Genomic DNA, 41,212 nt, shown 5'->3' with positions numbered 1-41,212 from the left:
TCTCGGACATCATGGTCATGAACGGGCTGCGCAACGTGTTCCGGCCGCTGGGTCCGGCCACGCCACCGGGCGTACACGCGATCGGCGACGTTGTCTGCACCACCAACCCGCATTTCGGTCGGGGCACGTCGTTGGCCGTGGCGCACGCTCTCACCCTCGCCCGGGCGGTCGCGGAGAACCCGGCGGATCCCGAGCTGTGGCGTGAACGTGTTGACGCCTGGGTCCATGACGAGCTGCGGTCGTGGTTCGACGACGCCCGGTCACTGGATCGGTCGCGTTCGGTAGTCTGGCATGCCGCCGTGAACGAAACTGTTTCGGACGTTCCGGCCATTCCGGCCATGAGCCCGCCGAGCCCGGCTGCCATGCCGCGGTTCATGGTGCTCGCCGCCGCCACTGCCGACCCGGTGGTGGCACGCGCGGTGTTCCGCCACATGCACCTGGTCGATGCACCGGAGGACCTGCGTGCGGTGGAACCACGGGTGGCAGAACTGCTCGCCTCGGGATGGCGCCCGACGCGACCCGCGGACCTACCGACCCGGGCGGAACTCGTTGACGTCGTCTCCGCCGTCAGAGTTCCGGCCCTGTGACCGCAGGCCCTGTGACGGACGGCGCCGTGATCGCAGGCAGCGTGATCGCCGTGATGAGCAGGCCCTTGCCGAGCATCCAACGACCTGTGAACCCGGTCAGCTCGCAACCGGCGACGATCGGTCCCGCCACCAGCAGCCGGGCGGAGAAGGTACCGGTGGACGGCTCGACCGTGATGACCGCGTCGTCAAAGCCGAGCCAGCGCCCGGCAAGGGGAAACCACGCCTTGTAGACCGACTCCTTGGCGCTGAAGAGCAGCCTGTCCCAGCACACCTCGGGGTGGTGCGCCTGCAGGGGACCGAGCCAGGCGTGTTCCTCGGCCAGGGCGACATGGTCCAGGACGCCCGGCGGGACAACCGCGTTGGGTTCCGCATCGATACCGATCGTGACGACATCGGTAGACCAGGCCACGGCAGCCGCGCGATATCCCGCACAGTGCGTGATACTGCCGACGACTCCGGCGGGCCATTGCGGCTCGCGTCGGGGACCTGGCAGGATCGGCGCCGGCGGTAGGCCGAGCGTGGCGAGCGCGCGGTGGGCGCATACCCGGGCGGTGGTGAACTCCCGGCGTCGCTTGTCCACGGACCGTCCGAGGGTCGCCTCCTCCTCGGCGAACAGCACGGCGTCCGGGTCGTCGGTGAACGCCTCGACCGCGATCGCGTCGGCGGGCATAAGGGCAGTAAGCAGGCCGGTCTCAGTCATGTGTGTCTCAGCCCTGCCGGTTCGGTGCCTGCTGGTTCGGTGCCTGCCGACTCGAAAGGCTCCAAGCCGAAGGATACAGATCGGGCTCCGGCAGAATCTGACGGGGAACATTTCGCGGGATGGTCCAGCGGCGCCACTCCCGCGGATAACCGACCGAGACCTCCTCGAACCGGACTCCGTCGTACCAGGTCGTCCGCGGAATGTGAAGATGGCCGTAGACGACGGCCGTGGCCCGGAACAGACGATGCCAGTCGGCGGTGCTCTCGGTGCCGCACCACTGCGCGAACTCGGGGTGCCGCAAGATATCTGTCGGGTCGCGGACCAGCGGGAAATGGTTCACCAGGACGGTCGGCAGGTTCTGATCGCATTCGGCGAGTCGCGTCCGGGTATGCGCGACCCGTGCCTGTGACCATGCGTCCACACCCGGGTACGGATCCGGGTCCAGCAGGAACTCGTCCGAGCACACCACACCCGCCTCGTGGGCCACGGCAAGTCCTTCTTCTTTGGTGCGCGTGCCCGCCGGACGAAACGTGTAGTCGTAGAGCAGGAACAGCGGTGCCACGGTCGCCGGGCCACCGGCGCCCTCCCAGACGGGATAGGGATCCTCCGGGGTCAGTACGCCCAGGCCGCGGCACATCTGTACCAGGTGCCGGTATCGCCGGTCACCGGACAAGCACACCGGGTCCTTTCGCGGCGTCCACAGCTCGTGGTTACCGGGAACCCAGATCACGGTGGAGAAGCGGTCGCGCAGCAGAGCCAGCGCCCACTCGACATCCGCGACGACCTCGCCGACGTCACCGGCCACGATCAGCCAGTCTCCAGTCGACTCCGGGTGAAGCCCCTCGACGATCTCACGGTTCTCGGGATAGGCGACATGCAGATCACTGATGGCCAGTAATTTCCCAGCCGACGCCCGGGATGTGGTCACCCGTCCGACCCTACCGCCATTGCTCCGGACATTCCGCTGACACCGGAAAGGCGCGGGTCGGCCCGCTTTGGACCGCTGTCGCCCGGAGTCGGCTGGGATGATCCCGGTGGTGCGACGACGTCATGATGAGCGATGCCGGTCCGATGCCAATCGGCCCCGATTGTCCTCGCCCAGAGCTCGGCAGGCGGCGAGCGTGACGGCCGCGATCCGGTCCCGCTCCCGTCCGGTGATCGCCGTGGCCGGCACCTGGACGACGGTCGTATCGCCGTCCACACTCCGCTGAACTCCGTACCGGCCAGGCCCGGCCGGGTATCGGGAAACCGCCGACAGTCCTGACGGCTCCTCCAGTCCTGACAGCTCCTCCAGTCCTGACAGCTCCTCAAGCATGTGCGACATTTGCGGCCGAGGAAATCATACGCGGGCAATTGTCCTCGTGGACATTTTCGGACCGGAGGCGACGATGGACCGCCGGGTTGGCGTAGAACGACGGCGAGCGACAAGTCGCTCCATCGGTTTGCGGATGAGGCTGTGGTTCGCACTCTCCGGCGGTCGTCCTGTATGTACACCTCGGGCTTTCAGAACGACTCGGTGGGCGTTCCTTATGTTATCACGGTGTCCTGCTCGGTCTCACCCCCGAGGAATTGGGTGATTGGCATCCTCGCTGGCAGGAGTGATTAGCCGGCCCGCGCGGGCTCTATGCGCAGGTCTATGGTGAACTCGGGACGGGGTTTCCAGAACTACGAGAGTCGTCGCTGTCGGCTGTCGCGAGGAGGATCGGTAGCCGGCACGCTCCGCAAGCGGCGCGCGATGATGAGCGGACCGGCCGGTTCGAAGCGTATTCACCGCTTCCGGAGGCCCTTCGGCTGGCCGCTGTGAGCGACCGTTTCCATATCGTCCGTGGCCGGGCGCTCTCGCTCAGGCGCACGTGGCGCGGCTGGGATGTCGATGTTGAGACCGCTACTGGCTTCAGTACGCTCATGGTCCAGCCGTCGTCCACCGCTGGTGCGGCCACCACCCGTATAACGACGACGGTCTCGCCCGCCGGTCTCGATCGTATCGGCAGGGTTCGCCAGGAGCTCCTGCGTCAAGCGGACGAGATCTGCCAAGGTTCACTCCTCGACATAACAGCGTCGTATTCGACTGGTAACGGTGTGGTCGGCGTATGCAATGGCGAGGGCGACGAGGAGGACGTGCAACGGTTCGGCGCCGGCAATGCTTTTCGCGCCTTGCTCGCCCACCCGCAGGCGGGGCGGGTGGCCGAGTTCGAGCTGCCGTACGGGTCATATGAGCACGAAGCCTGTTCCCATCCCAGCGGCGGCGGTGGAGGCGCGCTGCCGGTGACGGAGGACCTTGAGGTTGAGGGGCTCCCCGGTGTCTACCTGGCCGGTCCGGGAAACTTCGTCCGGCTTGGAGCGGCCAATCCAGCGCTTACCATCATCGCCATGTCGCGTTGGCTCGGCGATTCGCTCGCAGCCTGAGATTCATGCCACCCGGTAACCCGTAGCGTCTGATCCGGCCCGGCCATCCAGCAGGCGAGGAGGTTGACAATGTCCAAGCTGGCGATCTTCGGTGGTGCGCTGGTCACGGACGAGCCGTTCCCGGCGGAGTTGGCCGTATACCTCGGCGCAGACCACGCCATCACCACGAACAGCGGCACGTCGGCGTTACATACCGCTCTTGCCGCGCTGGGCATCGGACCGGGGGATGAGGTCATCTGCACTCCGTATTCCTTTATCGCCTCTGCCTCCTGTGTGCTGCAGGCTGGTGCGCTGCCGGTCTTCGCCGACGTCGACGAGTCGCACACGCTCAGCGCTGCCGACGTCGAGAAGAAGATCACGTCTCGTTCTCGGGCGATCGTCGTCGTCCATCTCTACGGCGTCGTCGCGGATCTCGATCCGATCGTCGAGGTCGCCCGGAAACACGGTCTGTTCGTCGTCGAGGACCGTGCGCAGAGCATTAGCGCGACCTACAAGGGGAGGAAAGTCGGAACGGTCGGCGACGTCGGCTGCTTCAGCTTCTGCCAGAGCAAGCATTTCACCACCGGTGGTGAGGGTGGCGCGATCGTCACCGATGACGAGAATCTGAGCTGGGAATGTCGTTCTCTGCGGGATCACGGCTATGACGTGGTCAGGCGCATGGGGCTCATGGAGTTCGGACCGGAGTACATCCATCGGCGGGTGGGCTTCAACTACCGACTCACTGAGATGCAGTCGGCCATCGGAAGTTCCGAACTCGCCCGCCTCGACTCGTGGAACCTTCCCCGGCGTCGCGCCAACGGCCGCCGGCTGATCGAGGCGCTGAAGGACCATCCGCTGGTGATACACGCCCCCGTGGACTCGCAGGAGCGGGAAAATGCGTTCTGGTGGGCGCCCTTCGTGCTCGACTCCGAACGACTGTCGGTTCCCGTTGCGGAGTTCGCCGCAGCCATGAACGCGGAGGGCGTGCCCTACACGACGGTTCAGCTGGCGGAAATGTATCGGGAACGCGTCTTCGTCGAAAACAACGGCTTCGGGAAGCTGAACTACCCGTTTGACGACCCCAGTGCCACTCCGATCGACTATTCGAAGACGGACTGCGCCACAGCACGCTGGCTCGCTGCGCGGACGCTCCCATTCTATACCCACCCCGTCTACACCGAGCGGCACATGGAGCAGTACATCCGTGCTTTCGAGAAGGTGGCCGCGGCTTTCTACCTGGAGACACCAACGGGCACAGCATGAGTGAGGCTCCGAGTGCGCGAAAGGAGCGGCGATCGCGCACTCGTCGGCATGGAGGACCAAAGGACGCGCGACGATCGTAAGATCGCGCGCCCGCAGGACGCAGTCCCCGGAGCACTACCGGAGATCAGCCGCCGCGGCCGGTGCGTTTCGGGCCGGTGATGGTGTTGCCGAATTCGTCGACCAGGCCGGCACGGCGTAGCGCGTCCGCGAGCGCACCGGTCGGGACGCTTGATTCCCCACGACGGGGGCGGGGCTGTGCACCACGGGGTTGGGCGCCACGGGGTTGTGTATCGCGGGGCTGGCCACTGCGGGGTTGTGTATCGCGGGGTTGGGCGCCACGGGGTTGTGCCGCTGCGCGTGGTTGTCCGCCGCGAGGTGCCCCGCCACGGTCCCGGCGCGCGGCGTTCGGCGGGCCTGCCTGCTCACCGCGGCGCTCGGCGTCGTCATCCAGGCGCAGGGTGAGTGAGATGCGTTTGCGGGGAATGTCGACGTCGAGGACCTTCACCCGCACGATGTCGCCGGACTTCACCACGTCCCGAGGGTCGGCCACGAAGGTCTTCGACATCGCCGAGACGTGCACGAGGCCGTCCTGGTGCACGCCCACGTCGACAAAGGCACCGAACGCGGCGACGTTGGTGACCACCCCTTCCAGCACCATGTCGGGGGTGAGATCGGCGAGGGTGTTGACACCGTCGGCGAAGGTCGCGGTCGCAAACGCCGGGCGCGGGTCACGGCCCGGCTTCTCCAGTTCCGCCACGATGTCGGTGACCGTCGGCAGGCCGAAGGTGTCGTCGACGAAGTCCGTGGGCCGCAGCGCGCGCAACAGCGCGGTGTTGCCGATCAGGGCCGTGAGCTCGCCGGCGGTCGACGTCAGGATGCGCCGGACCACCGGATACGCCTCCGGGTGCACGCTGGAGGCGTCGAGCGGGTCGTCCCCGTCCCGGATGCGCAGGAAGCCGGCGCACTGCTCGAACGCTTTCGGGCCGAGCCGCGGGACGTCGGTGAGGGCCCGGCGCGAGCGGAACGGGCCGTTGGCGTCACGGTGGCGCACGATGTTCTCCGCGAGCCCGCCGCCGATGCCCGAGACTCGGGTCAGCAGCGGGGCGGAGGCGGTGTTGACGTCGACGCCGACGGCGTTCACCGCATCCTCGACGACCGCGTCCAGCGAGCGGGACAGTTTGATCTCGGAGAGGTCATGCTGGTACTGGCCGACCCCGATCGACTTCGGGTCGATCTTGACGAGTTCGGCCAGCGGGTCCTGCAGACGGCGCGCGATCGACACCGCGCCGCGCAGCGACACATCCAGTTCGGGTAGTTCACGGGAGGCATACGCCGAGGCCGAGTAGACCGAGGCGCCGGCCTCGGAGACGACGACCGTGGTGAGCGACAGGTCGGGATGCAGCCTGGCCAGGTCGCTCGCGAGCTTGTCGGTCTCCCGAGACGCGGTGCCGTTGCCGATCGCGATCAGATCGACGCCGTGCTGGGCCGCGAGGCGGGCCAGCACGGCGATCGACTCGTCCCAGCGCCGCCGCGGTTCGTGCGGGTAGATCGTTTCGGTGGCCACGACCTGACCGGTCGCGTCGACGACCGCGACCTTGACACCCGTGCGCAGGCCCGGATCGAGACCCATGGTCACCCGGGCGCCGGCGGGCGCGGCGAGCAGGAGATCGCGCAGGTTGACGGCGAACACCCCCACCGCGGTGTCCTCGGCCGCCTGCCACAGACGCATCCGCAGGTCGATGTCGAGATGGACGAGGATGCGTGTGCGCCAGGCCCAGCGCACGGTGTCCACCAGCCAGCGGTCGGCCGGGCGGCCCACGTCGGCGACGGCGAAGCGCTCGGCGATGGTCAGCTCGTAGGCACTCGGCGCGGGGGTCTCCCGCGGTGCGGCCTCCTCGACGGCCTCCTCCGGCTCCAGGGTGAGGTCGAGGATCTCCTCCTTCTCACCGCGGAACAGCGCGAGGATCCGGTGCGAGGGCAGCTTGGTGAACGGCTCGGCGAAGTCGAAGTAGTCGGCGAACTTGGCGCCGGCATCCTGCTTGCCCTCGCGTACCCGGGAGGTGAGCCGGCCCCGCGACCACATCCGCTCGCGCAGGGTCCCGATCAGGTCGGCATCCTCGGCGAACAGCTCGACCAGGATCGCGCGTGCGCCGTCCAGCGCGGCGCTGACGTCGTCGACGCCGCGCTCGGCGTTGACGAACGCTGCCGCGGCCAGCTGCGGGTCGAGGGTCGGATCGCCCAGCAGCGCCTGCGCCAGCGGTTCCAGGCCCGCCTCCCGGGCGATCTGCGCCTTGGTACGCCGTTTGGGCTTGTACGGCAGGTAGATGTCCTCAAGGCGCGCCTTCGAGTCGGCGGCCATGATCTGCGCCTCGAGTGCGTCGTCCAGCTTGCCCTGCGAGCGGATCGACTCGATGATCGCGGTGCGGCGCTCCTCCAGCTCACGCAGGTACCGCAACCGCTCCTCAAGGGTGCGCAGCTGCGCGTCGTCGAGCACGCCGGTCGCTTCCTTGCGGTAGCGGGCGATGAACGGCACGGTGGCCCCGCCGTCGAGCAGGTCCACGGCCGCGGTCACCTGGCCCTCACGCACGCCGAGCTCCTCGGCGATCCTGCGATGAACCGACGTCGTCACAATCTTGATCCGCCTTCGCGCTGGGGTCCGAAGTCTTCGTGACCAGCTTGCCTGATCGTCAGGCCCGCGTACGCGGCAGGCCGCGCAACGCGCGCAGTAGCTTCTCGTAACCGCGACCGTCGAAAAGATCGACAGGCTGCCAGGGTCGGAGCAGATCGGGGATGTCGCAGACCTCCAACCGCACCGGGATGATGTATGTCGCACCTTCGGGCTGTTCGCTCGCCGTATCGAGCGCGAGCCGGATCGCCCTGTGCAGGAAGTCCCGTCTGTTCGTCGCGTTCGCGCTCAGACAGACCAGGACGGCGGCGGACTCCCTGATTGCCTTCCTGACCAGCAGCTCCCGCTCCTTACCGGGAGGAATGCCCTCGTCGTCGAGCCAGGGCGCCAGCCCATCATTTCGCAGGCGATCATATAAGGCGCGTACACGTTCCTGATCGTGCTTGGAATAGCATAGAATAATTCGCTCGCTCGCGGGGTTGGACTGCTCGACCGCACGCGACGGCCTGTTGGTGATCAATTGTGACCGGTGTTTGTCGATCTCCGCAGTTAGTGGATCATCATGCGTGATGTCGTGACGGCCGGCGATCGTGGTCAGTACGGGATTGGCCGGGTACAGGTCAAGCGCCGCTTCGAGCAGGCGGTGGTAGGGATCGACGACGATACCGTTGTCCAGCTCGGCGAAAACCTGGTGCCACCAGTGGACGGGTATCGTGCCCTGCCAACCGGGGCGGTACCCTCGCGGATAGCCGATCCGATCCAGCAGCATTCCGGTGGCGCCCTCCGTTCCGGCGATCTTTGCGCAGGTGTCCAGTAGATCCCGGCGCTCGTCGGCCGAGAGCCGTAACTGGATTGGCCGACCAGTCCCGTCGCCCATCCTGCACCCCCTCCGATTTCAGGAATCCTACGGCGTGTTTCGGGTGGCGTGGCTCGGGAGCATTATTCAAAACCCCATGATACCGAAAAGAAGAACAGTCCACGTGCCACGTCATATGCATCGTGATAAGTGGAGTAAGGACGCCGGTAGTCTGTGTGGAGGATGCGCTAGTTCTTGAAGTGTGCGACAACTCTTTCTATCGGTGCTCGCAACGCGGACAGTTCGGCGTTGCACGTCTTGTCCATCTCGCTGAGCGCCCCGCCAGGTGGTGTTTTCCGGGGCGTCGCCATTCCGTCGCGGCCTTGGTAGCCATTGTCCCCGATTCCGCCGCCTGAGTGATTCACGATGTCAGCGACCGCTGTCGCGGCGAACGCGGCCGCGTCATGGTTCTTGCCCGCCAAGGGGTCGGAGATGAATATCGGTTCGCCGTCGAGAAGGCTGACGAGCCGCGCGTTGAACCCTGTAGTGCCCTTCTTCCGGCTCCATAGCTCGGGCTGGTCGTCGTAGGACCAGCACGGGGTGATCGTGCCGTCTACCAGGCACAGCCGCTCCTTGACGATCTCGATGGCCTCCCGAGCATCCGGGACGAACTCCTCGAGAACCGCCTTCACGACAGGCACCAGGCTGGTGATGATCCGCGAGATGGTCGGCTGCGAGACGTCATGCATGTCACCGATGAACTCCTCGGTGACATTGTGCCGGACGTACATGCACGCGATCTCCACCGCGCGCTCCAGTGTGCACGCCTTCGGCCGACCTCAGGACTCCGTCAACCGACCACCAACGCGAGCAACAAGTTCACACATCTGTGGCACCATCAGGTCGGTGGTACGCTGATATCGCAACGGTTCTTCCTCTGCGTGGCATTGGCGAGTTTTGGCGAATGAACCAATACCACCGGGAAGAACCGTTGCCTACGCGACACGCCGTGCTTGATCGGACGTTGAGCGGCCGGAGAATCGCTTAATGAAAAACCCGCCTAATGGCGAAATAACGTTTTGAATAATCCTCGGGGTACGGGTTGCGCATGAATTCCTCGGTAATTTGCATCTAGACCGCCTTCAGGTTCGGATTTCCTGGAGCCGCAGCAAGCCGACCGCCCCCCAGCTGAACGGACCCGTGGATAACAGGAGCACCCGCTCGCCGGGCACGATCTCGGTGGACTCAGCCAGCCCGGCGAGATTGATCAGGCCATCCGCAGCAAAAAGATGGCCGTATCGCGGCACGTTTCCACGGAACAGCCGGTCATGAGGGATTCTGGCGATGTCCGCGAAGTCGTCCAGGTTCGCCGCACTGTAGTTGTTCGCGACCATCCACTGGTAGGATTCCGCCGTGGTGCCCGAGGTCTGGTAGAGCAGCATGAGTGCGCTCCTGACCCCGGACATGAAATGCAGGTACTCGCGGAGCCCACGCCGGCGACCCGCGGCGGCCATCGCCGGGGCCGCCGCCTGCCCGATGCCCACGAGCTGGTAGGGGCCGGGCAGCCGGGTGGACAACAGGCAGGCGGCGGTATCACCGTTGATGGTCACCGCGTTGGGCATGGCCCGGTATTCGCCGGGCTGCGCCGGTATCGCGTCGGCGACCACGACCAGCACGGTGCGCAGGTTGGCCCCGACCAGCAGGCTTCGCGCGAGCCGCATCGCACTGGCCAGATTGCCCGACTCGCCGAGCCACACCCCGAACAGGCGGGCGGCGCCAAGGCCGAACGGCTCGAGCACGGTGCTCCTGACCGCCTCTTCCTGGGCCGTGGCCGGCGCGACGCCATAGCTGCAGCTGGCATAGACGACTGCGTCCACATCAGTGGGCGAACCCGTAGGCGCGCAGCCGGCCGGTCAGCGCGGTCGCCGTGCCGGCGCCGGCCGCCAGTTCCACCGAGATAAGCTCACCCAAAGCGTAAGTTTGATCACTTACAGTGACAACGCTGGTCGTCGGACTCACGAGGGCGAGCAGCTGTAATGCGCGAACACCTTCTCGATCAGACCGTCGGCGTTCACGACCAGGACCTCGGCGACCATCCTGCCGCCGACGCTGCGCATGTAGATCGTGATGCTGTCCAGGCCGCGCAGCACGTCGACGATCTCGAACTGCAGCTCCGGGTTGGCGTCCAGAGCACGCCCGAAGTAGTCACGCAGCCCGTCCCGCCCCCGCACCACGTAGGTACCGACGACCTGCTCGGCGAGCGGGGACGTCAGCTCGACGTTCTCGGCGTACAGCTCGACAATACTGTCAAGATCGTGTTTGTTCCACACCGCGATGTGGTGTTCGGTAAACGAGATGGCGCGCTCGACGGTCCACGGCATATCTGGTTCCTCCGATCCCGGCGGCTCGTCACAGTAGCCGCATAACAGTCGAGCTGAACAAGTAGTTTGCTCCGGCCCCGAGCACGTGGACGACATCGCCGGACCTGGTTGCACCGCACTCGGCCAGAGTAGCCAGTGTAATCAGCTGATCGTAGGCAAAGCAATGTCCGAACCGGGCAATATTGTCGGTCGGCACCCGACGGAATGGTATCCGGGCAACCGCCGCATAGTTCTTCAGCACCGGGGCTACGAGGTTGGCCAGCACCAGCGCCGCGAATTCGTCCGGGTTGCGACCTGTACGCGCATAGCTGCGGGCGCACACCTCGGTCATCCGCCCGGCGAACAGGTCGATGAACCTTAGGGTGTTCTGGACCGGGTCGAGCACGGACAACTCGGGCTCGATGATGTGTTCGACGTTCTCCACCAGATAGCCACGGTCGAGATCCGCACCGATGACGCAGGTCAACACGGAGCGTTATTCAGAAGTCGCCTGAAGCGAGTAACGACAACATCAACGAGCCCGGGCGGTTTGCCTTGCCGCGCCGGCGCACACCCATTCGTCGTTGACGACTGGCGACACAGCCCCAGTTGAGTAAACGGCAGACCACCGCTACGTCGGCCGTCACGCCACGAACACCCAAGGAATCGAATCGTCTCGCGTGTCGAGGTAGGACACCGGCCTCGCCCTGAGAGAAACGGAGTTACCACACAACCCTTCCTGACAGGACGAGAACCGGTGCGCAACAACTCTACAACAGGGCTTTCCGCCGACGAGATCCGGGAGATCATCTGCCGGATCGAGGACGTCATCGAGGTACGGCTCCCCAGCGGACGCCCTCCCGCCCTGGGTCTTTTCAGGCAGGTCGACATGCTGTTGGTGCTGCTCCGCCAGAACCTCAGCCAGACGACCGTGGCGGACCTCTTCGAGGTGAGCCAGCCGACCGTCTTCCGGACCTACCGCCGGCTGATGCCCCTCCTCGACCAGGTCCTCTGCCTGCACCAACCCGCGTTCACCGACGTGCTGGCCAACCGCGACACACTCGTCGATGGCACCGACATCCCCACCGGCAACCGGACCGGAGCAGCCGAGAACTACTCCGGCAAACGCCGACGGCAGGGCCTGAACGTCCAGGTCGCCGCCGCCACCGACGACACCGTGCTGGCCGTGTCGGACCCGGTGGCCGGTGGCCGGTGCCCGACATGACCGCCACGCCGTCACCGCATGCGGGTGGGAAGCGGTCCTCGACACCACCACCTGGACCGCCGACGCCGGCTACCAGGGAACCACCGCCACCACCCCGAAGAAAAGAACCAAGTACGACGACCTCACCGACTACGAGAAAACCGTCAACAAGACGATCTCCGCCCGCCGGTCGGCCGTCGAACGCTGCATCGCCCACCTGAAGAACTGGAAGATCCTCGCCACCGGCTACCGCGGCCGGCTCACCGAACTCCCGAACGTCATCCGAATCGTCACCCGACTTGAGTTCTACCGCCTTGGATGGTGACGTTATGAATAACGCTCTTCCTCTGCGTGGCATTGGCGAGTTTTGGCGAATGAACCAATACCACCGGGAAGAACCGTTGCCTACGCGATACGTCGTGCTTGATCGGACGTTGAGCGGCCGGAGAATCGCTTAACGAAAAACCCGCCTAATGGCGAAATAGCGTTTTGAATAATCCTCATTCAACGATCGGCCATCTCACCCTGTCGAATTCGAGGAGAAATTTTGACAAAAAAGGTGATCGAGCGGTATAATAAGGACTTTCCACGAAAGTGGGAACCCTCCAGGAGTGGGCGATGAACGACGCGCGGACGAATCCGCGATGGGACAACCGGGGCGAGCGGTTCACGCGAAATCTTGAGCGGCCCAAGGTCAGTTGCCTGCCCGGCGCCAGTGCGCGGGACGGGTAAACGCCGCCGGCAGGCGGGTGCCCGCATTCCCTTTCGCGGCGTTTACCTGCGGCTGGGTGAGAAAGAGGCTTCCGCGTAGGTCGGCCCCGCGCAGGTCGGCCGCGATAAGGTACGCCCCCCGGAGATCGCCGCGGCGCCGGCGCCTGCCGCCCGGCCGCGTTTCGACCTCCGATACCTGAGTGAGCCCCGGTCCGCGAGCGTGTCCTGCGCCCTGCTCGGGCGGGTTTTCGCGCCACGGGCCACCGCGGCCACCGCGGCCACCGCGGCCACCGCGGCCACCGCGGCCACCGCGGCCAACCTGTACACCCGGCTGCGGTCCGACGGGTTGCGTGGCCTGTGGCTCAAGGCTGAGAACCTCGGCGGCGGCCAGGACCGGCAAGAAGAGATCAAAAAGGCGATCGAGCGAAGCCGGGCCGTGGTCGTGTGCCTGTCGAGCGCCGTGTCCAGACCAGGTTCGGTCAACCGGCAGATCGTCTGGGCGCTCGACGTGGCCATGGAACAACCGCAGGGGGCCGTTTTCATGATTCCGGTGCGCCTTGAGCCGTGCGACATCCCCGATCGCCTGAGCAGATGGATGCATGTCGACTTGTTCGCCGACGACGGCTACCCTCGGCTGATCCGTGCGCTGCGGGATGTCGACCGCCAATATGGCGAAGGCTGACTGACCCCGGTTCTCGCCGACCGGTGCAGAACACGGCGGAACTCGCTATGATCCACGCGGACGGAAGGAGACGGATCCGGATGCGGAACAGCATGGCGGGCGGTCCGGGCCACAGCGTCGAGGCACACGTGACAAAGGCGCGCTCGCACACGATCGGTGATTTGTTGCGGCGGACGGCGCTTCGATATCCGGACAAGACCGCCCTCGTCGCTGGCGATTTCCGCGAGACCTATGCGCAGCTGAACGCGACGGTGAACGCGACGGCGCACGCGCTGTCCGATCGTGGGGTGGTCAAGGGCGACCGCATCGCGTTGCTGTCGCACAACTGCCGTGAGTTCGTCGTCGTCTATCTGGCGTTGGCCAAGCTCGGCGCCATCCTCGTCCCGGTCAATTTCATGCTGACCGCCGAGGAGATCGCGTTCATCCTCGACCACTGCGAGGTGAGCGGGCTGGTGACCGAGGATGCGCTGGCCCCGATCGCCGAGCGGGCGCTGACCGTGGCGGGTCGCGGGGTCGCCCTCGCCGGCCTGATCAGCTCGGGTGCAGCGGAGCAAGGTGCGGCGGAGCGGGGCACAGCCGGCCGCTGGGAGGACGTCACGTCCTGGCTGGCGCATGCCGACACATCCGAACCGGATGTGGCCATCGGTGATGACGACCCGGTGCGCCTGATGTACACCAGCGGTACCGAATCCCGGCCCAAGGGAGTCGTGCTCACCAGCCGCTCGTTGATTGCGCAGTATGTCAGCTGCATCATCGAGGGTGAGCTTTCCCCGGACGACATCGACATACAGGCACTTCCCTTCTATCACTGCGCGCAGCTCGACGGCTGCCTCACGCCGGCCATCTACCTGGGTGCCACCAGCGTGATCCTGCCCAGCGCGGACCCGGCGGCCATTCTCGCCGCGGTGGAGCGGGAGCGGGCGACGAGGCTGTTCTGCCCGCCGACGGTGTGGATCGGCCTGTTGCGCTGCCCCACCTTCGAGTCGCACGACCTGTCGTCGTTGCGCAAGGGCATCTACGGTGCGGCGCCGATGCCCGTTGAGGTGCTACGGGAGATCCGGCAACGGCTGCCGGAGCTGCGGTTGTGGAATCTCTACGGCCAGACCGAGATGGCGCCGGTGGCCACGGTCCTGCCTCCGGACCTTCAGGAGGCGAAGGCGGGTTCGGCCGGCCGGCCGGTTCTCAACGTCGAGACCATGGTGGTGGACGACGACGACATGCCCGTCCCGGCTGGAACCGTCGGGGAGATCGTGCACCGCAGCCCGCACGCCATGCTCGGTTACTACAAGGATCCGGAGAAGACGGCCGAGGCGTTCCGGAACGGCTGGTTCCATTCCGGTGACCTCGGCGTGTTTGATGCCGACGGTTATCTCACGGTCGTGGACCGGAAAAAGGACATGATTAAAACCGGTGGTGAGAATGTCGCCAGTCGGGAGGTCGAGGAGGCGATCTACGGGCATCCGGCGGTGGCCGAGGTCGCCGTGTTCGGCATCGCCCATCCCTACTGGATCGAAGCGGTGACCGCCGTCGTGGTCGCGCGCCCAGGGGCGGCGATCGCCCCCGAAGAGATCATCGACTACGCGCGCGGGTGTCTGGCCAGTTACAAGACCCCGAAGTATGTCGTCGTCACCGACCAGCTCCCGAAGAGCCCCAGCGGTAAGATCCTCAAGCGGGAGCTGCGGACGATCCACGCTCATCTCGCCGGCGCCGTCGTACCGTGATCACTTGGGGCTGGTGTACCATTCGGACCCCACGCTGATGAACACCCCGTCCGCCTCGGCGCTGACGCTTTCACCGATCAGCAGCCTGGCCGTTGCCCGGACTTTACGACCCTCGACATCGAGAAGCTCGGATTCCGCCCGGAGCGGTGTTGAGATCGTCACCGGCGCCTTGTAGCGGATCGTCATCGTCCCGGTGGCGATGAGTTTCCCGGCGAGGGATGCGGCATGTCCGAGCATGACGTCGAACAGCGCGGCGATGTAGCCACCGTGGACGTTGTTCCGGCTGCCCTCGTATGCCGGCCCGAGGGTCACCTCGCCGTGGAACATCTCGCCGCGGTGTTCGACGATCAGCGGCGGGGCGAACGGGTGGGAGCGGCCGAAGATGGGATGCCGTTCCCAGAGCACGGCATTGTCGGCACTGCCGATCCGCAGCCCCGCCCGGCCGTCGTACCGGCTGGCGCGGGCGTGCGGCCGGGCTAGGCGCTCCATGCGTTGCGCGGCGTCGGCGATGGCGCGCAGGTCCTCGGTGGGTATGTCGCCGGTCGCCAGGTGTCCGGCGAGCGCCCGCAGGGCCGCCGCGGCCCGGCGCGCCTCGCTCAGTCCGTCGGTCACCCCCTCGTCCAGCCCCTCGCCAGTTGCCGCCGTCGACGAAAGGGTCGACGGCCCGGTCGGTCTGTCGGGCCGCTCCTGGCCATCTGACATGCTGGGATCTCCTCACTTCGGGTGTCGTGACCATCGGACGGCCCGACATCCCATCCGCCAATACTCCTTCAAATAGTAATATAATTATGCTGAACTTTCGACTGTCTGGTCGGCTCCCTCATCGGACGGGTGGATGTCGGCCCAGGCATGGGAGAGCGCTTCGGTGAAGATTTCCGGGGGCTGTGCGCCGGAGACTCCGTACCGGCTGTCGACGACGAAGAACGGCACGCCGGTGGCACCCAGTGCCCGCGCCCGGTGGGCATCGCCGTCCACCACGTCGGCGTAGGTGCCCTCGACGAGTACGCGGCGGGCCTCGTCGGCGTCCAGACCGGCTTCACCGGCCAGTCCGACGAGGCACTCGCGGTCGAACAGGGACCTCCCTTGGGTGAAGTGGGCCAGGTAGAAGCGCTCGACGACGGCGTCCTGGATGCCGCGGTCCCCGGCCAGCTGGACGAGCCGGTGCGCATCGGCGGTATTGCCGACAAACCCGTCGACCAGGTGGTATTCCAGGCCGACGGTGGCTGCGGTGCGTTCGACCGCGACCTGGCTCGCCCGGGCCTGCGCTTCGGTCATGCCGTACGTGGCGACCAACATGGCGGTCTGGCCGACGACGCGGTCGGCGGGCATGGTCGGGTCGAGCTGGAATGAATGGTGGACGATCTCGATCTGGTCGCCGTGGGCGAAGCCGGCCAGCGCCTGCTCGAAGCGGCGCTTGCCGATCCAGCACCACGGGCAGACGAGGTCGGACCAGATGTCAACCCGCATGGGGTTCTCCTCGGTGCTGGTCGGAATGTGCTGGTTGGGATGCGGTCGGGATGCGGTCGGGATGCGGTCGGGATGCGAGGGCAGGGTACGGCGGCTGTGCCGGCCCTGCTGGAGCAATGCTGACCGAAATATGAGGTACACCTCGACTTATCCCGATGTCCGGCTGGTGTACGTGGCGGTCTGGGGTCTGGGTCTAGTCTGCGGTCTGGGGTCTAATTGAAGAGTTCTTCAATTAGCGACATGGTGGATGGCCTGCTGCGCTCGAGCGGCGGGCCGCTGAGCAGGGGAAGGGCGAGCCGAGGCCGATGCCGGGGACGAGGGTGACCAGGGCCGCGCGGACGCAGGTTCCGCTCTATCAGGCGAAGGCGGAGTTCTTTCGGATGCTGGGGCATCCGGTGCGGATCCGGGTGCTGGAACTGCTCCAGGACGGGCCGATGCCCGTTCGGGACCTGCGCTGCGCCGTCGAGGTGGAGCCGTCGAATCTGTCCCAGCAGCTGGCGGTGTTGCGCCGCTCGGGGATCGTGACGGCGACCCGGGACGGCTCGACGGTCGTCTACGCGCTCGCGGGCGGGGACGTGGCCGAGTTGATGCGGGCCGCGCGAAGGATCCTCACCGAGATGCTCGCCGGGCAGGAGGAGCTGCTCGCGCAGCTGCGCGAGGCCGACACGAGGTCGATGTGAGCGCGGCGATCGCGCCTGGCCGGGTGACCGGGCGGGTGACTGGGCGGGCGGTGTGGGGCCGGTTGCAAGCGGTGCTGCCCACCCGGGCCTCGTTCATCTCGATGGGCCGCTCGCCACGTAAGGACCTGCTCGCCGGACTTACCGTGGCGGTGGTGGCCCTACCCCTGGCGTTGGGGTTCGGGATCTCCTCCGGGCTCGGTGCCCAGGCGGGACTTGCCACCGCAGTGGTCGCGGGCGCCCTTGCCGCGATCTTCGGCGGATCCAATCTGCAGGTCTCGGGACCAACCGGCGCTATGACCGTGGTGTTGGTACCGATTGTCCACACCTACGGTCCCAGCGGAGTGCTCACCGTCGGGCTGCTGGCGGGATTGCTGCTGGTGACCCTCGCATTGGCGAAGGTCGGCGGCTACATGCGCTATGTGCCGGCGCCGGTGGTGGAGGGTTTCACCGTGGGGATCGCCGCCGTCATCGCCCTCCAACAGGTACCCGCGGCGTTCGGGGTGAAGGCCCCACCCGGGGACAAGGTCGTCGTGGTGGCCGCACGTGCCGTCATCGACTTCGCCGGACATCCGCACTGGGCGGCCGTGGTCCTGGCCGGCACGGTCATCGCGGTCATGCTGGCCGGGGGCCGGTGGCGGCCGACGGTGCCCTTCTCCCTCGTCGCGGTTGTCGCGACAACCGTCGCAGCGCAGGCCGCGCACCTGCCGGTGGCGCGCATCGGCCACCTGCCGGCCGGGCTACCCACCCCCTCGCTGGGCTTCCTGGACCCTTCCGCAGTGCCGGGACTGCTGCCTTCGGTGGTCGCGGTCGCCGCACTCGCCGCGCTGGAGTCACTGCTGTCGGCGACGGTGGCGGATGCGATGAGCGTGTCCGATCGCCATGACCCGGACCGGGAGTTGTTCGGTCAGGGCGTGGCCAACCTGGCCGCACCGCTGTTCGGCGGGGTTCCCGCCACCGCCGCGATCGCCCGCACCGCGGTCAACGTCCGTTCCGGCGCGGTGTCCCGACTGGCCGCACTCACCCATGCGGTCGCGCTCGCGGTCATCGTGTTCGCCGCGGCCCCCCTGGTCGGACGCATCCCGCTGGCGGCGCTTGCCGGGGTGCTGCTGGCTACCGCCGTACGCATGGTCGAAGTCGGCTCGGTTCGGGTGCTGGCGCGTGCGGACAGGGGCGACGCCGCGGTACTGGTGCTGACAGCGCTGGCCACCCTGGCGCTGGACCTGGTCGTCGCAGTGATAGCCGGCCTGGTCGTGGCCGGAGCGTTGGCGCTACGCCAGGTTGCCAGGGCCGCGCGGGTCGAACAGGTCGCACTGGACGATGGTCTGTCACCAACCGACCACCACGCAGAAGAACAGGCCCTGCTCGCGCGGCACATCGTGGCATACCGCATCGACGGGCCGGTGTTCTTCGCCGCCGCGCACCGCTTCCTCCTGGAACTCACCGACGTGGCCGATGTCCTGGTCGTCATCCTGCGGATGTCCCGCGTCACTGCGATCGACTCCACCGGAGCCCTGGTCCTCAAGGATGTGATCACCAAACTGGAACGCCGTGGCATCTGCGTCCTGTTGTCCGGTATCAGGCCCGGCCATCAGCAGGTGCTGTCCACCTTCGGCGTCGCCGAGCACCTGCGCCGCGACGGGCTGCTGTTTCCCGACACCCCCGCCGCGATCGCGCACGCCCTGCTCCTGGCGCCGGATGTGCTGTCGAATCCGCGTGCGGCGCTCTCCCAGCCGCAGGTGGAGGGGACATGCTGATTCCCAGCCCGACCGGAGTGAATCCCGCGTACAGCATCCAGATCCGTGTCCCGGCCCGGGCGGTGAGCGAGGTCCGGTCGGTCATCGCCGACGCGCCCGGTACCGTCACCGTTCAGGCGGACGAACCCGACCCGGACGGTGCGCACCGTATCATCCTGGACGCGGACAGTGCACGCACCCTGACCTGGCTGACCGCCGCGCTGCGCCGCCGCCTGGGCACCGACCTGTTCCACGCCGAAGACCTCGTCTTCGCGACCGCCTCCACGGGCAAGCTCGCCCAGCAGGTGCGTGCGGCCGTCACCACCGGTCATGACGTCGCGCTGCTGGACGCCGACGCCGACCGCCGGGTGATCACCCATCTCGCCGCCCATCCACGCCATACCGACCGCTACACGGGCCGCTCCCGGCGGATTGCGCTGATCACCGACGCCAGTGCCGTCCTGGACTTCGAGCCGATGCCCGCCGAGACGGCTCTGCCGGCGGTCGAGTCCCAGGCCGTCCACCTGCAGCGGGCAACCGGCCTGGACGTCATTCCGCTGCCGGTCGCCACGCGCGGCGCCGACGAGCTCGCGACCGTCATCCGGATGTTGGCTCCGGGCTTCGCCGCGACCGTCCTCGTCCACACCCACATCCGCCACATCGAGACCGCCCGCGCTGCGGTCGACAACACCCGGGCCGACGCCGCCTCCCAGCTGTTGCTGGACGCGGTCAACGACGGGCTCGCCGTGGCCGCCACCGCCGCGGCGCTCAACGCGCTGCGCGCGCGGGCCGTCGACCTGCGTCGGGCCCGGGTCATCCTCGTCGACCCGGCACGAGGCGGGGACCTGGCTGGTCTCCTGGTCGCGGCCGGGATCGGTGACATCACCCTCTACGACCCGGTGGAGTACGGCATCCAGGCGCTGCATGCCGTTGCCGACCAGACGGATCTGGTCATCGACCTGATGGGTCTCGCCGCACCACCGCTGGGCGTCCCGGTACTGCGGACCCGGTTGGAAACCCCACCCCCGATGCTGGCCGCCACCACCGGGCCGCGCCCGCTGCACGCGCTGCCGGGCCTGGTCACCGCGGCCGTCACCACTCGGATGCCGATCACTGCGGCGGCACGTCTGGCCGCCGCGTACGCTCTGGCCGAGCAGGCGGAGCCCGGTGCCCTGTTGCCCGCGCTTGATCATCCGGAACTGACCGCGGCCGTCGCCGTTGCCGCCATCCGGGCGCTCACCGCGTCGCAGTGACCCGCGCCGCGGGTGCCGTCGGCGTCGCGGCGTTTCTCGGTGCGACACATCGGGGTTTTCTCCTGTGCCCGTCCGATGAACAGCACTCCTTCGGTGCCGGTGAATCGGGCGAGGTGCTGGTGCGCGACGTCGTCCTTGCGTTGCCCCTTAACGATGTGAATCTGATGCTACTGCCACAACACCAGATTCACATCGTTCCCAAAGAACGCCCGGCAACAGGTCGTTCCGAATAGCGAGGGGGTTTCCCGGGTCGGCCTGGGGCGCGCGATGGTGGTGGCGTCGCGCGCCCTTTGGCTGGTCAGGCGTGCTGTGAGCGGACGGTCGGGAGCTGTGCGGTGCGGGCGGGGCTGTACTGGTAGTTGGTGACCAGGCTGACCGCGAGTACGGCAAGGCCGCTGCCGAGGTAGAAGGCGGAAAGCCCGCCGTCGGTGTCGGTGAACGACAGCGCGACCGGCGACAGGACGAGAAGAGCGGCGGCCAGGTAGTCGCCGGCCGAGTGCACGGTGAAGGGCAGTACCTTGACGACGCCGAGCGGGTAGCGGGTGAGCATGCTTACCACGGCGATGACGATTCCCACGGTGACGCCGGTTGCGACTGCGAGCGATGAGCCGCCGGCCGCCAGCGGGACGATGATGAGCAGTGCGGCGACGGCGTAGTCGGCGATGGCGTGGAACCAGGCGGGCAGGAAGCGGACGAGGGACATGGCGGAACCTCCAGGCGTTGGTCGGGTCTGTCGACGGTCCGGTTGTGCTTTCCGTCTGTTGTTCGGTGCCCGATGGCGGTCGGATGGGTCCGCGGACCGCCTTATCGCCTCAATCCGCTGTCGTCTCGCCGACACCACCGGGATGACTCCGTCGGATGGGGGTGCGGCTACCGGCGGTGCTCTTCGCGCCGGAGAACCTGGAGGTTTCCCGGATATGAGCGGATCAGATGGGTATGGCGTCCAGCGGCCACTCGTGTCCGTGGGAAAGAGCGTCAACCGTTATGTCGACACTGATCCGCTCGAAGGTCATTCTCTCATGCTATGGCGGCGGAGGAGAACGGCGACCAGGTAATGGACGAGGTACTGGCGGCGCTGCCCCGGTCGGTGGCGATAGCGTCGCGACCATGAGCCGGACCCGCGGTGACCAGATCCGCATGAGCCCGCAGGAGATCGACGAGTTCCTACACGGGCACTGGAGCGCTGTGATCGGCAGCAACGGGCCGCATGGCATCCCGCATCTGGTAACGGTGAGTTACGGGCTGATGGATGGCCGGATCGTGTTCAGCTCGTATGCGAAGGCCCAGAAGATAGTGAACCTGCGCCGTGACAGCCGGATCACCTGCCTGGTGGAGGACCTGGGCGAGAGTTACGGGTCGGTCCAGGGCGTACTGGTCTACGGTCGGGCGCGGCTGATCGAGGAGCCCGACGAGATCCGTCCGATGATGAAGGCGGTGCTCACCCGGATAGCTGCCGCGGGGCGGGCCATCACGACCGACACGATGGCCGAGCGTGTCGTCGAGAAGCGGGCTGCCGTGCTCGTCGAGCCGGACCGTGTCCTGTCCTGGGATCACCGTCGCCTGGACGGTGCCTACTGAGGGCATGAGGGTCAGGTGCGCACAGGGTGTTGACCAGGGTGCGGGTGGCCGGTTGTGTGTGACTTTTAGAAGTAGATGACGTGCCTCTTCAAGAGCTATTTGTCGCTCACTTCATCTCTGGTAGCGGTCACTCAGGAGCTTGAGGAGTTGCCAGGCCCGGTGGCATCCGGGACGGCTCCGCGTACTCCTGAAGGGCAACTCGTCACCGGTTGGCCAGGCGACGCTGGAGTTCGACGTGGCGGAACTGGTAGACCGTCCCGACCTGACGCAGCACACCCCGGTGCTCGTGCGCGTCAGCGAGAAAGGCCATCAGCTCTCGCGGCAACCGGCCCCGCATCGCCAGCCACGCCCGCGCCACGGCAAACGATCCCCACGCCGTCTCGAGAAACCCGGCCGTGAGCCCGAACGCGAGCCCGCCTGCGAGCCCGCCTGCGAGCCCGACCGTGAGCCCGACCGTGAGCCCGACCGTGAGCCCGACCGTGAGCGCGAATGATCGGAGTGCGGCCCAGTCCTGGACGAGGATCGATATGGGATCGGCAGCCGCTGTGAGGTCAGCCGCAGCGGCTTCGAGCCCAAAGAGGAGCCCGAACGCGAGCCCGGCCGTGAGCCCGGCCGTGAGCCCGACCGCGAGCCCGAACGCGAGCCCGACCGCGAGCCCGAACGCGAGGCTGGAGACGCTGGGGCGCCACCGTATTTGCCGCGCCGGGATTCCTGCCTCCCACACGAGCCCGGCCGTGAGCCCGACCGTGAGCCCGACCGTGAGCCCGACCGCGAGCCCGAACGCGAGCCCGAACGCGAGCCCGAACGCGAGCCCGAACGCGAGCCCGAACGCGAGCCGGGGAAGCCAGCGCCGGTGTGGTGAGACAGCGGTGGGGAGTTGCCACCAGGCAAGGTCGGGGGTGCCGTGCAGGTTGTGGTCGAGGTGGCGGGCGAGGAAGACCAGCCACCGTTCGGCGTCGGCTGCCGGCCAGGGGCAGCGCCGGGCCGGGTCGGGATGGGGCCGGTAGGCGGCGGGGATGAAGGCGTCGAACAGGTGCTCTTCGACCGCGGAGCGGGTGGGAAAGAGACCCGGGTTGAGTAGCTCGAGCGGTCGACGAGGGACAGCGGTCAGCGCCTCGCCTGGGCGAGGGTTGTAGATGGCGCGGGCCAAGGTGGTCATCAGGGGGGTGGTCAGTGCCTGCGCCACCGGAGGGGGAGGGCTGGCGGTGAGGGTGGCAAATACCGGGTCCCACCGGGCGGCCGCAGCCGGCCCACCCGCGGAGGCGTGCAGGTAGTCGGTGATGGCGGCGGCGTCGAGCGGGCACAGTTCGACGCCCGCGGCACCGGTCAGACGGACCTCGATTCCCCCGGCCGAGCGTACGGCTGCCTGGTAGGGCCGGCTGCGGGCAGCCAAGACCAGCCGCTGCCCCGGCCGCAACGCCTGGTTGATCCGGGCGATCGCACCGCCCCGGACCGTTTCCGGGATCTCATCGAGCCCGTCCAAGACCGCCACGATCAGCCCTGCGTTCAGCAGCGCCCGCCCCCGACTCAACCCGCCGGGCCCCGGGGCCGGGTCACCCAGACCGGGATGGTCGGCGATCAGCCGGGTTTCCAACCAGTCGTACAGGTGCTGCCCGGTCGGGTTCCAGGAAGCCAACGGCACCAGGACCGGTACCGGCTCGGCGGGGCCACGCCGGGCAAGCAGGTCCAACACCAAGCGCACCAGCAGCATCGTCTTGCCCGCCCCCGGCTCGCCGAGCACCACCAGCCGCCCGGTCGGCACCCGGTCCAGCGCCTCAATCAGCTCGTTGCCGCTGCCGGTGAGCCCGGCCGGGCCGGCGGCCCAGATCCCCGCCGGCGGTGGGGACGGCCAGCCGGCACCGCCGCCGGTCGCCAACCGGACCAGCGACTCCCAGTCCTGCACCAGCCCCGGATCCGCCGGCTGCCAGCGCACCGGCAGCGCGTACGGATCGTTCAGCCTGCGCAGCTCCGCCTCAGCCGTCCACTGGTCGCGGACCGCGACCGCGATCTGATCGGCGACCTGCTCCACCGTCAGGTCCGCGTTGTCGGCTCGGTCGTCCCGGTAGGAGGCCCACGCCAGCCACAGCCCTGGGGGCCCCAGGACACCGCCCACCACCCCGATCCAGGCGATCCCCGAGTCCGGCCGCAGCACCCACGCCAGGACACCGGTGACACCAGCCGACAAACCTAGCAACAGCAGCGTGATCAGACCGGCGCGCCGCGCCCGAGATCCCCCCATGTCACCATCATCACGACCAGCCGTCAGCGCCCGCACACCGCCAGGTCCGCACGCCATCCACCAGCCCAGATTCAGCGACCTACATCACTGAAGGTCACGTTGTGTCGAACCGGGCGCTCCTATGAGCCGACGGGTGCGACGGCCGGGTGGTGTGCCGGGTGATGGTGGGCCGGGCTGGTGTGGATCGTGGCGGCGGCCAGCCGGGGGACGTGACGCAGCAGGTGTGCCTCGGCGGCGTGGGCGATGTCGTGGGCGTCCACCAGCGACAGCTGCGGATCGACCGTCACGTCGACTTCCGCGCGCAGCGCATGGCCGATCCAGCGGATCCGAAGCTCGCGGACCGCGCGGATGCCCGGGGTGTGGGTCAACGTGTCGGTGGCCTCGGCGACCAGGGCCGGGTCGACCGCGTCCATCAGCCGGGCCGTCACCACCCGGGCGGCGGAGCGCAGCACCCCGAGAATGACCACGGTGATCGCCAGTCCGACGGCCGGGTCCGCCCATCGCCATCCCAGTGCGACACCGCCGGCGCCGGCCAGGACCGCGAGGCTGGTGAACCCGTCGGTGCGGGCGTGTAGCCCGTCGGCGACCAGTGCCGCCGATCCGATCCGCCGGCCGATGCGGATCCGGTAGCGGGCCACCAGTTCGTTGCCGGCGAAGCCGACCAGGCCGGCGGCGGCGACGGCGCCGAGGTGGCTGACCGGGCGTGGGTGCGCCAGCCGGTCGATCGCCTCGAAGGCGGCGAGCCCACTGGACAGCGCGATCATGACGAGGACGGCGATACCGGCGAGGTCCTCTGCCCGGCCGTAGCCGTAGGTGAACCGGTTGCTCGGTGGGCGCCGGGCCAGCGTGAAGGCGATCAGTAGCGGGATCGCGGTCGCCGCGTCCGCGACGTTGTGCAGGGTGTCGCCCAGCAACGCCACCGACCCTGACACGGCCACCACGATCGCCTGGACGGTGGCGGTCAGTCCGAGACCCGCGAGGCTCGCGAGCAACGCCCGCCGGCCGGCGGCGTCGGCCTCCACCGCGTCGTCGATCTGGTCGGCTGTGTCATGGCTGTGCCCGCCCGCCGCCTGCGAGAGAGCGTGCCGCAGTCGCGGGCCGATTCCACGGAGCTGCGCCCGATCGCGGTGCGGGTGGCTGTGGGACGGGTGGCTGTGACCATCGCCGACATGCGCGTGATCGCCCTCGCCGGGGTCATGCCGGTGGTCGGTGCTCATCGGCCGACGATAACCGGAAACGATCATTGCGGTCGCTTTGCAGGTGCGCCCGGTCTGCTGCTGCCCGTCCTGGCCATCGGCGCATCCTGGTCTCCTGCCACACCCGTGCAGACCGTTGGCTGGGCGTGGATCGCCTGGACAGAAGCCTCAAAACGGGCGGCCGGCTCTTAACGATGTGAATCTGATGCTCCTACCACAACACCAGATTCACATCGTTCCCAAAGAGCGCCCGGCAGCCGACGCCAGGGACGATTCCGCCACGCGGGACGGTGGTCTGGTCAGGCGCGGACGGGGGCGTTGACCAGCGTGCGTGTGGTCGGCTGCGCGGAACCGCCGGCCGGCTCCACGGTGACCGCGATGGCGCGGGCGGCACCGACCCCGGTCAGCAGGCGGTCCACCGCCACCGCGCGGCCGTCGGCGGTGCCGGCGGAGCGCACCCCGTCCGTGCCGACGAACCAGAACTGGTAGACCCGCCCGCCGGCGAGCGCAGGCAGGTCCCGCGCAGAGACCAGCGCGCTGTCGGCCACGGCCACCACGGCCAGGCTCCCGCCGCCGTCCAGCGGCATGCTAGCCGAGCGTGACAGCGCCACGGATGCGAGCGCGCTCAGGCGGTCGGCGCGTTGGCGCTCGTCGTCCAGACGCCGGTGCTGATCGGCCACCGTGAGGCCGGCCGCCGCGACCACCGCCGCGGCGGCGGCCGCGGTTACCGGACGCAGCCAGCGCGGGCGGCCGTGCCTCTTCTGCGGCCGCTCGGCCTGCGCCGGGAGCTGCGGGGTGGTCGCGATCCGCCCGAGCACCGCCGACCGTAGCGACGCGGGCGGTTCCAGCGCATCAGCCTCGGTCAGGGCTGCGGCGGCTGCCCGCAGCCCGGCCACCTCCTCGGCGCAGAACTCGCATCCGGCGAGGTGCGCCTCGACCTGTGCCCGCTCGTCGTCGTCCACTGCGTCCAGGGCGTACGCACCGGTCAGCGTGTGGACGTCCGGGGGAGTCATCGTCCGACCCCCAGGCAGTCACGCAGCCGGATCAGGCCGTCGCGCATCCTCGTCTTCACCGTTCCCACCGGGACCTTCAGGTACTCCGCGACTTCACGGTAGGTGTATCCGCGGTAATAGGCCAGTGTGATCGATTCCCGTTGGATGCCGGTGAGGCGGTCCAGACAGCGGCGCACACGCTCACGCTCGAGTCTCGCCTCGACCTGTTCGACCACGTCATCGAAACCGTCGTCGTCCCGATAGTCGAGCAGGGCAACCCTGCGTTCACGTTCGGTCGACGCTTGTACCGAGCGGACGCGATCGACGGCCCGGCGGTGCGCGAAGGTGCAGACCCAGGTCGCAGCGCTGCCCTTGGCCGGGTCGAAGCGGGCGGCGGTCCGCCACACCTCGACGAACACCTCCTGCGTGACCTCCTCGGACTGCGCGGGGTCGCGTAGTACCCGCCGGACGAGCCCCAGCACCCGCGGGGCGAGCAGGTCGTAGAGGGTGGCGAACGCATCGGCGTCACCGCGGCCGGCGCATTGAAGGAGGTCGTCGGCACGTCCCGCGGCATCGGACCCGGTGCGTGGCGCGGCATCGGGCGCACTGCCCGGCCCGCTTTGCGGTCCGATGTCCGGCGCGAGGCGCAGCACACGGCGTGGATTCTCGTCGCCTCGCATCGACACCCGTTTCCCGTCCTGTGCGGAGCTTTCGGGATCGCTCCGAGCGTGTGATCGTGTTCCTCGCATTGTGCCTCTGGCAGTGTCATCGCGGTAACATCTAACTCATTGATCCGTATCGGGTCGGCTTCGGCGAGGAGATCATCACGTGGGAGCGCGGCTGGAGCTGGCGGATGCTTACCTGCACACTCCGGGCTCGGACCCGACGTGGAGCGAGAGCCGCTACGTCGACTTCTACGACGCCACCGCACGGGTCGGCGGCTGGCTGCGGCTGGGGATGCGGCCGAACGAGGGGCATGCCGAGGTGTCCGCGTGCGTCTACCTGCCCGACGGCCGGGTCGCCTTCGCCTTCACCCGCGCGCCCATCGGTGCCAACGGTCTCGCGGCGGGCGGCCAGGAGTGGTCGGTCGGCGAACCATACGTAGCCGGGCGGGTGCGCGTCGCGGGCGAGGCTCTGCTGCTGGACGACCCGTGGCTGCTCACCGACCCCAGGCGGGCGTACGCACAGTGCCCACGGATCGAGTGCGAACTGGACCTCGTGACATCCACGCAGGGGCTGGCCGCGGTGATGGGATCCGATCAGGAGCACATCGAGAAGATCTTTCTGCCCGGTCAGGCCGACTTCCACTACCAGCATCTTGCCCACATCACCGGGACGGTCCGTGTCGGTGACATGGTGTGGCAGCTCGACGGCCGGGGCGGCAAGGACCACTCGTGGGGCCCGCGTAACTGGCAGGCGAAGATCTACATGCGTTGGCTCATCTGTTCCCTGGACGACGACACCGGGTTCATGCTGCTTCGCGCTGTCGGCCCGACCAGGAGCACCCGTAGCGGACATGTCTGGGTGGGCGGTGAGTTCGCGGTCGTCGACGACTTCGAGATGCACAACGCCTACGCCGGTGAACCCCACCATGAGCTGCGGTCGGTGTCGGTACGGATCTTCGCTGCCGACCGGGAGTGGTCCGCGAGCGGACAGCCGGTGGCATGGCTGCCGGCTCGGCACCGGCGAACCGGAGCGGACGGCGTCGAGAGCATCCTGCGCATCGTCAAGTCACCGACCATGTGGACGTGGCCGGACGGGCGCGTCGGCGTCGGACACTGCGAATACCACGACCTGCTCCAGGCGGGCGTGCCCGTCGGATTGGCCGACTGATGCCGGACGGGTCGCGGGAAACCCCGGGTCTGGCCGCGCGGGCAGTCCAGGAGTGGTTTGGCGAGCACGTCCCCGCTGCCGCGGGACCACTTCGGTTCGACGTGGTCGTCGGAGGTGGCCACTCGAACATCATCTATCGGGTGACGGACTCGGGTGGCCAGAGCTTCGCGCTGCGTAGGCCTCCGCTGGGTGCCTACCCACCGGGCGCCCACGACGTCATCCGGGAGGCCCGGGTTCTCTCCGCGCTCGGGCCGAGCGCCGTACCGGTGCCGCGGGTCCTCGCCGTGTGCGATGACGTTGAGATCACCGGCGCGCCGTTCGTCGTCATGACCTGGGTCGACGGGCACGTCGTGGCGACACCGGGCGACGTCGAACGGATCCTGCCCGATCCGTCCACGCGGCAGCGGGCCGCCTGGGAGCTTGTTGACACCCTCGCCGACCTGCACGGGGTCGACGTCACCGCCGTGGGTCTGGGCGACCTGTCGCCGCGAGGGGATTTCATCGCGCGAGCGTTGCACAGGTGGTTGCGCGTCTGGGACCGCGTCCGAACCCGCGACCTGCCGGTCGTGACGGAGCTGGCCGACCGCCTCGGGCGGAGCCGCCCGCAGCGGTCCCGGACCGGTCTGGTGCACACCGACTTCCGTTTCGGCAACGTGATGCTCGGTTCCGACGGGCGCGTGGTGGCCATCCTGGACTGGGAGCTCGCGAGCGTCGGTGACGTTCTGGCCGACATCGGCGTGCTGCTCAACAGCTGGGAGCTACCGGCGGACGCAACGCCGCCGGTGTGGATGCAGACCCCGCCGACCCGCGCGGCCGGATTCCCGGACCGCACGGCGATCATCGACCGGTATGCCGAGCGCACCGGGTTCGACCTGGCGGACCTGGCGGACGTGGCGTACTACCGGGCCTTCGCCTACTGGCGGATGGCGGTGATCGCTGAGGGTGTCAAACGCCGTTACGAGTCCGCGAGTCTGGCCGGTAGCCCGGTCGACTTCGCCCATCTCGACCGCCGGGTGATCGACCTGACGGAACTGGCCGACCTCCAGCTGCGGGCGTCTACCGCCTGAGGGGCCGAATCCGTCCGATTGATCTATTGACATGTGATGACGCTCACATGTTTTGATGTCCGTGCGGGTCATCCATGCGCGGGGTCCAAACGTTCGGTAACCATCCAAGGGGGAGAAGGAACATGTCCAGCAACACTGACGTCATCAACGGTGCGTACGAGGCGTTCGGGCGGGGTGACGTCGCCGCGGTCTTCGCAGCGTTCGCGCCCGACCTCGAGTGGACTACTCCGGAGGGCATGAAGGCCCACGGCATCGGCGGCACCCGCAAGGGGCACGCCGAGATCGGTGCGTTCTTCGGCCAGCTGCAGGCCGTTTTCGCCGAGCTGCGCCTTGAGCCGCAGGAATTCGTGGAGTCCGGCGATCGGCTCGTCGTGCTCGGCACCCACCACATGCGCGCTCCCGGTGGCACGACCGGCACAGTTCGGTTCGTACACTCCTGGACCGTGGTCGACGGTAAGGCCATCCGGTTCGAGGAGTTCTACGACACCGCCGAGGTGAACCGCCTGCTCGCGAGCTGACCTGTTCCGGTCGCTTCGCGCGACGAGGATGCGGGGCGTCTTCAGTGGTGACGCAGGCGTTCCATGGCGCGTCGGTCCTGCTTGGTCGGGCGCCCCGTGCCCCGGTCGCGGACACCCACCGAAGCGGTAGCCTCGCGCGTCGGCGGTGGGCTCTGATCGATGAAGCATTCCCCGGCGACGGTGGCGCTGGTCCGCTTGCACAGGATGCGGGTGACGACGACGATCCGCTCGTGCCCGTCATGGCGTACCCGCACCGTGTCCCCGACGCGCACCGCGTGGGCCGGCTTGACACGTTCACCGTTGAGATGGACGTGCCCGGCACGGCAGACGGCGGTCGCCTGCGACCGCGTCGCGAGCAGCCGCACAGCCCAGATCCAGCTGTCGACCCGCGCGGTCAGTTCCTGCGACGCCATACCACGACTCTACGAATTCGGCGGCGGCGGCGAGGTCAGGCCGTCGTGACCGGCGGCGTGGCGTCATCCGGTGCGGGGCGCGCCACCGGGCAGCCGCGCGGGAAGGTGCCGAGCTCGGCGATCTTGTAGCCGGCGGGGTAGCTGCGGATGTTGGCTCGCTGGCGGGTGTACAGCGGTTCGGTGCGTGGCGGCAGGAACCGCACCACCCGCCCGCGCAGCCGCACCGCCGCGGCGCACGCGGCCTGTTCGGCCCGGGATATCCGCGGGTAGCCCAACGCGGCGCGCAATGCGTCGTCCATCAGCCCCAGCGCGAACCGTCTGATCAGTGCAGCGGGTGCGTGTTGGGTGGGTGGGAACGTGGTGAACAGCCTGAGCGTGGCGTCGGCGACGGCGCGCCCGCCCGGGTCGGTTCCGCCCGTTCCGGTGGCGAAGTGTTCGGCTTCGTAGGCGTCGAGATAGGCGGCGAACTCCTGGTAGGTCGCCGGGATTGCCGTCATCCCCATGTGCCGCCCGAGTTCGCGGTAGTAGTGGGCGCTCGCGACCTTCTCGGTCTCGCAGAGGCGCCGCCAGCCGAACCGGTCGATCCAGCGGATCGGGACGACGACGAACGTGGACAGCACGTACACGAAATCCTCGTTGGAGATCGAGTAGGCGCCGTGCATCTGGTTCATGCGGCGGATCGCGGTGCGTCCCCCCGGGCCGGCGAAGCCGTGTTCCAGGACTGCGTCGAGGATCAGCGACGTGTCGTCGTAGCGCTTCTGGACGCGTTCGGTGAGTTCGCCCGTCCCGGCGAGCAGGCTCCCGATGGATGGGACGGCGTAGGTGCGGAACAACGCGAACGACAGTGACTGGTTGTAGTCCCACGGGAATTCGTGCGTGACGCTGATCCGGTAGATCTCGAGGAAGTCCGTCGTCGGGTCGAGCTGTTCGATGTGGTGCAGCCAGTCGAAGCGCTTCATCCGGGCTCCTCTCAGGGGACCGAAAAAGGATGTGAATCCGATGCTGCTCCAGTAGCAGTGGATTCACATCGTTGAGAGCGCCCGGGGCAAGGGGCGTGGATCAAGGAGCGGGACTGGGGTGCGTGCATCGCGACGCGGACGGCCGGTCACGGGCCGGACAGCGCCGGGGCGAGCGCGAGCAGTCTGCGGCCGAGCGGGTCGTCCCCGGTGATGACGACGTCGAGGTCGTCGAGCCTCCTACGGTCGCCGACCAGCAGGCAGAACTCCACCGTGCCAAGGGTGATCTCGGCTGCGGGCGGTGTTCGCGCGGCACCCTCAGCGCCGCCGGCATGCGCGGCACCCTCGGCACCCCCGACGGCGCCGACGGCGCCGACGCGCACCAACCAGGATCCTCCGCCCGGCCCGGTGAGCGTCAGCTCGACGGTGCCCGCCGGCGGCTCGGACACCCCTGGGATGTCGAGGGTGGACAGCTCGTCGAGCAGCCGCGCGGCAAGGTCGGACATGACGTGCAGATCGTGGGCGAGCGGGTCGGGCAGGCGCAGGCCCACGGCGTGGGCGATGTCGCGGGCATGGATCCACGTCTCGAAGGCCCGGGCGGTGAGCTGGTCGGCCACGGACATCCCGATGCCACCGACCTGGATGGACCGGCCGGCGAGGTTCGGCTCGGCACGCAGCCGCGCCGCGATCGCGTCGACACCGTCCCGCCACAACGCGCGGGCATACTCCGCTGGTCGGGTGCGGGCGTGGGCGATCAGCGCCTCGCTGTGGGCGACGACGTCCTGACGCGGATCCACCGGCGGGTCCGCGGGAATCCCGATCGCGGCGGCGAGCAGGCCGTCGGTGGCTGCGACATGGGTGACCAGGTCGCCGATGGTCCAGCCACGCACCGGGCTCGGCGCAGCCCGGGCCGGGCCGTCGAGTTCGGCGAGCGCGGACTCGAACAGACCCACCGCCGCCGCGAACGGCGCGGCAAAGGCGGGTACCGACGGCGCCGGCCGGCGCCGCGCCAGCGCCGCGGTCACGACCTGGGCGGTCGGCGGTGGCGACCCGGCACCGGTGTCCGCGGTATCGGCGTCGGCGGCATCGGCGTTCGGGGCATAGCTGTCCGGGGTGTCGGCATCTGCCCGGCCGATGAGCGTGGCGAGCGCCACCGCGGCCCGGCGCAGTGTCGTCGCCTCCTGCGCACACGCCGCGCAGCGGTGGACATGCGCCGTCACCGCCACGGTCTCCTCGGCGTCGCAGGCGTCCAGCGCCCATGCCCCGAGAAGGTCGGTCACGTGCCCGCCGCTTGCGTTCACCTGCCCGCGCCCTCCCGTGAACCGACCTCGACCGTTACCTGGAGGGCCGAAGGCGATGCGATCGTGGTTCTGGCGCATCGCCGGAGGCCGAAGTCCCCTGGCCACCAACGGTAGGTCCCGCCGCCGCCGAAAGCCAGCCGTGTGGCATCCGGACATCGGGGACCTGTGATTGTTTATACGATTATGAGGTGAGGTTGCGGTACTGATGCACGGCCAGCGGTGCGAACACCGCACCGATGCCCACCGACCAGACCACCGACTGCCACACCCAGTGGAGCGCGGGGCCGCCCTCCATGAGGGCACGCACAGCGTTGATCGTGACGTTGGCCGGCTGCACCGTCGCGTAACCCCGCAGCCAGCCGGGCATGGTGCTCACCGGCACGAACGCCGAGCTCGGGAACACCAGCAGGAAGAACGGCAGGATCGAGGCGACCTGCGCCGTCTCGGGATCCTTCACGGCGAGGCCGATGGATGCGAACACCCACGACATGGCGTAACCGAACAACAGCACGAGCCCGAGCCCGGCGATGATCGCTGGGGCGGAGTTGTTGAAGCGGAACCCGATCAGGATCCCGACCGCGATCATAATCGGCAGTACCACGACGGCGCGGCACAGGTCGGCGACGGTCCGTCCGGCGAGGACGGCCGAGCGGGCCATCGGCAGGGCACGGAACCGGTCGATGATCCCGCTCTTGAGGTCTTCGGCCAGCCCGACCGAGGTCGCCGCGCCGCCGATGAGCGACGCCTCCACGAAGATGGCCGGGACGATGTAGTTGACATAGACACCGCCGGGGACGGCGATGGCGCCACCGAGGACATAGCGGAACAGCAGCAGGATCAGCAGCGGCTGGGCGCTGGAGATGAGGAGCAGCTGGGGCGTGCGCACGAGCCGGACCAGATTGCGTCGGGCGATTCCGGCGATGTCGCCCAGGGCGACGGTCGGGCTGAGCGACGCCGTGCGCGCCGCCGGTTGGTCGAGCGTGACGACGTTCATGCGCTCCTCCGCGGGGTTCCAGAGATCGCGGGTATCGGAGCTGGCAGAGCCGTTTCTGCCGCACCGGCCGCACCGGCCGTTTCTGGCCCCCCGGCCGTTTCTGGCCCTCCGGCCGCACCGGCGGCGGTGGCGGCGGTGGCGGACCGGGCGCCGGAACCGCCATCGGCCGGCTCGCCGGCGGCGTGGCCGGTCAGCGAGAGGAACACGTCGTCGAGCGAGGGACGCCTGATTCCGAGATCGTCCAGGGCGACACCGTCGTCGTCGAGACGGCGTCCCGCGGCCAGCAGGACCTTGGCCCCGCCGCCCGTCGGGACGGCGACCCGGCGTCGCTCGGCATCCAGCTGGGGCGGACCGTCGCCGAGGTCGGCCAGGAGAGCCGCGACCCGTCCGAGGTCGGCGGGGTCGACGACCCGGGCTTCGAGCATGGCGCCGCCGGCGCGGGACTTAAGCTCGTCGGCGGTGCCGGCGGCGACCACCCGGCCCCGGTCGATGACGACGATCCGGTGCGCGAGGCGTTCGGCCTCCTCGAGGTACTGGGTCGTCAGCACGACGGTGGTGCCGTCGGTGACCAGGTCTTCGATGAGCGTCCACAGCTCGTTGCGGGTCCGCGGGTCGAGGCCGGTGGTGGGCTCATCCAAGATCAGTACGGACGGGTGTCCGACGAGGCTCGCGCCGAGGTCGAGGCGTCGTCGCATGCCGCCCGAGTAGGTCTTCACCTGGCGGTCGGCAGCCTCGGTGAGCGAGAAACGGTCCAGTACCTCCTGCGCCCGCCGGCGCCGTTCGGCCTTTCCGACGTGGTAGAGCAGCCCGACCAGTTCGAGGTTCTCCCGCCCGGTGAGCATCTCGTCCACGGCGGCGTACTGGCCGGCCAGTCCGATCATGGACCGCAGCCGCTGCGCGTGCCGGACGACGTCGTACCCGGCGATCGTCGCCAGGCCGCTGTCCGGTCGAAGCAACGTTGCCAGGATCCGCACCAGGGTGGTCTTGCCTGCGCCGTTAGGGCCGAGCAGGCCGAGGACCGTGCCGGCGTCAGCACTCAGGTCGACCCCTGCCAGGGCGTCGATCGACCCGAATCGCTTGGTCACCGCTCTTACTTCGATCATCGGCGTTGTCATCGCCCTCCCACTCTCCTCGTCCGGTGACAGCCTCCGTGACAGCCTTCGTGACAGCCTCGGTGGCAGCCTCATCGTCGACGGCTCCCGGCCCGTTGTCTGCACCTGGCCGGGAGCCATCGTGGGTCGTCGAGCCGAAACCGCCGCAGAGCAGGTCCCAGCGCAGGTTCCACTGCAGGTGTCCCACTGCAGGTCCCAGCACAGGTTCAGCCGACGGCGCGGGACGTCTGGAACATGGTGTCCAGGGTCACCGGTTCCAGTTTGCGGTCGGCGATGAGCTGCTGGATCTGGTCGAACAACCCGAGGATCGTCTGGTGGTTGGCGTGACCGATCATGATCGTTCCTGGCTGCAGGTAGCGGCGGGCCAGTTCCATGAGCTGCTCGGGGCTGATCAACGTCGAGTCCCCGAAACTTCCGTTCCACAACAGGATCCTGGTGAAGCCGAGTTCGCCCACCAGGGCGTCGACGTGTGCGTTGTGTGCCCCGTAGGGCGGTCGGAACCAGGGACGGGAGGCGATGCCGAAGGTCTGCTCGATCCACTCCTCGTTCCTGTCGATGTCCGCGCGGATCGCGTCGTCGGGGCGACCGAGCAGATTCAGGTGGGTCCAGGTGTGGTTCGCGATCTGGACCTGGCCGGCCTCGACCAGCGGACGGAGGGTGTCGGCGTGGCGGTCCCAGATTGCCCGGTAGGCGCCGTTGGGCGCAAAGGTGATCGGGATTGCGGAGCGGCGGGCGAACTCCACGTAGCCGGCCACGGTCTCGGGCGAATATCCGTCATCAATCGTGATCGCGATCCGCCGGGTCGGTGCGGGCGCTCCGAACACCACCGACGGGCTGCCGGGCCGGGCCGGCGGGATCGGTGGGAGTGCCGGCTGGGTTGTCGGGCCGACATGCGGCGCGCTGGCCGGATTCCCGATGGTCCGCCCGGGGGCGGGCACCGGTGCCGCGATGGGACGCGGCCCGCCGGCGGCGCTGGGTCGTGGGGTCGCAGGTTCGCCCGAGCAACTGGTCAGGGCCTGCGCCGCGCCGACTGCCAGCAGGGTGAGCAGCGTCCGGCGATCCATGGTCGGAACGGTACAAGCCGTTCGAACGGGGTGGGGCCCCGCAGGCATTCCCGGTGCCGCGGCGAGACGAAAGGTTCATGATCGCATCAAGGCGGGTCGGCCATGGTCCGACGTTCGGTCTCGTGCCATCCCTGAAGGTCGTCTCAAGTAAGTACTGCGGCTGGCGGGAAGGTGCTGCTATTGTGACGTGCGTCCCATACTTTATTGAGTTCGACTCGATAAAGTCAGGCCACGTTCCCGGAGGAGCGCATGGACCGGCGCATGGATCGAAGGACCGGGCTCTACATCAACGGCCGCTGGCGGGCACCGAGCGGTGACGGGACGATCGAGGTCGTCGAGGCTGCGACCGAGGAGACCATCGGCGTGGTGCCGGCGGGCGAGGCTGACGATGTCGCCGCCGCCGTCACCGCCGCCCGGGCGGCCTTCCCTGCCTGGTCGACGAGCCCGATCGAGGCCCGGGTCGCGCTGTTGCGGGAGCTCGCCGACGGGCTGGACGCACGCGGCGGGCAGCTGGCGACGATGATGAGCCGTGAGGTCGGCACGCCGCTGGTCACCTCCGAGCGGGTCCAGGTCGGCCTTGGCGTGTCGGTCATCCGCTCGATCGCGGACGTCGCCGAACGGCTGCCCGCCCACGAGCGGATCGGCTCGTCGATGGTGCTGCGGCTCGCCGCCGGAGTGGTCGGCGCGATCACGCCGTGGAACTACCCGCTGTACCAGCTGACCGCCAAGGTCGCGCCGGCGCTCGCGGCCGGATGCACAGTGGTGGTCAAGCCGAGCAGCGTCGCGCCGCTGGCCGCGTTCGTGCTCGCGGACATCGCCCACGAGGTCGGTCTGCCCGCCGGCGTCCTGAACATCGTGACGGGCCGCGGGGCCGTGGCCGGGGAGACCCTGGTCAGTCATCCCGAGGTCGACCTGGTCAGCCTGACCGGGTCGAGCGCCGCGGGCGCCCGGGTCGCCCAGCTCGCCGCGCCCGGCATCAAGCGGCTGACCCTGGAGCTCGGCGGCAAGTCCGCCTTCATCCTCTGCCCGGATGCCGACCTCGACCGCGCGGTGGACAACGCCGTGCGCGGCTGCTTCGTCAACAACGGCCAGACCTGCTCGGCGACGACCCGGCTGCTGGTCCCCCGCGACCTGCTCGACGAGGTGGAGGAGCGCCTGGTCGCTCTGGTCGGGGCGCACGTGGTGGGCGACCCGCTGGACCCGGCCACCACGATCGGGCCGGTGGCCTCGGCTGCGCAGGCGCGTTCGATCGCGTCCTATCTGGACAAGGCCGCGCACGAGGGCACCGTGCTCGTCGGCGGTCCAGGCCCCGTGCCCGGGCTCGACCGCGGATACTTCGTGCGTCCCACCGTGGTGAGCCGGCTGCGCAACGACGCCGTCCTCGCCCGCGAAGAGATCTTCGGCCCGGTGCTCGCGGTCATCCCGGTCGCGGACGTCGACGAGGCTGTCACCGTCGCCAACGACTCCGACTACGGCCTGTCCGGTGCGGTGTTCGCCGCGGACGACGCCGCCGCGGTCGCGGTGGCGCGCCGGTTGCGCACCGGCCAGGTCTCGATCAACGGCGGCCGGTTCAACGTGCGAGCGCCGTTCGGCGGTTTCCGGCGTTCCGGTGTGGGCCGTGAGCTGGGCGAACACGGGCTGGCGGAGTACTTCGAGCTGATGTCGCTACAGCTGCCGGAGGATGCCGGCCGTGCGTCGAGGCCGGCCGTGGCATGACCGACGGCGGGTTAGAGCATGACGGCGAGTTACAGCATGGGGTCGGGGTTCTCGCAGCCGGTCCGGCTGACGCGGTCACCGCATGGGCGGGGCTGGACGCCGCCGGCATCGCAGCCGCGGTCGTGGCGTCCCTGGCCGCCGCGGAACAGACGGTGAGCTGATGTCGGCAGACAGCAGCGACAACCAGCCACCGGGCACGGTCGTCGTGACCGGAGCGGCCCAGGGCATCGGACGCGCGTTGGCCCACCGCCTCGCCCACGACGGCCACACGTTGGTGCTCGTCGACCTCGCGGCCGAGTCGCTGCGCCGTGTCGCCGACGATCTCGGCGCCCGTGCGGTCGTGCTCGACGTCACCGATGCGGACGCGGTCGCAGGCCTGGCGCAGGCCGCGCCGGACTGCACGATGCTGGTGAACAACGCCGCCCTCGTCATCGAAGGCGCGCTGGCGGACACCAAGGCCGCGGACGCGCGCAGAGTCCTCGACGTCAACGTCGTCGCGCCGTTGCTGGTGTCCCAGACGCTGGCGCCGATCATGGCGGCCCAGGGCGGCGGCAGCATTGTGAACCTCTCCTCGGTCACTGCCCGTTACCACCCGCCCGGGACCGGGCTGTACAGCGCGTCCAAGGCCGCGCTGGAAGGGTTGACCCGGGCGCTCGCGGTGGAGTTCGGGCCGCTGGGTATCCGCTGTAACGCGGTGGCGCCCGGCACGACTCCGACCCCGGGGTCCGACGTCCACTACGGCGACGAGAACGCGCGGATGCGGCGGGCGGCGGTGCTGCCGCTGCGCCGGCTCGGCACGGTGGACGACATCGCCGAGGCCGTGGTGTTCCTGCTCTCGTCGCGCGCAAGCTATGTGACCGGTGAGGTTCTCGCTGTCGATGGTGGCTACACAGTCGCGGGCGGTCACTTCTTCCGGCTTGCTCGGTCCACCCGAGATGGAGACAGCAGATGACCATTGACGCCCAGTCGTGTCCGTTTCCAGGGCTTGACCTGTCCAGCCCGCAATTCCTCGCGGCGCCGCAGGACTGGTACGCCCGGATGCGGGAGCAGGCACCGGTCTGCTTCGCGCCGGGCAACGGCTGGTACGTCGTTGCCAGCGCCGAACTCGTCCGCGAGGTCCTGCGTGACACGCAGACCTTCTCCTCCGCGGGCCTGAGCAAGCATGCACCGCCGCCGCCGGAGGTCGCCGAGGAGGTGGCCGCGATCCGCGCCCGCGGCTGGCCCTACGTTCCGGCGCTCGGGACCAATGATCCGCCCCGGCACACCCAGTTGCGCAAGCTCGTCAACAAGGCGTTCACCCCGCGGGCGCTGGCCTGGATGGAGCCGCTGGTCCGCCAGACCGCCGATAATCTTGCCGCTGCCTTACCCGACGGTGAGCAGGTCGACTTCTACACCGCATTCGCGGAGCCGTTGCCGGCCTGGGCGATCTGTCGGGTGCTGGGGCTGGCTGACTCACGCCGTGGCGATGTCCGACGGTGGACGCTCGCGGCCACGGCCACCATCGGTGCCCGGCCGGACGCGGCGGGCTGGATCAGTACCGAGGAGGACCTCCTCGACTACCAACAGGCGATCGCCGCCGAGGTCGACCGGTGCCGCGAGGAGCCGGGGGAGGGACTGCTGTCGCAGCTGGTGGCCGCCGCCGGCGACCTCGGACCCGGCGAGGAGCCGATCGAGCTGGCGCACCTGCTCACGTTGGTACGTGAGCTGCTGGTCGCCGGGAACGAGACGACCGGTCGGCTGATCGCGGCAGCGGTCTACCTGCTGGACCGGCACCCGGGGGAGTGGGAGCGGCTGCGTGCCGACCCGCAGCGGGCGGGCGCGATCGTGGAGGAGGCGCTGCGGTGGTCGACCCCGGCCCAGGTCGCCTACCGTCGCGTCACCCGGGACGTCCGGCTCGGTGGTGTCGACATTCCCGCCGGATCCCGCCTGGTGGTGTCCTTCGCCTCCGCCAATCGGGACCAGCTGTCTTTCGCAGATCCCGACGGTTTCGATCCCGACCGTCCGGGCGCACGGACCCATATGGCTTTCGGCCAGGGGCCGCACATGTGCGTGGGCGCCGGGCTTGCCCGCATCGAGGGCGTGACGGCCCTGCAGGTACTCGCGGAACACGTCGACTCTCTTGCCGTGGTCAACCCCGGGCAGCTGCGCTACACCCCGAGTTTCATGGTGCGGGGCCTGGACTCGTTGCCCGTGATCGTGCGCCGCCGCCCCGCTGTGCGGGAGAACGCGTAGTGACCGCCTCCTGGCACCGGTGTCCTCGTCCGGTTATCGTGCCTTCTATCTGTATGTGAAGTAAAGAAACTCGGTGAATTGATCATGTCTTGACCATGTTCTCGAGGAGGGGGTCCGCATGTCGACCCGACGTCCGTTCCGTTTCGCTGCCCAGAGCTACCGGGCGGCTGATGCCCGGGAATGGAAGGACACGGTCCGCCGGGTCGAGGAGCTGGGCTATTCGGCCCTGCACGTCTGCGACCACTACATCGGGGCCGGGCCGGCGATGGATCCCACCGGTCATCGGCCGGTGACGCTCGCGCCGGTGCCGGCCATGGCCGTGGCCGCCGAGGTCAGCTCGGTGCTGCGGATCGGCTGTCGCATGTTCTGCGTGGGTTACCACCAGCCGGTGGTGCTGGCCAAGGAGATCGCGACGCTCGCGGTCCTGGCCGAGGGTCGGATCGAGGCCGGCCTGGGCGCCGGCTGGCTGGAGGCCGAGTACACCGCGATGGGGGTGCCGTTCGACAGCGGGGCGCACCGGGTCGACCTCCTGGCCGAGGTGCTGGAGCTGCTCGACATCTGGTTCGCCGGCAAGGATGTCGCCGTGGACGGTGGCCAGGTGCGGGCAGCGGGCTTCGCCCCGCTACCCGTCCCGAAGCTGCGGCCGCCGCTCATGGTCGGCGGCGGCTCGCCGCGGGTGCTGCGCCTGGCCGGCGAGCGCGCCGACATCGTCAGCATCAACTTCGACAACCGGTCCGGGGTCATCGGACCGGCCAGCATCGCGGGTTCCGGGCCGGAGCAGACCCACCGCAAGCTGGCCTGGGTCCGCCAGGGCGCGGGAGAGCGGTTCGACGACATCGAGCTGGAGACCGCGGCCTACTTCGTCGCGATCGAGGGTGCGGCGGGAACAACCGAGGCCGAGCTGTCGGCCCAGACCGGCCTGGACGCGGCGGGTCTACGCGCGTTCCCGCACGCGTTGGTGGGTTCGGTGGACGAGATCTGCGACCAGCTTGAGCGGCGGCGCGAGGAGTACGGCTTCTCCTATATCACCGTCGGCGACCGGGTGCTCGACTCCTTTGCACCCGTGGTCGCCCGGTTGACCGGTCGCTGAGAAACGGATGCGCGGAGAAACGGATTCAGGGGTGCAGGACACCGCGGTTACCGTCGGTCCATATGCGGGTGAGTTCCCGGCGGGTGAAGCGCCAGCCGTCGGGCGTGCGGCGCAGCTGGTCGTCATAGCGCGCGCCGATGGTGTAGAGCTCGCCGCCCGGCACGCCGTGCCGCACGTGCTGGGCGTGGACGTAGGCGGTGTGCTCGGCGGTGTCGCCGTGTACTCGCACCACCGAGTTGGTGATCTGATGCTGGGTGGCGTCCAGCGGTTCGAGTACGGACCGCAGCGACTTGATGATCGCGTTCTGGCCGGTCAGGTCGCCGATGGACCCGCCATAGGTGCACACCGCGTCGTCGGTGAACAGGCCATCCAGGGCTGCCCAGGTCCTGGTGTCCAGAGCGGTGGCATAGGCCGCCACCACGTCGAGGATGGCGCCCCGGTCGGCGAGTTCGGCGAGTTCGGCGAGCTGTCGGGCGAGCGCTGCTGGTACGGGGGCTGTTGTCATGGTGCTGGACCGTACCGCCGGTCGGCATGGTTTGTCATGGATGACTACAGAAAGTCCATCCAGAACGTTCATCCAGATAAGATCTTTTCCGATGAAAGCGATGAAAGCGATGAAAGCGATGAAAGCGATGAAAGCGAGGACGCCGATGGTGACACCGCCGGTACGGGGCTGGGAGGACCTCTCCGCTTTCACGCTCGACGACGACGGCGAGGCGGAGCTGCTCGCGCAACAGACGGAG

General features: G+C 68.6%; 43 protein-coding genes and 2 pseudogenes. 21 read left to right on the top strand and 24 right to left on the bottom strand.

Annotation, left to right across the window (positions count from 1 at the left end):
- Window positions 1–587 (top strand): annotated as a pseudogene (locus U9983_RS09025) (FAD-dependent oxidoreductase); the annotation flags it as partial.
- On the opposite strand, the gene U9983_RS09020 reads toward U9983_RS09025, so the two are convergent.
- The 3 genes from U9983_RS09020 to U9983_RS09010 form a co-directional block, all read right to left on the bottom strand.
- Entirely contained in the window at window positions 568–1,287 is a 720-nt protein-coding gene (locus tag U9983_RS09020) for a 4'-phosphopantetheinyl transferase family protein (RefSeq protein WP_322753584.1), read from the bottom strand. The pseudogene U9983_RS09025 and the gene U9983_RS09020 overlap by 20 nt on opposite strands.
- Before the next feature lie 7 nt (window positions 1,288–1,294).
- On the bottom strand, window positions 1,295–2,215 hold the full coding sequence (locus U9983_RS09015; RefSeq protein WP_322753583.1) for a metallophosphoesterase: 921 nt from the start codon (window positions 2,213–2,215) through the stop codon (window positions 1,295–1,297).
- 120 nt (window positions 2,216–2,335) lie between these two features.
- Window positions 2,336–2,602 (bottom strand): hypothetical protein, encoded by a 267-nt coding sequence (locus U9983_RS09010; protein ID WP_322753582.1) that lies wholly within the window; start codon window positions 2,600–2,602, stop codon window positions 2,336–2,338.
- 485 nt (window positions 2,603–3,087) lie between these two features.
- Between U9983_RS09010 and U9983_RS09005 the strand changes: the two genes are divergently transcribed.
- Complete coding sequence (locus U9983_RS09005) at window positions 3,088–3,693, top strand: hypothetical protein (RefSeq protein ID WP_322753581.1); 606 nt, start codon at window positions 3,088–3,090, stop codon at window positions 3,691–3,693.
- 69 nt (window positions 3,694–3,762) lie between these two features.
- Window positions 3,763–4,935, top strand: coding sequence for a DegT/DnrJ/EryC1/StrS family aminotransferase (locus U9983_RS09000; RefSeq protein ID WP_322753580.1), 1,173 nt, complete (start codon window positions 3,763–3,765; stop codon window positions 4,933–4,935).
- Between the two features lie 124 nt (window positions 4,936–5,059).
- Here the strand turns inward: U9983_RS09000 and U9983_RS08995 are convergent, their stop codons facing one another.
- From U9983_RS08995 to U9983_RS08970, 6 genes are all read right to left on the bottom strand, one after another.
- Window positions 5,060–7,567 (bottom strand): Tex-like N-terminal domain-containing protein, encoded by a 2,508-nt coding sequence (locus tag U9983_RS08995; RefSeq protein WP_416211324.1) that lies wholly within the window; start codon window positions 7,565–7,567, stop codon window positions 5,060–5,062.
- Between the two features lie 55 nt (window positions 7,568–7,622).
- A complete protein-coding gene (locus U9983_RS08990; RefSeq protein WP_322753578.1) occupies window positions 7,623–8,438 on the bottom strand; it encodes a toll/interleukin-1 receptor domain-containing protein in 816 nt (271 codons plus the stop codon).
- Between the two features lie 167 nt (window positions 8,439–8,605).
- The gene (locus tag U9983_RS08985; RefSeq protein WP_322753577.1) at window positions 8,606–9,163 is read right to left on the bottom strand and encodes a transposase family protein; all 558 of its coding nucleotides are present in this window, start codon (window positions 9,161–9,163) and stop codon (window positions 8,606–8,608) included.
- A 336-nt stretch (window positions 9,164–9,499) separates the two neighbouring features.
- On the bottom strand, window positions 9,500–10,156 hold the full coding sequence (locus U9983_RS08980; RefSeq protein WP_322753576.1) for a 3-oxoacyl-[acyl-carrier-protein] synthase III C-terminal domain-containing protein: 657 nt from the start codon (window positions 10,154–10,156) through the stop codon (window positions 9,500–9,502).
- 216 nt (window positions 10,157–10,372) lie between these two features.
- Window positions 10,373–10,738: a nuclear transport factor 2 family protein gene (locus tag U9983_RS08975; protein ID WP_322753575.1), complete on the bottom strand. Its 366-nt coding sequence runs from the start codon at window positions 10,736–10,738 to the stop codon at window positions 10,373–10,375.
- A 28-nt stretch (window positions 10,739–10,766) separates the two neighbouring features.
- The gene (locus U9983_RS08970) at window positions 10,767–11,207 is read right to left on the bottom strand and encodes a 3-oxoacyl-[acyl-carrier-protein] synthase III C-terminal domain-containing protein (RefSeq protein WP_322753574.1); all 441 of its coding nucleotides are present in this window, start codon (window positions 11,205–11,207) and stop codon (window positions 10,767–10,769) included.
- A gap of 267 nt (window positions 11,208–11,474) precedes the next feature.
- Here U9983_RS08970 and U9983_RS08965 point away from each other — a divergent pair, with 267 nt between their 5' ends.
- Together U9983_RS08965 and U9983_RS08960 are read left to right on the top strand one after the other, a co-directional pair.
- A complete protein-coding gene (locus tag U9983_RS08965) occupies window positions 11,475–11,942 on the top strand; it encodes a transposase family protein (RefSeq protein ID WP_322753573.1) in 468 nt (155 codons plus the stop codon).
- Entirely contained in the window at window positions 11,923–12,246 is a 324-nt protein-coding gene (locus tag U9983_RS08960) for a transposase family protein (protein WP_322753572.1), read from the top strand. Before U9983_RS08965 ends, U9983_RS08960 begins: the two co-directional genes overlap by 20 nt.
- A gap of 369 nt (window positions 12,247–12,615) precedes the next feature.
- Here U9983_RS08960 and U9983_RS27815 read toward each other — a convergent pair.
- A pseudogene (locus U9983_RS27815) lies at window positions 12,616–12,801 on the bottom strand (pentapeptide repeat-containing protein); the annotation flags it as partial.
- Window positions 12,802–12,852: 51 nt separating this feature from the next.
- Here U9983_RS27815 and U9983_RS08955 point away from each other — a divergent pair.
- Together U9983_RS08955 and U9983_RS08950 are read left to right on the top strand one after the other, a co-directional pair.
- Entirely contained in the window at window positions 12,853–13,314 is a 462-nt protein-coding gene (locus tag U9983_RS08955; protein WP_322753571.1) for a toll/interleukin-1 receptor domain-containing protein, read from the top strand.
- Window positions 13,315–13,394: 80 nt separating this feature from the next.
- Window positions 13,395–15,035 (top strand): fatty acyl-CoA synthetase, encoded by a 1,641-nt coding sequence (locus tag U9983_RS08950; protein WP_322753570.1) that lies wholly within the window; start codon window positions 13,395–13,397, stop codon window positions 15,033–15,035.
- Here the strand turns inward: U9983_RS08950 and U9983_RS08945 are convergent, their stop codons facing one another.
- Together U9983_RS08945 and U9983_RS08940 are read right to left on the bottom strand one after the other, a co-directional pair.
- Window positions 15,036–15,737 carry a PaaI family thioesterase gene (locus U9983_RS08945; protein WP_322753569.1) on the bottom strand — a complete coding sequence of 234 codons (702 nt, stop codon included), beginning with the start codon at window positions 15,735–15,737 and terminating at the stop codon, window positions 15,036–15,038.
- 84 nt (window positions 15,738–15,821) lie between these two features.
- Window positions 15,822–16,643 carry a DsbA family oxidoreductase gene (locus U9983_RS08940; RefSeq protein WP_322753568.1) on the bottom strand — a complete coding sequence of 274 codons (822 nt, stop codon included), beginning with the start codon at window positions 16,641–16,643 and terminating at the stop codon, window positions 15,822–15,824.
- 179 nt (window positions 16,644–16,822) lie between these two features.
- Between U9983_RS08940 and U9983_RS08935 the strand changes: the two genes are divergently transcribed.
- From U9983_RS08935 to U9983_RS08920, 4 genes are all read left to right on the top strand, one after another.
- Complete coding sequence (locus U9983_RS08935; protein WP_322751863.1) at window positions 16,823–17,182, top strand: metalloregulator ArsR/SmtB family transcription factor; 360 nt, start codon at window positions 16,823–16,825, stop codon at window positions 17,180–17,182.
- 101 nt (window positions 17,183–17,283) lie between these two features.
- A complete protein-coding gene (locus tag U9983_RS08930; protein ID WP_416210291.1) occupies window positions 17,284–18,936 on the top strand; it encodes a SulP family inorganic anion transporter in 1,653 nt (550 codons plus the stop codon).
- Window positions 18,930–20,168 (top strand): malic enzyme-like protein, encoded by a 1,239-nt coding sequence (locus U9983_RS08925; protein ID WP_322753566.1) that lies wholly within the window; start codon window positions 18,930–18,932, stop codon window positions 20,166–20,168. Before U9983_RS08930 ends, U9983_RS08925 begins: the two co-directional genes overlap by 7 nt.
- Window positions 20,165–20,401, top strand: a complete 237-nt coding sequence (locus U9983_RS08920; protein ID WP_322753565.1) for a hypothetical protein — start codon at window positions 20,165–20,167, stop codon at window positions 20,399–20,401. The genes U9983_RS08925 and U9983_RS08920 overlap by 4 nt, the downstream gene beginning before the upstream one ends.
- Before the next feature lie 65 nt (window positions 20,402–20,466).
- On the opposite strand, the gene U9983_RS08915 is transcribed toward U9983_RS08920, so the two are convergent.
- Window positions 20,467–20,871 (bottom strand): hypothetical protein, encoded by a 405-nt coding sequence (locus U9983_RS08915; RefSeq protein ID WP_322753564.1) that lies wholly within the window; start codon window positions 20,869–20,871, stop codon window positions 20,467–20,469.
- Between the two features lie 404 nt (window positions 20,872–21,275).
- On the opposite strand from U9983_RS08915, the gene U9983_RS08910 reads away from it, so the two are divergent.
- A complete protein-coding gene (locus U9983_RS08910) occupies window positions 21,276–21,746 on the top strand; it encodes a pyridoxamine 5'-phosphate oxidase family protein (RefSeq protein ID WP_322753563.1) in 471 nt (156 codons plus the stop codon).
- 202 nt (window positions 21,747–21,948) lie between these two features.
- Here U9983_RS08910 and U9983_RS08905 read toward each other — a convergent pair whose 3' ends face one another.
- From U9983_RS08905 to sigK, 4 genes are all read right to left on the bottom strand, one after another.
- Window positions 21,949–23,985 carry an NACHT domain-containing protein gene (locus U9983_RS08905; RefSeq protein ID WP_322753562.1) on the bottom strand — a complete coding sequence of 679 codons (2,037 nt, stop codon included), beginning with the start codon at window positions 23,983–23,985 and terminating at the stop codon, window positions 21,949–21,951.
- A 119-nt stretch (window positions 23,986–24,104) separates the two neighbouring features.
- Window positions 24,105–25,202 carry a cation diffusion facilitator family transporter gene (locus U9983_RS08900; RefSeq protein ID WP_322753561.1) on the bottom strand — a complete coding sequence of 366 codons (1,098 nt, stop codon included), beginning with the start codon at window positions 25,200–25,202 and terminating at the stop codon, window positions 24,105–24,107.
- Window positions 25,203–25,480: 278 nt separating this feature from the next.
- Complete coding sequence (locus tag U9983_RS08895) at window positions 25,481–26,194, bottom strand: anti-sigma factor (RefSeq protein ID WP_322753560.1); 714 nt, start codon at window positions 26,192–26,194, stop codon at window positions 25,481–25,483.
- Entirely contained in the window at window positions 26,191–26,853 is a 663-nt protein-coding gene (gene sigK / locus U9983_RS08890) for an ECF RNA polymerase sigma factor SigK (RefSeq protein ID WP_322753559.1), read from the bottom strand. Before sigK ends, U9983_RS08895 begins: the two co-directional genes overlap by 4 nt.
- 148 nt (window positions 26,854–27,001) lie before the next feature.
- On the opposite strand from sigK, the gene U9983_RS08885 reads away from it, so the two are divergent.
- The 3 genes from U9983_RS08885 (at window position 27,002) to U9983_RS08875 (ending at window position 29,591) form a co-directional block, all read left to right on the top strand.
- The gene (locus tag U9983_RS08885) at window positions 27,002–28,006 is read left to right on the top strand and encodes a hypothetical protein (protein ID WP_322753558.1); all 1,005 of its coding nucleotides are present in this window, start codon (window positions 27,002–27,004) and stop codon (window positions 28,004–28,006) included.
- Window positions 28,006–29,073, top strand: a complete 1,068-nt coding sequence (locus U9983_RS08880; protein WP_322753557.1) for a phosphotransferase family protein — start codon at window positions 28,006–28,008, stop codon at window positions 29,071–29,073. Before U9983_RS08885 ends, U9983_RS08880 begins: the two co-directional genes overlap by 1 nt.
- Before the next feature lie 122 nt (window positions 29,074–29,195).
- The gene (locus U9983_RS08875) at window positions 29,196–29,591 is read left to right on the top strand and encodes a nuclear transport factor 2 family protein (protein ID WP_322750083.1); all 396 of its coding nucleotides are present in this window, start codon (window positions 29,196–29,198) and stop codon (window positions 29,589–29,591) included.
- 41 nt (window positions 29,592–29,632) lie between these two features.
- Here U9983_RS08875 and U9983_RS08870 read toward each other — a convergent pair whose 3' ends face one another.
- The 6 genes from U9983_RS08870 to U9983_RS08845 form a co-directional block, all read right to left on the bottom strand.
- Complete coding sequence (locus U9983_RS08870) at window positions 29,633–30,004, bottom strand: RNA-binding S4 domain-containing protein (RefSeq protein ID WP_322753556.1); 372 nt, start codon at window positions 30,002–30,004, stop codon at window positions 29,633–29,635.
- A 35-nt stretch (window positions 30,005–30,039) separates the two neighbouring features.
- A complete protein-coding gene (locus U9983_RS08865; protein WP_322753555.1) occupies window positions 30,040–30,963 on the bottom strand; it encodes an oxygenase MpaB family protein in 924 nt (307 codons plus the stop codon).
- 146 nt (window positions 30,964–31,109) lie between these two features.
- Entirely contained in the window at window positions 31,110–32,240 is a 1,131-nt protein-coding gene (locus U9983_RS08860) for a maleylpyruvate isomerase N-terminal domain-containing protein (protein ID WP_322753554.1), read from the bottom strand.
- 202 nt (window positions 32,241–32,442) lie between these two features.
- Complete coding sequence (locus U9983_RS08855; RefSeq protein WP_322753553.1) at window positions 32,443–33,255, bottom strand: ABC transporter permease; 813 nt, start codon at window positions 33,253–33,255, stop codon at window positions 32,443–32,445.
- Window positions 33,252–34,370 (bottom strand): ATP-binding cassette domain-containing protein, encoded by a 1,119-nt coding sequence (locus U9983_RS08850; RefSeq protein WP_322753552.1) that lies wholly within the window; start codon window positions 34,368–34,370, stop codon window positions 33,252–33,254. The genes U9983_RS08855 and U9983_RS08850 overlap by 4 nt, the downstream gene beginning before the upstream one ends.
- A gap of 203 nt (window positions 34,371–34,573) precedes the next feature.
- The gene (locus tag U9983_RS08845; protein ID WP_322753551.1) at window positions 34,574–35,431 is read right to left on the bottom strand and encodes a polysaccharide deacetylase family protein; all 858 of its coding nucleotides are present in this window, start codon (window positions 35,429–35,431) and stop codon (window positions 34,574–34,576) included.
- Window positions 35,432–35,692: 261 nt separating this feature from the next.
- On the opposite strand from U9983_RS08845, the gene U9983_RS08840 reads away from it, so the two are divergent.
- From U9983_RS08840 to U9983_RS08820, 5 genes are all read left to right on the top strand, one after another.
- The gene (locus U9983_RS08840; RefSeq protein ID WP_322753550.1) at window positions 35,693–37,147 is read left to right on the top strand and encodes an aldehyde dehydrogenase family protein; all 1,455 of its coding nucleotides are present in this window, start codon (window positions 35,693–35,695) and stop codon (window positions 37,145–37,147) included.
- The gene (locus U9983_RS08835) at window positions 37,144–37,308 is read left to right on the top strand and encodes a hypothetical protein (protein WP_322753549.1); all 165 of its coding nucleotides are present in this window, start codon (window positions 37,144–37,146) and stop codon (window positions 37,306–37,308) included. Before U9983_RS08840 ends, U9983_RS08835 begins: the two co-directional genes overlap by 4 nt.
- Window positions 37,308–38,099 (top strand): SDR family oxidoreductase, encoded by a 792-nt coding sequence (locus U9983_RS08830; RefSeq protein WP_322753548.1) that lies wholly within the window; start codon window positions 37,308–37,310, stop codon window positions 38,097–38,099. The genes U9983_RS08835 and U9983_RS08830 overlap by 1 nt, the downstream gene beginning before the upstream one ends.
- Window positions 38,096–39,379 carry a cytochrome P450 gene (locus U9983_RS08825; RefSeq protein ID WP_322753547.1) on the top strand — a complete coding sequence of 428 codons (1,284 nt, stop codon included), beginning with the start codon at window positions 38,096–38,098 and terminating at the stop codon, window positions 39,377–39,379. Before U9983_RS08830 ends, U9983_RS08825 begins: the two co-directional genes overlap by 4 nt.
- A 118-nt stretch (window positions 39,380–39,497) precedes the next feature.
- The gene (locus U9983_RS08820) at window positions 39,498–40,469 is read left to right on the top strand and encodes a TIGR03621 family F420-dependent LLM class oxidoreductase (RefSeq protein ID WP_322753546.1); all 972 of its coding nucleotides are present in this window, start codon (window positions 39,498–39,500) and stop codon (window positions 40,467–40,469) included.
- A gap of 25 nt (window positions 40,470–40,494) precedes the next feature.
- Here the strand turns inward: U9983_RS08820 and U9983_RS08815 are convergent, their stop codons facing one another.
- Window positions 40,495–40,974, bottom strand: coding sequence for a nuclear transport factor 2 family protein (locus tag U9983_RS08815; protein ID WP_322753545.1), 480 nt, complete (start codon window positions 40,972–40,974; stop codon window positions 40,495–40,497).
- On the opposite strand from U9983_RS08815, the gene U9983_RS08810 reads away from it, so the two are divergent.
- Window positions 40,973–41,212 (top strand): hypothetical protein (locus tag U9983_RS08810; RefSeq protein ID WP_322753544.1); only part of this gene is annotated, 240 nt, incomplete at its 3' end. The two genes, U9983_RS08815 and U9983_RS08810, sit on opposite strands and share 2 nt — an antisense overlap.

This window comes from Protofrankia sp. Cas3 (assembly GCF_963555955.1).
GTDB lineage: Bacteria > Actinomycetota > Actinomycetes > Frankiales > Frankiaceae > Protofrankia.
Note: the sequence above shows the minus strand (reverse complement) of the source record. Positions and strands in the feature narration are given on the sequence as shown.

What these genes read in the sequence shown, in the direction of transcription:
- U9983_RS08910 (WP_322753563.1), top strand. Translation starts at nt 21,276, where the DNA reads ATGAGCCGGACCCGCGGTGACCAGATCCGCATGAGCCCGCAGGAGATC.
- U9983_RS08850 (WP_322753552.1), bottom strand. Translation starts at nt 34,370, where the DNA reads ATGACAACGCCGATGATCGAAGTAAGAGCGGTGACCAAGCGATTCGGG.
- U9983_RS08835 (WP_322753549.1), top strand. Translation starts at nt 37,144, where the DNA reads ATGACCGACGGCGGGTTAGAGCATGACGGCGAGTTACAGCATGGGGTC.
- U9983_RS08930 (WP_416210291.1), top strand. Translation starts at nt 17,284, where the DNA reads ATGGGCCGCTCGCCACGTAAGGACCTGCTCGCCGGACTTACCGTGGCG.
- U9983_RS08975 (WP_322753575.1), bottom strand. Translation starts at nt 10,738, where the DNA reads ATGCCGTGGACCGTCGAGCGCGCCATCTCGTTTACCGAACACCACATC.
- U9983_RS08865 (WP_322753555.1), bottom strand. Translation starts at nt 30,963, where the DNA reads ATGAAGCGCTTCGACTGGCTGCACCACATCGAACAGCTCGACCCGACG.
- U9983_RS08950 (WP_322753570.1), top strand. Translation starts at nt 13,395, where the DNA reads ATGCGGAACAGCATGGCGGGCGGTCCGGGCCACAGCGTCGAGGCACAC.
- U9983_RS08905 (WP_322753562.1), bottom strand. Translation starts at nt 23,985, where the DNA reads ATGGGGGGATCTCGGGCGCGGCGCGCCGGTCTGATCACGCTGCTGTTG.
- U9983_RS08990 (WP_322753578.1), bottom strand. Translation starts at nt 8,438, where the DNA reads ATGGGCGACGGGACTGGTCGGCCAATCCAGTTACGGCTCTCGGCCGAC.
- U9983_RS08880 (WP_322753557.1), top strand. Translation starts at nt 28,006, where the DNA reads ATGCCGGACGGGTCGCGGGAAACCCCGGGTCTGGCCGCGCGGGCAGTC.
- U9983_RS08915 (WP_322753564.1), bottom strand. Translation starts at nt 20,871, where the DNA reads ATGTCCCTCGTCCGCTTCCTGCCCGCCTGGTTCCACGCCATCGCCGAC.
- U9983_RS08870 (WP_322753556.1), bottom strand. Translation starts at nt 30,004, where the DNA reads ATGGCGTCGCAGGAACTGACCGCGCGGGTCGACAGCTGGATCTGGGCT.
- U9983_RS08840 (WP_322753550.1), top strand. Translation starts at nt 35,693, where the DNA reads ATGGATCGAAGGACCGGGCTCTACATCAACGGCCGCTGGCGGGCACCG.
- U9983_RS08845 (WP_322753551.1), bottom strand. Translation starts at nt 35,431, where the DNA reads ATGGATCGCCGGACGCTGCTCACCCTGCTGGCAGTCGGCGCGGCGCAG.
- U9983_RS08830 (WP_322753548.1), top strand. Translation starts at nt 37,308, where the DNA reads ATGTCGGCAGACAGCAGCGACAACCAGCCACCGGGCACGGTCGTCGTG.
- U9983_RS09000 (WP_322753580.1), top strand. Translation starts at nt 3,763, where the DNA reads ATGTCCAAGCTGGCGATCTTCGGTGGTGCGCTGGTCACGGACGAGCCG.
- U9983_RS08925 (WP_322753566.1), top strand. Translation starts at nt 18,930, where the DNA reads ATGCTGATTCCCAGCCCGACCGGAGTGAATCCCGCGTACAGCATCCAG.
- U9983_RS08945 (WP_322753569.1), bottom strand. Translation starts at nt 15,737, where the DNA reads ATGTCAGATGGCCAGGAGCGGCCCGACAGACCGACCGGGCCGTCGACC.
- sigK (WP_322753559.1), bottom strand. Translation starts at nt 26,853, where the DNA reads ATGCGAGGCGACGAGAATCCACGCCGTGTGCTGCGCCTCGCGCCGGAC.
- U9983_RS08875 (WP_322750083.1), top strand. Translation starts at nt 29,196, where the DNA reads ATGTCCAGCAACACTGACGTCATCAACGGTGCGTACGAGGCGTTCGGG.
- U9983_RS08820 (WP_322753546.1), top strand. Translation starts at nt 39,498, where the DNA reads ATGTCGACCCGACGTCCGTTCCGTTTCGCTGCCCAGAGCTACCGGGCG.
- U9983_RS08855 (WP_322753553.1), bottom strand. Translation starts at nt 33,255, where the DNA reads ATGAACGTCGTCACGCTCGACCAACCGGCGGCGCGCACGGCGTCGCTC.
- U9983_RS09020 (WP_322753584.1), bottom strand. Translation starts at nt 1,287, where the DNA reads ATGACTGAGACCGGCCTGCTTACTGCCCTTATGCCCGCCGACGCGATC.
- U9983_RS08895 (WP_322753560.1), bottom strand. Translation starts at nt 26,194, where the DNA reads ATGACTCCCCCGGACGTCCACACGCTGACCGGTGCGTACGCCCTGGAC.
- U9983_RS08900 (WP_322753561.1), bottom strand. Translation starts at nt 25,202, where the DNA reads ATGAGCACCGACCACCGGCATGACCCCGGCGAGGGCGATCACGCGCAT.
- U9983_RS08825 (WP_322753547.1), top strand. Translation starts at nt 38,096, where the DNA reads ATGACCATTGACGCCCAGTCGTGTCCGTTTCCAGGGCTTGACCTGTCC.
- U9983_RS08815 (WP_322753545.1), bottom strand. Translation starts at nt 40,974, where the DNA reads ATGACAACAGCCCCCGTACCAGCAGCGCTCGCCCGACAGCTCGCCGAA.
- U9983_RS09010 (WP_322753582.1), bottom strand. Translation starts at nt 2,602, where the DNA reads ATGCTTGAGGAGCTGTCAGGACTGGAGGAGCTGTCAGGACTGGAGGAG.